Annotated in this window: 42 protein-coding genes and 2 tRNA genes (1 of these 44 running past the window's edge); 28 read left to right on the top strand and 16 right to left on the bottom strand. The window is 46.1% G+C overall.

Features of this window, described 5'->3' with window-relative positions:
* Nucleotides 1-1,244: the 3' portion of an omega-aminotransferase AptA gene (gene aptA / locus ICN18_RS05625; RefSeq protein WP_216189531.1), read on the top strand. The gene continues 106 nt to the left of window position 1, outside the view; the window shows 1,244 of its 1,350 coding nt (coding positions 107-1,350); the start codon falls outside the window, past its left edge; it ends in the stop codon at nt 1,242-1,244.
* A gap of 13 nt (nt 1,245-1,257) precedes the next feature.
* On the opposite strand, the gene ICN18_RS05620 is transcribed toward aptA, so the two are convergent.
* Complete coding sequence (locus ICN18_RS05620) at nt 1,258-1,986, bottom strand: LrgB family protein (protein ID WP_216189530.1); 729 nt, start codon at nt 1,984-1,986, stop codon at nt 1,258-1,260.
* Nucleotides 1,979-2,326, bottom strand: a complete 348-nt coding sequence (locus ICN18_RS05615; RefSeq protein ID WP_216189529.1) for a CidA/LrgA family protein — start codon at nt 2,324-2,326, stop codon at nt 1,979-1,981. Before ICN18_RS05615 ends, ICN18_RS05620 begins: the two co-directional genes overlap by 8 nt.
* A gap of 218 nt (nt 2,327-2,544) precedes the next feature.
* On the opposite strand from ICN18_RS05615, the gene ICN18_RS05610 reads away from it, so the two are divergent.
* From ICN18_RS05610 to soxA, 12 genes are all read left to right on the top strand, one after another.
* Nucleotides 2,545-3,696 carry a branched-chain amino acid ABC transporter substrate-binding protein gene (locus tag ICN18_RS05610; protein WP_216189528.1) on the top strand — a complete coding sequence of 384 codons (1,152 nt, stop codon included), beginning with the start codon at nt 2,545-2,547 and terminating at the stop codon, nt 3,694-3,696.
* Between the two features lie 30 nt (nt 3,697-3,726).
* Complete coding sequence (locus ICN18_RS05605; RefSeq protein WP_216189527.1) at nt 3,727-4,659, top strand: branched-chain amino acid ABC transporter permease; 933 nt, start codon at nt 3,727-3,729, stop codon at nt 4,657-4,659.
* Nucleotides 4,660-4,661: 2 nt separating this feature from the next.
* The gene (locus ICN18_RS05600) at nt 4,662-5,804 is read left to right on the top strand and encodes a branched-chain amino acid ABC transporter permease (protein WP_216189526.1); all 1,143 of its coding nucleotides are present in this window, start codon (nt 4,662-4,664) and stop codon (nt 5,802-5,804) included.
* Nucleotides 5,801-6,601: an ABC transporter ATP-binding protein gene (locus tag ICN18_RS05595; protein ID WP_255532111.1), complete on the top strand. Its 801-nt coding sequence runs from the start codon at nt 5,801-5,803 to the stop codon at nt 6,599-6,601. The genes ICN18_RS05600 and ICN18_RS05595 overlap by 4 nt, the downstream gene beginning before the upstream one ends.
* 2 nt (nt 6,602-6,603) lie before the next feature.
* A complete protein-coding gene (locus tag ICN18_RS05590) occupies nt 6,604-7,311 on the top strand; it encodes an ABC transporter ATP-binding protein (RefSeq protein WP_216189525.1) in 708 nt (235 codons plus the stop codon).
* Nucleotides 7,280-8,476, top strand: coding sequence for a M20 family metallopeptidase (locus ICN18_RS05585; RefSeq protein WP_216189524.1), 1,197 nt, complete (start codon nt 7,280-7,282; stop codon nt 8,474-8,476). The genes ICN18_RS05590 and ICN18_RS05585 overlap by 32 nt, the downstream gene beginning before the upstream one ends.
* Before the next feature lie 131 nt (nt 8,477-8,607).
* Nucleotides 8,608-9,057: a (2Fe-2S)-binding protein gene (locus tag ICN18_RS05580; protein ID WP_216189523.1), complete on the top strand. Its 450-nt coding sequence runs from the start codon at nt 8,608-8,610 to the stop codon at nt 9,055-9,057.
* 11 nt (nt 9,058-9,068) lie between these two features.
* Nucleotides 9,069-11,282, top strand: coding sequence for a xanthine dehydrogenase family protein molybdopterin-binding subunit (locus ICN18_RS05575; RefSeq protein WP_216189522.1), 2,214 nt, complete (start codon nt 9,069-9,071; stop codon nt 11,280-11,282).
* Nucleotides 11,283-11,309: 27 nt separating this feature from the next.
* Complete coding sequence (soxX, locus tag ICN18_RS05570; protein WP_216189521.1) at nt 11,310-11,753, top strand: sulfur oxidation c-type cytochrome SoxX; 444 nt, start codon at nt 11,310-11,312, stop codon at nt 11,751-11,753.
* A gap of 7 nt (nt 11,754-11,760) precedes the next feature.
* The gene (locus ICN18_RS05565) at nt 11,761-12,237 is read left to right on the top strand and encodes a SoxY-related AACIE arm protein (RefSeq protein ID WP_216189520.1); all 477 of its coding nucleotides are present in this window, start codon (nt 11,761-11,763) and stop codon (nt 12,235-12,237) included.
* Nucleotides 12,234-12,563: a thiosulfate oxidation carrier complex protein SoxZ gene (locus ICN18_RS05560; RefSeq protein WP_216189519.1), complete on the top strand. Its 330-nt coding sequence runs from the start codon at nt 12,234-12,236 to the stop codon at nt 12,561-12,563. The genes ICN18_RS05565 and ICN18_RS05560 overlap by 4 nt, the downstream gene beginning before the upstream one ends.
* On the top strand, nt 12,560-13,342 hold the full coding sequence (gene soxA / locus ICN18_RS05555; RefSeq protein WP_369411872.1) for a sulfur oxidation c-type cytochrome SoxA: 783 nt from the start codon (nt 12,560-12,562) through the stop codon (nt 13,340-13,342). Before ICN18_RS05560 ends, soxA begins: the two co-directional genes overlap by 4 nt.
* A gap of 26 nt (nt 13,343-13,368) precedes the next feature.
* On the opposite strand, the gene purU is transcribed toward soxA, so the two are convergent.
* The 4 genes from purU to ICN18_RS05535 form a co-directional block, all read right to left on the bottom strand.
* On the bottom strand, nt 13,369-14,223 hold the full coding sequence (gene purU, locus ICN18_RS05550; RefSeq protein WP_216189518.1) for a formyltetrahydrofolate deformylase: 855 nt from the start codon (nt 14,221-14,223) through the stop codon (nt 13,369-13,371).
* 74 nt (nt 14,224-14,297) lie between these two features.
* On the bottom strand, nt 14,298-14,681 hold the full coding sequence (locus tag ICN18_RS05545; RefSeq protein ID WP_216189517.1) for a hypothetical protein: 384 nt from the start codon (nt 14,679-14,681) through the stop codon (nt 14,298-14,300).
* A complete protein-coding gene (locus ICN18_RS05540; protein ID WP_216189516.1) occupies nt 14,659-15,063 on the bottom strand; it encodes a surface-adhesin E family protein in 405 nt (134 codons plus the stop codon). The genes ICN18_RS05545 and ICN18_RS05540 overlap by 23 nt, the downstream gene beginning before the upstream one ends.
* A gap of 84 nt (nt 15,064-15,147) precedes the next feature.
* Complete coding sequence (locus ICN18_RS05535; RefSeq protein ID WP_216189515.1) at nt 15,148-17,607, bottom strand: penicillin acylase family protein; 2,460 nt, start codon at nt 17,605-17,607, stop codon at nt 15,148-15,150.
* A gap of 142 nt (nt 17,608-17,749) precedes the next feature.
* On the opposite strand from ICN18_RS05535, the gene ICN18_RS05530 reads away from it, so the two are divergent.
* Together ICN18_RS05530 and ICN18_RS05525 are read left to right on the top strand one after the other, a co-directional pair.
* A tRNA-Leu gene (locus ICN18_RS05530) sits at nt 17,750-17,838 on the top strand.
* Nucleotides 17,839-17,875: 37 nt separating this feature from the next.
* Nucleotides 17,876-18,343, top strand: coding sequence for a hypothetical protein (locus ICN18_RS05525; protein ID WP_255532108.1), 468 nt, complete (start codon nt 17,876-17,878; stop codon nt 18,341-18,343).
* A gap of 53 nt (nt 18,344-18,396) precedes the next feature.
* On the opposite strand, the gene ICN18_RS05520 is transcribed toward ICN18_RS05525, so the two are convergent.
* The 5 genes from ICN18_RS05520 to ICN18_RS05500 are packed head-to-tail and all read right to left on the bottom strand — an operon-like array spanning nt 18,397 to nt 22,590.
* Complete coding sequence (locus ICN18_RS05520) at nt 18,397-18,810, bottom strand: ExbD/TolR family protein (RefSeq protein ID WP_216189514.1); 414 nt, start codon at nt 18,808-18,810, stop codon at nt 18,397-18,399.
* Nucleotides 18,811-18,812: 2 nt separating this feature from the next.
* Nucleotides 18,813-19,505 (bottom strand): MotA/TolQ/ExbB proton channel family protein, encoded by a 693-nt coding sequence (locus ICN18_RS05515; RefSeq protein WP_216189513.1) that lies wholly within the window; start codon nt 19,503-19,505, stop codon nt 18,813-18,815.
* A gap of 5 nt (nt 19,506-19,510) precedes the next feature.
* Complete coding sequence (locus ICN18_RS05510) at nt 19,511-20,224, bottom strand: energy transducer TonB (protein WP_216189512.1); 714 nt, start codon at nt 20,222-20,224, stop codon at nt 19,511-19,513.
* The gene (gene murI / locus ICN18_RS05505; protein WP_216189511.1) at nt 20,221-21,027 is read right to left on the bottom strand and encodes a glutamate racemase; all 807 of its coding nucleotides are present in this window, start codon (nt 21,025-21,027) and stop codon (nt 20,221-20,223) included. The genes ICN18_RS05510 and murI overlap by 4 nt, the downstream gene beginning before the upstream one ends.
* Before the next feature lie 39 nt (nt 21,028-21,066).
* Entirely contained in the window at nt 21,067-22,590 is a 1,524-nt protein-coding gene (locus ICN18_RS05500) for a fumarate hydratase (protein ID WP_216189510.1), read from the bottom strand.
* A 186-nt stretch (nt 22,591-22,776) separates the two neighbouring features.
* On the opposite strand from ICN18_RS05500, the gene acs reads away from it, so the two are divergent.
* From acs to ICN18_RS05450, 10 genes are all read left to right on the top strand, one after another.
* Nucleotides 22,777-24,750 carry an acetate--CoA ligase gene (acs, locus tag ICN18_RS05495; RefSeq protein ID WP_216189509.1) on the top strand — a complete coding sequence of 658 codons (1,974 nt, stop codon included), beginning with the start codon at nt 22,777-22,779 and terminating at the stop codon, nt 24,748-24,750.
* A 57-nt stretch (nt 24,751-24,807) separates the two neighbouring features.
* Nucleotides 24,808-24,898, top strand: a tRNA-Ser gene (locus ICN18_RS05490).
* 106 nt (nt 24,899-25,004) lie between these two features.
* Nucleotides 25,005-25,310 carry a YciI family protein gene (locus ICN18_RS05485; protein WP_216189508.1) on the top strand — a complete coding sequence of 102 codons (306 nt, stop codon included), beginning with the start codon at nt 25,005-25,007 and terminating at the stop codon, nt 25,308-25,310.
* 36 nt (nt 25,311-25,346) lie between these two features.
* Nucleotides 25,347-27,776, top strand: a complete 2,430-nt coding sequence (locus ICN18_RS05480) for a DUF748 domain-containing protein (RefSeq protein WP_216189507.1) — start codon at nt 25,347-25,349, stop codon at nt 27,774-27,776.
* Between the two features lie 10 nt (nt 27,777-27,786).
* Complete coding sequence (locus tag ICN18_RS05475) at nt 27,787-28,011, top strand: hypothetical protein (RefSeq protein ID WP_216189506.1); 225 nt, start codon at nt 27,787-27,789, stop codon at nt 28,009-28,011.
* A 202-nt stretch (nt 28,012-28,213) separates the two neighbouring features.
* Entirely contained in the window at nt 28,214-30,016 is a 1,803-nt protein-coding gene (locus tag ICN18_RS05470) for an NAD(P)H-dependent oxidoreductase subunit E (RefSeq protein WP_216189505.1), read from the top strand.
* A 35-nt stretch (nt 30,017-30,051) separates the two neighbouring features.
* Nucleotides 30,052-32,946: a formate dehydrogenase subunit alpha gene (gene fdhF / locus ICN18_RS05465; protein WP_216189504.1), complete on the top strand. Its 2,895-nt coding sequence runs from the start codon at nt 30,052-30,054 to the stop codon at nt 32,944-32,946.
* A gap of 109 nt (nt 32,947-33,055) precedes the next feature.
* Nucleotides 33,056-33,364, top strand: a complete 309-nt coding sequence (locus ICN18_RS05460; RefSeq protein WP_216189503.1) for a TA system antitoxin ParD family protein — start codon at nt 33,056-33,058, stop codon at nt 33,362-33,364.
* A 120-nt stretch (nt 33,365-33,484) separates the two neighbouring features.
* Complete coding sequence (nadB, locus tag ICN18_RS05455) at nt 33,485-35,143, top strand: L-aspartate oxidase (RefSeq protein WP_216189502.1); 1,659 nt, start codon at nt 33,485-33,487, stop codon at nt 35,141-35,143.
* 62 nt (nt 35,144-35,205) lie between these two features.
* Complete coding sequence (locus ICN18_RS05450) at nt 35,206-36,585, top strand: TAXI family TRAP transporter solute-binding subunit (RefSeq protein ID WP_216189501.1); 1,380 nt, start codon at nt 35,206-35,208, stop codon at nt 36,583-36,585.
* A gap of 6 nt (nt 36,586-36,591) precedes the next feature.
* On the opposite strand, the gene ICN18_RS05445 is transcribed toward ICN18_RS05450, so the two are convergent.
* The 4 genes from ICN18_RS05445 to nadA form a co-directional block, all read right to left on the bottom strand.
* Nucleotides 36,592-36,900 carry an addiction module antidote protein gene (locus ICN18_RS05445; RefSeq protein WP_216189500.1) on the bottom strand — a complete coding sequence of 103 codons (309 nt, stop codon included), beginning with the start codon at nt 36,898-36,900 and terminating at the stop codon, nt 36,592-36,594.
* A gap of 8 nt (nt 36,901-36,908) precedes the next feature.
* Nucleotides 36,909-37,199 carry a type II toxin-antitoxin system RelE/ParE family toxin gene (locus ICN18_RS05440; RefSeq protein WP_216189499.1) on the bottom strand — a complete coding sequence of 97 codons (291 nt, stop codon included), beginning with the start codon at nt 37,197-37,199 and terminating at the stop codon, nt 36,909-36,911.
* 75 nt (nt 37,200-37,274) lie between these two features.
* The gene (gene nadC / locus ICN18_RS05435; protein WP_216189498.1) at nt 37,275-38,129 is read right to left on the bottom strand and encodes a carboxylating nicotinate-nucleotide diphosphorylase; all 855 of its coding nucleotides are present in this window, start codon (nt 38,127-38,129) and stop codon (nt 37,275-37,277) included.
* Nucleotides 38,130-38,144: 15 nt separating this feature from the next.
* On the bottom strand, nt 38,145-39,260 hold the full coding sequence (nadA, locus tag ICN18_RS05430) for a quinolinate synthase NadA (RefSeq protein WP_216189497.1): 1,116 nt from the start codon (nt 39,258-39,260) through the stop codon (nt 38,145-38,147).
* A 289-nt stretch (nt 39,261-39,549) separates the two neighbouring features.
* Between nadA and ICN18_RS05425 the strand changes: the two genes are divergently transcribed.
* Nucleotides 39,550-41,268: a ShlB/FhaC/HecB family hemolysin secretion/activation protein gene (locus ICN18_RS05425; RefSeq protein WP_216189496.1), complete on the top strand. Its 1,719-nt coding sequence runs from the start codon at nt 39,550-39,552 to the stop codon at nt 41,266-41,268.
* Here the strand turns inward: ICN18_RS05425 and ICN18_RS05420 are convergent.
* On the bottom strand, nt 41,246-41,596 hold the full coding sequence (locus ICN18_RS05420; protein WP_216189495.1) for a hypothetical protein: 351 nt from the start codon (nt 41,594-41,596) through the stop codon (nt 41,246-41,248). The genes ICN18_RS05425 and ICN18_RS05420 overlap by 23 nt on opposite strands.
* 34 nt (nt 41,597-41,630) lie before the next feature.
* On the opposite strand from ICN18_RS05420, the gene ICN18_RS05415 reads away from it, so the two are divergent.
* On the top strand, nt 41,631-41,876 hold the full coding sequence (locus ICN18_RS05415) for a hypothetical protein (RefSeq protein WP_216189494.1): 246 nt from the start codon (nt 41,631-41,633) through the stop codon (nt 41,874-41,876).
* A 50-nt stretch (nt 41,877-41,926) separates the two neighbouring features.
* Nucleotides 41,927-57,671, top strand: a 15,745-nt coding sequence (locus tag ICN18_RS05410; protein ID WP_216189493.1) for an autotransporter-associated beta strand repeat-containing protein, incomplete at its 3' end; no start/stop codon positions are given.

Genomic DNA, 57,671 nt, shown 5'->3' with positions numbered 1-57,671 from the left:
CTAAGGGAGCTTACTACTATGATGATCAGGGTCGTAAGCTATTTGATGGCTTATCAGGGCTATGGTGCTCCCCATTAGGGCATGCTGATCCACGTATTGGTGCAGCCATTCAAAAACAGTTTGAAACCATGGATTATTGCCCTGCGTTTCAGATGGCCAGTGAAACTACTTTTAGCCTAGCCAATCGGATTGCCAAAATGGCTCCAGAGGGATTGGATAAAGTCTTTTTTACCAACTCAGGTTCAGAGGCAGTCGATACCGCCTTAAAGATTGCCATCGGCTATCACCGTGTGATGGGTAATGCTTCACGTATTCGATTGATTGGGCGAGATCGTGCCTATCACGGTGTTGGTATTGCCGGCATCTCAGTGGGCGGCATGGTCGCCAATCGAAAAATGTTTGCCAGCATGATGATTCCTGGGGTGGATCATTTGCCACATACCTTGAATCTTTCAGAAATGGCTTTCTCAAGAGGTCAGCCAAAGTGGGGCGCTCATCTTGCAGACGAGCTGGAGAAAATAGTTGCTCTTCACGATGCCAACACGATTGCAGCCGTCATCATGGAGCCAGTGCAGGGCTCTACAGGCGTGATCGTGCCGCCTGATGGTTACTTACAAAAGATTCGCGAGATTTGTACCAAGCATGGCATTTTGTTGATCTTTGATGAAGTGATCACGGGCTTTGGCCGCCTAGGCGCTAACTTTGGTGCCGATCGTTTTGGCGTAACACCCGACATGATTACATTTGCTAAAGGTATTACTAACGGCGTGATTCCGATGGGTGGTGTAATTGTGCGCGGCGATATCTATGACAACATTATTGCTAATGGCGGGCAAGAACAGGCCATTGAATTCTTCCATGGTTACACCTATTCAGGTCATCCGATCCCAGCAGCTGCAGGTCATGCTGTACTCGATATCTTTGAGTCTGATGATTTGGTGAATCGAGCTAAGGCGCTTGAGCCAGTTCTCGAAAATGGGCTTCACGCTTTAAAAGGGAAGGCCGGTATCTTGGATATTCGTAACTTTGGATTATCGGGCGCCGTTGAGCTTGACCCTGTTCCCGGAAAGCCAGGTCTGCGTGCCATGAAAGTCTTAGAGGCTTGTATCGAGAGGGGTACGCTTGTAAGGGTAGCGGGCGATGCCATTGCCGTTGGTCCTCCATTCATCTCAAAACCGGAAGAGCTGGAATTTATGTGCAGCGCTCTAGGTGATGCGATTGATGCAGCGATGCAGATTAAATAAGCAGTTTCATCTATCACTTATTAAATAAGTGATAGATGATAGGAATCGCTACGGCGCTGACCACACCGTTCATTCCCATTGCTAGACTCGCATAGGTTCCTGCTTCTGGATGTATGCTAAATGCACGTGAGGTACCAATACCGTGCGCACCAATACCAATCGCAAACCCTCGTTGCCACCAAGCTTTCATGCCTAATGCATTGAGAACAAACGGCGCTAAGATTGCCCCCAGGATTCCGGTACTCACTGCGAAGATTGCAGTTAGGGTGGGTGACACACCAATGCGTTCTGCTATGCCCATTGCAATCGGTGCGGTAACTGATTTTGGGTACATGGCGCCGGTAATGCTGGAGTCCGCACCTAGAAAAGTTGCGATACCTACTGCGCTAATGATTGAAACCAGGCCGCCTGTGCAAAGTGATGCAATGAGAGGGAGGGAGCGACCCTTGAGGCTTGCTAGCCCGCGATAAATCGGAATGGCTAAAGAGACTGTTGCCGAGCCCAATAAGAAGTGAATAAACTGAGCCCCCTCAAAATAGGTTGAGTAGGGCATCTCAATAAATTGAATAGTAGTTGCCACAATCAAAATAGCAATTGCTACTGGATTAGCCAATGGATTCTGGCGGGTTGCTTTATAAACGCTGAGCCCAACTTGATAGGCGGCCAGTGTAATAAATAGGGCAAAAAGTGGGCTACCTGATAAGTAGACCCAAATCTCAACAATAGAGTGCTTTTCACCCATGAGATTCTTTCTTGCTGAAAAAGCGTGCGACTAGTGCGCTGGAGGCAATCGTGAGAATGACGCTGCCTAGCAGCGCACTAATGATGGCAAGTGCATTTGCTTTGAGTTGGGGCAGAAATAGCACCACACCAACAGCTGCAGGAACAAACAGTAGACCAAGGTATTGGCTAAAGCCGTCAGCCACCATTGCTAGCTCGGAATTGATCCCCTTGCGTAGTACAAGCCACAAAACCAAGAGGACGAGCCCAATGACTGGCCCAGGCAAGGTAGGTAGAAGGAACTTAGAAACCAGTTCGCCCAGGCTTTGAAACAGAAGGATTTGTACCAGACCAAAAATCATCTAGCTATCTTACCGCCTGCTTGGGTTGGGCGCACATTTAACCTTCTTAGTGCCACGGGCACCAAAGAAGGGGTTTCTCTAGGCTTTGGCTATTGGTTCCTGAGCTAGAGTTCATGAGTGCAGCATTAACGAGATGATCGTAGTCAATATCTTGTATACAAAATCTTGCTACACTGGCCTGAAAATAGCAGTTCATATTAATAAATAGGAGATTCAACATGAAGTCACTCGTATCTGGCTTGCTTCTTGGTTTGTGTTCCAGCCTTTCTTTCTCTGTATCCGCTAAAGATACCGTCAAGATTGCCTACATTGGACCATTGACCGGAGGCGTTTCTGCTAACGGTATTGGCGGACGAAATTCCGCGGACTTAGCGGTTCGTCTCAAAAACCAAGACCCTAACGCTAAATATAAGTATGAGTTAGTTACTGCGGATGACGAGTGCAAACCGAACGTTGGCGTTCAAGTTGCCACCAAAATTGCTTCTGACAGCTCAATTATTGCTGGCGTAACTCACTACTGTTCAGCGGTGGCTATGAGTACAGTTGACGTGTATCACAAGTTTGGTTTGCCAGTGATGGTGTGGGGTGCGGTTCTCCCAGAAATTACTTACGGCAACGATTACAAAGAGATTCATCGCGTTAACGGCACGATGATTAACCAAAATGAAGTTGCCGCTAAATTCTTAACGGGTTTAGGTTACAAAAAGTGGGTCATCATTCATGACACAACCGATTACGGTAAAGGTCATAACAAGTATTTCACTCAGTTCCTGACTAAAAACGGTGGACAGATCTTGGGTACTTTTGGCGTAACCGCTGACCAACAAGACTTCACAGCAGAGTTGACTAAGATTAAGCAGTTGAATCCTGAAGTGGTTTACTTCGGTGGTTTGACTCCAATCGGTATTCGTATTCGCACCCAAATGGATCGCTTGGGCATCAAGGCTGTATTCGAGGGCACTTCTGGCATCAAGTCTGATGCTTATATCGAGGGCTTGGGTAAATTGTCTGAGGGCTCTTTGTCTTTCATCGAAGGCGCACCTTGGGAAAAACTTCCGGGCGGACTGGAGTTCACTGCTAAGTATTCACAACAGAAGTATCCAGATGCACCAGAAGCTTATGGTCCTTTTGCTTATACCGCTGCTAACTTGATCATGGCTGCAATTGAAAAGGCAGGCCCTAATCGTAAGAAGGTAATGGAAGTCTTAAACAACACCCAAAACGTTGAAACGATTATTGGCAAAGTGAGTTTTGATGATCATCGTCAAAATATTGTTCCTTTGATCTCCAAGTATGTTGCGCAAGATGGCAAATGGGTTCTTTGGGAAGATAGTCTCTACGCTAAAAAGCAGCGCAAATTAGGTCAGTAATTGAATCGCAGTAGAAGAGGGTAACTTTGCATGTCATTTGATATTTTTTTGCAGTACTTGCTCAATGGTTTGATGTTGGGCGTGATTTACGCAATCGTGGCAGTTGGATTTACCCTCTACTTTGGTGTATTGGATGTCATTAAGTTTTCTCACGGTGACATCCTGATGGTGGGGGCCTTTGCTGGCCTCACCGCCTATATTGGCATAGCAGAGACTTTTACTTCGCCATGGCTCCAGCTATTTGTGCTAATCATTATCAGCCTCTCTGTAGCCGCTTTTCTTGGGGCGGTCATTGCCCGTTATCTCATTTTGCCTTTACAAAAAGCGCCTCCAATCAATACTTTGTTGGTGACTTTGATGTTGGGCCTCGCTCTGCGTGAAGTGGTGCGCTTGTTTTATCCAAATGGATCCAATCCAAAGCCTTTCCCAAAGCTATTGCCGGTTGATGGTATTGCTCTGGGTGAATTTACTTTGCGCTCCGACAGTCTTATCTTGCTTATTACTGGAGTGTTGACGATTGTTGCAGTTCAGCGCCTGATTACTAAGAGCAAGATTGGTTTGGCTATTCGAGCAGTGGCGCAAGATAGTGAAACAGCTCGCATTATGGGTATCAACTTTCATCGGGTGGTGCTGATTACCTTCATGCTGGGCTCCGCCTTGGCTGCGCTTGCTGGCTTAATGAATGGCTTGTACTACAACGAAGTCAATTTCAGCATGGGCTTGTTGCTTGGTGTGATTGGCTTCTCGGCTGCGGTAGTAGGTGGCCTAGGTAACTTCTACGGTGCAATTGTGGGCGGCTTCCTGTTCGCCGCATTGCAAACTATTGGCGCTGTTTTATTGCCAGCCATTTTGCCAAATGTACCCAGCGCATACAAAGACGTTTTTGCATTTGCCGTAATTATTATCATCATGGGATTGAAGCCTACCGGCTTGATTTCTGAAAAATCGAGCGAGCGAGTTTAAGTATGAAGTTATTGATATCTACCTTCGTAGCTTGTCTGGTCTACAGCATTCTCTTGCTAGGTTCTGAAAACCAATTAGAAGTGGGCGCTCTGGTGCTGCTCGCTTTTGTGGTGAGCTTGGTTGGCAAAAAAATGGGCTTAATGGAAAAGCTGGCGGTGGCCGTAAGAGAGTATCCTCAATTCCCAGCTTATGCATCTGTTATTGGCGTACTCGTAACGATGCTGGTATTTCATAACTCGCACTTTGCGCTATTAATGTTGGCGACGGTACTAATTTATTCCATTGTTTGTCTAGGTCTTAACATTCAATTTGGATATGTTGGTATTGTGAACTTTGCAGGGGCTGCCTTCTTTGGAATTGGCAGCTACACTGCAGCGATTCTGGCAACACACACTGCAGTTCCACACTTGCTCGTATTATTTATTGCGGCTGGTATCTCTGCCTTGATAGGCTCAATCTTGATTTATCCGGTTCTGAGAACCCGTGGGCACTATGCGGCATTAGTCACTATTGCGTTTGGCATCTTATTCCGTAACTTCTTGGAAGTGAACGACACCTTGGGTGGTCCACAAGGACTCAAGATTCCACCATTAACTATTTTTGGCTGGAATTTATCTGATGGCCTTGATATCGGTAGCTTTGAGATTTCCTTTTACATTCCTTACTTGCTAATCGCTTTAATTCTGCTGATTGCTAGCTTCAGAATCACCCGCAATCTTGAGCGTTCATGGATTGGCCTCAGTATGGATATGGTTCGTACCGATGAAATCGCCGCATCAACCTTTGGTGTGAATATTGCACATTGGAAGGTTGTAGCGTTTACTTTGGGTAACTTCATCGCCGGTATGGCAGGCGCACTCTACGGAATGATGACCGCCTATGTTGCCCCAAATAACTTTACTTTTGCTGATTCCTTAATTTTGGTGTCGATTGTGATCTTGGGTGGCATTGGCAATCCTTGGGGGATTATTCCTGCAGCTGCCATTGTGGTGATCCTTCCGGAGAAGTTGCAATTTATTCAGGAATACCGTTTTCTGCTCTATGCCATCGTAGTGATCTTGATCTTACTTTTCCGTCCTGATGGTTTGTTGCCTAGGCGCATTCGTGAATATTTCCCTGGCAACAAAGTAAGGGGTCAGAAATGAGCACGATGAGCGCAGCATCACCTAAAAATCAGATTCTGGTTGCAGAAAAACTCACCATGCGTTTTGGTGGCGTGACTGCGCTAGATTCATTAGATCTTCATGTGAATGAGGGTGAAGTATTAGGCTTGTTAGGTCCGAATGGTTCTGGTAAGACCACGTTCTTTAACGTCATCACCGGACTTTATCGAGCAAGTGCAGGTAAGGTTACATTCCGTGGCGAGGATTTGACGGATGCTACCGCGCAGCAAGTCTATTTAAACGCGATTACTCGTACCTTCCAGCGTTCACGCTTATCCTTGCCACTTACCGTGTTTGACAATATTGCGATTGGTGATAACCGTCGATTAAACACTGGACTCATTTTCAATTTATTTCAAAGAGAAAAGTTCAAGAAGGAGTATGAAGGCTTGGTAGAGCAGGTTAGACAATTGCTTCTGACCTTTAACCCCAAGTTGGCAGAAAAAATATTCGAGCCGGTTGCTAGCCTCCCGATGATTGACCGTCGTCGTATTGAAATTTGCCGTGCATTGATTTGTCAGCCAGACTTACTCTTATTAGATGAGCCATCAGCCGGCATGACCCATGATGAGACTGCTGAAGTTATGGATGATATTTTGCAAGTACGTAGCAAGATCAAGCCATTTACGATTATTTTGATTGAACATGAAATGGGTTTAATTCAGCGCATGACTGAGCGTTGTATTGTGCTGAACTATGGCAAGAAAATTGCTGAGGGCACTTACGATGAGATTGTAAATAATCATGAAGTGCAAGTCGCTTACTTGGGGCAGGAATAATCATGGCCTTATTAGAAATTGAACACATTTACACCGCTTACGATCGGATTGATGTTCTTGAAGATGTTTCCATCAAAGTAGAGCAGGGTGAAATCACTTGCATCCTCGGCGCTAACGGCGCTGGTAAATCAACCTTAATTCGTTCTGTTTTAGGTTTGACGCCAGCGAATCGCGGAAAAATACTCTTTAATGGCGCGGATATTGCGCACTTACCCACACATCGCATTATTGAAGCCGGTATTGCATGTGTTCCTGAAGGGCGTCGTGTATTTCCACGCATGACGGTGGATGAAAACTTATCTGCTGGCGCTTATCTTGTGACAGATAAAAAAGTCATTGAAGAGCGACGTGAACATGTGAAGCATTTATTCCCTCGCTTAGCAGAGCGCTCCAATCAATTGGCGGGAACAATGTCAGGTGGTGAGCAAGCCATGCTGGCTATTAGCCGTAGTTTAATGAGCTCTCCTCAGTTGCTGATTTTTGATGAGCCCTCATTAGGACTTTCACCATTATTTGTGAAAGAAAACTTCAAGATCATTAAAGAAATTAATCAAATGGGGACGACTGTCTTATTGGTTGAGCAAAATGTCCGTCAAACCTTGGCCATTGCTCATCGTGGCTATGTCATCTCTAAAGGCCGGGTCGTGGCAGAGGGAAGCGCAGCCGCATTAGCTGAGAATGCTGAAGTGCAAGCAGCGTATTTTGGGTAATACATCAATGACAACCAATCTTTCTTCATCCATTCCAGATCCAGTTGAGCTGACTCAAGAGCTGATACGTTTTAATACGATTAACCCTCCTGGGAATGAAGATCAGGTCTGCGAATATTTAGCCAAACTATTAGAGTCGGTTGGTTATGAATGTCGCAAGATTGAATTTGCTCCACATCGCATGAGTTTGGTTGCCAAAATTGGCGCATGCTCCAAAGAAAAGCCCAGCATTGGTTTTACAGGCCACGTCGATGTTGTGCCCTTAGGTGCGCGTACCTGGAAACATGAACCATTTGCTGGCGTTATTGAAGATGACAAGCTCTATGGTCGCGGCTCTAGTGATATGAAAAGTGGTGTTGCTGCATTTGTTGTTGCGGCTATGAAGATGGCTGACTCAGCAAAGCAGGGCGCTGGAGTCAGTTTGATCATTACTGCTGGTGAAGAGACGGGTTGTGAAGGCGCCTTTCATTTGGCAGCTAGTCAGGAAATATTAGACTTTCTAGGACCTGCTGGCTGCTTTATTGTTGCTGAACCTACTGCGAATGAACCTTTGCTAGGGCATAAGGGTGCTTACTGGTTAAAAGCCTCTACCGATGGCATTACCGCTCATGGATCAATGCCAGAGCGAGGAGACAATGCTTTTTATAAGCTTGCCAAAGCTGCCTTAACTTTAGAAAAGTTTTCCTTTGATACGCCATCCCATGAATTAATGGGGCAGGGCACCCTTAATGTAGGGACCGCTATATCAGGTATCAATATCAATTCAGTGCCAGATGCAGCTGAGATGACTTTAGATATACGTACAGTTGCAGGTCAAAGCCACTCGCACATTTATGGGTGCTTATGCAAGGCATTGGGGCCTACTGTTCGGCTTGACACCATTATCGATATAGAGGGTGTCTTCACTCCAGCCTCAGATCCTTGGATGGCAAGTGTTTTTGATTTTTGTGAAAAGACGAATGGCGTTCGTCCAATTGAGAAGACTGTCTCTTACTTTACCGATGCCTCAGCCTTGAAGCCTGCAATTGGTAATCCGCCAACAGTGATTTTGGGTCCAGGCCAGCCAGAAATGGCCCATCAGACCGATGAATTTTGTTATGTCGACAAGATTGTCGATGCTACCCAGCTCTTTTCTGACTTAATTCTAGATTGGCAGGGTCGCTAGTCCTAATCCGCCAAATTATGTTGCATAGCAATAAATCAATTCTTGGTTAAGATAAACACACCAAAAGCAGGGGTATTTAAATGCCTCTAAAACAATAAAAGAAGCAATTCAGAAAACACAGGAGAGCACTCATGGCTGAGTTAACCGTCAACGGCAAGAAATATAAATTGGATGTAGATCCAGAAACCCCTTTACTTTGGGTGATTCGCGAACAGGTTGGGTTGACTGGTACTAAATATGGCTGTGGAGTAGGTCAGTGCGGCGCCTGTACAGTTTTGTTTGAAGGTCAAGCGATTCGTAGTTGCTCCATTCCTGTAAGTGCAGCTGAAGGCAAAAAAATTGAGACCATTGAAAGTTTGGAGAAGAGTGGTCAGCTCTCTAAAGTGCAAAAAGCCTGGGTTGATAATCAAGTTCCTCAGTGCGGTTACTGTCAATCTGGCATGGTAATGGCAACTACTGCTTTGTTGCGCAACAATCCAAAGCCTACTGATGCTCAAATTGATGAGTCGATCACAAACATTTGCCGTTGCGGCACCTTCCAACAAGTGCGCGCAGCGATTCATGCTGCAAGCAAGGCTTAAGGGGAAAATACATGACTACTACAAATACTTCCCGCCGCCATTTTGTTATCGGCTCTAGTGCAATCGCTACTGGCTTAGCCATTGGCTTTGATCTTTCCTTTATGTCCTCAGCCAATGCGGCTATGGGTACTGGCACTACAGCAATGACTCCATTAGCCGCCCCAGAAATTGGTGTGTGGGTTGTAGTGAAGCCTAATGATGACGTTGTTGTTCGTATTGTTCGCTCAGAAATGGGCCAAGGCACCATCACCGGTTTGGCACAAATGGTTGCCGAAGAACTGCAGTGTGATTGGAAAAAAGTTTCTTATGACTATCCATCTCCTGGCGAGAATTTAAAGCGCAATAAAGTTTGGGGTAGCTATTCCACTGGCGGTAGCCGTGGCATTCGTACTTCAGAGCAATATGTTCGTAAAGGTGGAGCAGCTGCACGCATGATGTTGGTTCAAGCTGCAGCGAATCAATGGAATGTTCCTGCTTCGGAGTGTGTCGCAAAAGATAGCATTATTACCCACACACCTTCTGGCAAGAAAACCACCTTCGGCAAGGTATCAGTTGCTGCTTCTCAATTAGAAGTGCCAAAAGAAGTTCCGCTTAAAGATCCCAAAGAGTGGACCTTAATCGGTAAGCCTGTAAACCGTATTGATGGTGTTGCAGACAAAGTGACTGGTAAGCAGGTATACGCCATTGACTTGAAAATGCCGGGTATGTTGGTTGCCAACATTAAAGAGTCACCAGTATTTGGTGGCAAAGTAAAAGGCTACGATGCCACTAAAGCCCAATCCATGAAAGGCGTCAAGAAGGTTGTTCAGGTTGGCGACTCAGCGGTAGCAGTTGTTGCAGATACTTTCTGGCAAGCTAAAACCGCCTTAGATCAAGTCAATATTGTTTGGGATAACGGAACCAACGGGAATGTCTCTAGCGCCTCGATTAAAAAGATGCTGGAAGAGGGCTTAAATGCAGATGATGCCTTTGCCCATAATTCAAATGGTGACGTTAAAGCAGCAATGTCTAGCGCATCCAAGAAATTGGAAGCGACTTATTTCTACCCATTCTTAAATCATGCAACCTTGGAGCCGCAAACAGCTACTGCAAAGTGGACTGCTGAATCTTGCGAGGCATGGGTACCAACTCAAGATGGAGAAGCATCCTTGGCTGCTGTGATTGCGGCATCTGGTCTGCCTGCGGATAAATGTAACGTGTACAAAGTAAACCTTGGCGGTGGCTTTGGTCGTCGTGGCGCCTTCCAGGACTACACCACGCAAGCGGTGAATATTGCTAAGCAAATGCCAGGCACACCCATCAAGCTGATTTGGACTCGTGAAGAGGATATGACTCAAGGCCGCTACCATCCGGTCATGATGTGCAAGATGTCTGCTGCAATAGATGACAAGAAAAACGTGACAGCAGTAAACATGCGGTTATCCGGTCAATCCATTTTGGCCTCTGTTCGTCCGGCAGTAGTTGAGGCTAATAAAGGCAAAGATCCCCTGGCATTTCAGGGCGTGGATCCTACCGGTGAGCACGGTATTACCTATAGCTTCCCTAATTTGAATATTGATTATGCGATGCGCAATACTCATGTGCCACCAGGATTTTGGCGTGGCGTTAACGTCAATCAAAATGCGATCTTCATTGAAACCTTTATGGACGAGATGGCTGAAGCAACTGGAATGGATGCGGTGGAGTTCCGTCGTAAGCATATGGAGCAATACCCGCGTGCTGTAGCCGTTCTGAATGCTGTAGCGGATGGTATTGGTTGGACTAAGCCAGCCAAACCAGGCGTATATCGTGGCGTTGCACAGATGCGTTCTTTTGGTAGTTACGTGGCCGCGGCATGTGAGCTCTCTGTGACCAATGGCAATGAAGTGAAGATTCATCGCATCGTTGCCGCTACCGATCCAGGTTATGCGGTAAACCCTGCTCAAATTGCACGCCAAGTATCCGGTTCATTTGTCTATGGCCTTTCAGCCTTATTCGAGGAAGAGATTACGATTGAACAAGGGGCTGTAGTTCAGAAGAACTTCGACACCTTCAATTCAATTCGACTCTACCAAATGCCGAAAGTTGAAACGATCATCATTCAAGGTGGCGGCAAAGACTGGGGTGGGGTAGGTGAACCAACGATTGCTGTAGCTGCTCCAGCTGTTCTCAATGCCATTTATCGTGCTACAGGCAAACGCTTACGCACCGTGCCTTTGAAAAACAGCGGCATTAAGTTGGTCTAAGCGCTAGCTCAAAGTGAAACTGTGTCCATGAGAATGAGGATTGCACTAGCATATTCATTGCTAGTCATCCTTAATTTCAGCGCAGCAAATGCTCAGGTAGTTACGGGGGATTCGATATTCGAATCCCTTGCTACTGAAGCCGGTAATCCAGTGCGTGGAAGGGCAATTGTGGCGAGTCGTCAAACGGGTTTGTGTTTGCTGTGCCATAGCGGGCCATTTCCGGAAGAGCGCTTTCAAGGTAACTTAGCCCCTGAGCTGAAGGCGAGCGTGGCTCGTTTGAGTGCTCCTCAATTAAGAGCGCGTATTGTGAATGCAGCCCACTTTAATCCGCAAACTATCATGCCCGCCTACTATCAAACTAGTCACCTCAATCGAGTGGCGCCTAAGTTTGTTGGGCAAACCATACTGAATGGCCAAGAGATTGAGGATGTCATTGCTTTCTTAATGACTTTGAATAATCCAAACAACTGAAATACAGATGAAAAAAGAGACTCAACACCATCGTCGACATTGGCTTAAACAAGTTCAGGGTCTTGGGCTATTGGCTTTCGGGTTTTGTGTAAACCCATTAAATGCATTTGCTAAAAAGGCCGATGCTGATGAGGCAATTCAAAGGATTACTGGAGGCGCCACCATTCGTGAGGGTAAGGTTATCTTAACTATTCCTCCGCTGGTGGAGAACGGCAATTTAGTAGTTTTGAAGGTCAGTGTAGATAGCCCCATGACTACAAATGATTATGTGAAGACCATTCATGTGATTGCAGAGGGCAATCCTTTACCGAATATCTTTACTGCCTATCTCAGTCCGCGTTCCGGAACCGCAAACATTACAACTCGGGTTCGTTTGGCCGATAGCCAGAAAGTGTGGGCTATTGCGCAAATGAGTAATGGCAATTATTGGCAAGGTTCTGCTGAAACGCTTGTAACCCTCTCAGCATGTACGGAGATGGTATGAGTAAAACATCCCGCACCTCCATCACGATGCCGGCAACGGCAAAAAAAGATTCCATCATTGAGATTCGTGCAATTGCACAGCATGATATGGAGTCAGGTTTTCGCTATACCGAAGGTGGCAAACTGATTCCTCGAGATATTATTCGTACCTTTGCCTGCACCTATAACAATGTAGAGGTATTTAAAGCCGATTTTTATTCGGGAATTGGGGCTAATCCCTTAATTATTTTTACTACTGTCGCTGTAGAGTCCGGCACCCTCGAATTTAAGTGGGTTGGGGATGATGGTTACGAAGCTAGTAACCAGGCGCGAATTACTGTTTCGTGAGCAGATTAACTTCCTATTTGCTTGGAGGCATTTGCCTTCCACTTGCTGCCCTCAGCTTCTTGGGAGTTGCAAATTCCACACCGCCATCTCAACAATCTAGCTATGAGTTGATGTCTGCTGAGAATAAGGCTATGCAAGATGATCCATTGCTGAACCCGGCGATGTTTTGGGTAGGTGATGGTGAAGCTTTATGGCAGCAAAATCTAGGCTCACAAAATAAATCCTGCAGCACTTGCCATGGCGATGCTAAAAAATCGATGCGGGGTGTAGCTACTCAGTTTCCAATGGTGATTAAAGGCAAGCTTCAAACCTTAGAGGGGCAAATTAATCAATGTAGAGTTGGTGCGCAATCCGCCCCTGCATTGGCGTATGAGAGTAAAGATCTCCTGGCGCTAACAGCCTTCATCAGCTATCAGTCAAAAGGCATGCCAATTACCGTTAGTGAAAATTCTGCCAATGCTCCGTTTATGAAAAAAGGCCGACAGATATTTAATGAGCGTATGGGGCAGCTTAATTTATCTTGTGCGCAATGCCATGAAGATAGGGCCGGATTAAAACTAGGTGGAAGTCCAATACCCCAAGGGCATCCAAACGCTTATCCTATTTATCGCTTAGAGTGGCAGACTCTAGGATCAGTACAACGTCGTCTTCGAAATTGCATGAGCGGCGTCAGAGCCCAGCAATTTGAATATGGCTCGCCAGAAATGGCTCAACTTGAATTGTTTCTGATGTCGCGCGCTAAAGGACTGCCCCTAGAGTCACCAGGGGTCAGACCTTAATACCCAATCGATTGCAGTTGCAATCTTTAGTCGGAGAAAACTACTGAAGTAGCTCCATTAATGAGTACGCGATCATGCAGGTAGTAGCGTAATGCTCTTGAGAGAACAGTGCGCTCTAAATCTCTTCCTTTGCGTACCAAATCCTCTGGCGTATCTCCATGCGTGACGCGAGTTACGTCTTGCTCGATGATGGGGCCTTCATCCAAATCGCTAGTCACAAAATGGGCAGTAGCGCCAATCAATTTGATACCGCGTGCATGTGCTTGGTGATATGGTTTGGCGCCTTTAAAGCTGGGGAGGAATGAATGGTGTACGTTAATGCAGCGGCCAGATAATTTGGTTGATAAATCATCTGACAAGATTTGCATATAGCGGGCCAAAATCACCATGTCGACTTTAGACTCCGCAACGATTTCAAGAAGTCTTGCTTCTTGAGCCGGCTTTGTTTCTGGTGTTACTGGTAAATGATAGAAAGGAATACCTGCAAAATCGATGCTGGCGTAGACATCACGAGGGTGATTAGAAACAATGCCACAAATAATCATTGGTAATTCACCGATCCGCCAGCGATAGAGTAGGTCAACCAAGCAATGGTCTAATTTTGAGGCCATGATTAATACGCGCTTGAAATCTTTGACTGCACGCAAATCCCAGGTGAGCTCAAAGCGCTTGGCAATTTCCAGAAAACCCGCTCTGAGTGAATCTACATTTGTAGGGCAGCTAAAGCTGACGCGCATAAAAAAACGCTTCGAAGCTTTGTCATCAAACTGTTGCGCTTCTTCAATATCACCGCCCAACTCAAATATATAGGTGGAAACCGCAGCAACAATGCCAGGTTTATTGGGGCAGGTAAGGGTGAGATAGTAATTTTCTGTAGACATATTCAATTTGTTGGGAAATACGAGGAAACATCAATTTTAGACTGTTATCCCTTGGGTTGGGCTAAGTCAACGGCTTATTGTTGGGCCGATTTGCTTGGTGTATCGGCTGGACCGAACAAGGGCTCGCTTTTATCAGTAATGGTTGGAAAGGTTATCTCAATGCAGATCGGCTTGGAGTCAATCAAATTAAAGAAGCTGCACTCCTTTTTGGTGGCGGCGGAGGCAGCATGCTCTAGGGGTGACTTGCCTGTCGCCGCTGTAGAGGCAAGGCTGGCGGCTGTACTAGGGTTAGCAACTGCGGCCGTTCCAACGGTGCTGGCTGCCGCTGTACCAGAGCTACTAAGCACTGCTAATGGCGCAGCGCAGGCACTCAAAAATCCTAGTGCGCAGACTACGCTAATCCAGCGGATGAAGATGAATTGCAAATAGTGAAAATTACTTACTGCGACACGCCACATTAAATACTCCAGCAGCCCATGCGCCGTTTGGAATGGCTTCAAAAATGCTATCAGGAGTTTTTTGATCTACAACGACCTTGCCTTTACCGCGGTTACCGGCGAATACTTTGAATTCTAGTGGGCGGTATTTACCAGTGCTGCAATCGTATTCATTTAAACCAATAATGGAATTTACATTCTCTTTGGTTTGTGGATCTTGACCCGGTTTTTTAAAATCAAGCATCGACATAATTTGGGCTAAGTTGCCTTGGGTTTGCAAGGTAGCGGTATCTACATATACTGTAGATTGATCGTTCTTGCCAATCTCTTGCCATGCAGCCATAGCATTTCCGCTTACCAGTAATGTGGCTGAAATTGCGAGCAGGGTGGTGATAGATTTCATGAGAATTCAGTCCTTAGTAATTGCTGTTGACGGGTATACGGTATTTTAAACGCCTATAGTAGGAAGTACTAATAAGGTAATAGATTACTTAATGATTAATTCTAGCTGCCGACCGGTCTTTTCTGGCTTCATTTGCAGTGGGAGATATTCATTATTAGCCCACAATGAGTTCATATTCCGGTACAGCTTGCTTTGCACCCATCCAGACTGACCTGTTTGATAGACGAAAAGCGATTTCTCCAGATCAGATAGATCGTAGACCGTCCTTAGGCTTGGGGCTTGAAGGGTCTCATAAGGATTTTTTGACTGCATGAGTTCCAGTCTTCCCACGTTGATAGAAAAACTATCACCAGGAAAGGGGGTTTTAATATTGAACAGGCTTCCTAGTAAGGGCACCTTGCTAAAGGGGCGATGCTCTGAGATGGCAATGTGCGCATTCCCCCAAGCCCATTTTGCAGGGTCGTTGCCGTACTCATTACTCAAATATTCAAGCGCTTTATCTAGCGCTTTATTGGATGAGTCCTGGCAGGATTCAAGTCGTTCTGTGTTGGGGTCATCACACCAAGGGCTATTGGGATTTTTAACTTGCTGCAAAAGTGGAGAGCGGTAGTTGCGTGCCCCATAATTTTCAGTGAACATGTAACTCAAGCGCGAGAAAAGATTGCGTGTGAGTTGGTCAGCCCAGGCATTAAAAAGGAGTGCGCCTGCGCTATCTACTTTCATATTGCCATCAAACCCTCTAGCAATTTCCATAGCTTTAGCGCTTAATGGATGCGAGCTTTGACTAGACTTGAATAGCTCTAATAGCGGTGTTGCTGCAAGTGATAAGGTGTCACCTTGCATGGTTTTCATATCATCAGTTGAATGAATATTTTTAGACTTGATGAGGTCAACAATGCGATCGTAACGTGTTGGTAAATCCCAGTCTCCCGTTAAAGGGTTGGGGTCGTTGGCGGAAACGATTTTTTGATTGGCGGTTGCAATCCATCCTTGCTCGGGATTGTTGCTGGCGGGAAGTTGTTCAAAGGGTACGTAGCCATTCCAGTCATACTGCTTTTCCCAGCCAGGGGCGGGTGCAACACCATATAACCCTTGGTGCAACACTCTCTTTGGTGCTACACCGGCAGCTTGATAGGCGATATTTCCTTCGGTATCTGCCATCACTACGTTTTGCATAGGCGCATAATTTTTTCGCAAAGCTTGTTTGAATTGATCAAGATCAGCCGCACGATTCATATCCATCAAGCCAGCAACCGATTGATTTTCAAGATCGAGTGCTGTCCAGCGCAAGGCAAGAACAAAGCGTTCCGTATCTATTGTGCTCTTGGCTTTTGCATGGGAATCTGAAATGACAGGTCCATGGCGAGTTTCTTTTACTAAGAAGGTAAGAGACGGCGCTCCCTTGATATCGATAATTTCTTGATGTACTTTGAATGGAAGGGGGCCATCTGGCCCTCGATACATGCCAGGATTTTTGGAGTCAATTTGCTCGATGTACAAATCTTGTACATCGGGTCCGGTATTGGTAAAGCTCCAGGCAAACTTCTCAGTCCTACCCAAAACAACCGCAGGAATTCCGGGAAGGGTTCCACCAATGACGTTCAAGTTAGGCGCCTCAAGATGGGCAAAGTACCAGATGGCGGGGGCTGATAGCCCAAGATGAGGGTCATTGGCCAATAATGGCTTGCCAGAAGCGCTTAACTTGCCGCTCAAAGCCCAGTTATTGGAGCCAATACCATCTTTACCGCCCATCTGATCCTGCTGGCTCAGTTCGGTTGCGGGCAAGTTCTGAGGTCTACTTTCTGCCGGACCTGGTATTGGATGAAAAACCTTGAGGTCCCTATATAGTTTGGAAAAATCCATATTGCTGACAGGCTCGCCAGGTTCATTTGGTGGCGTCACTTCCCAGACTTGTTTGGTGTTCAGGTACTGAGAGAGCTCCAGTCTTTGTAATTCTTTTTGCCAATTTCCACCAAGGTCATAAGCCATCATAAGCATCCAGGCAACGCTATCCGTTGGAGACCAGTGACCTGGTTTGGATCCGGTTAAAAAATACTCTACTGGTAAAGCCCATCCTAATTGAGCGTTGCCGGCATTGACGCCATCAGCATACGCTTGCAATAGCCGCTTAGCAGAAACAGGGTAGCGATCAAATTGACGTTCTGCCGCCCGTTTAACACCCAGGGTGCGCACAAAGCGATCAATCTTGACAGTGTCAGCGCCTAAAATTTCGGACAGACGTCCACTGGCGATGCGGCGATTCATTTCCAGTTGCCAGGAACGCTCACTAGCATGGAGATAACCTAGAGCAAAGTAGGCATCTGCCTGACTCTTTGCCTTGATATGGGGAATATCGACCTCATCAAAGGTGATCGTAACTGAATCCCCCAAGCTTTTAATAGTGCGCTTACCGGAAATATTAGATTGTGCGAAATACAAATAGGCGAGAGTAACCGCTAAGCCCGCTATGAGACAGAGCCCAATTAGCCATAGACCAGCCCTTAAAAGCTTGCTGAGTCCAGATGATTTTGGCGATAAATTCATAAAGATATTTTAGAGGTTTTATCAAGCCAAGCCTGGGGTAGTGGGCCAAAAGCAGTTCCAGGGGCTTATAAGGGCCTTGCATGCTAAAATTTCACTTGTCTTGATTTATTTAGCACGGCTTTATTGGCAGTAACTAGTGCGGGCCCGAGTGGTGAAATCGGTAGACACAGCAGATTTAAAATCTGCCGACTCAAAAAAGTCGTGCCGGTTCGATTCCGGCCTCGGGCACCAAAGACACATACAAGACATTCACAAGACATTCTCGTTTATGAACTTAGCCAAACTATTGCTTTGCACTTGCCTGACTCTTTCATCTCTGGCTGCATGGGGTGTAGATGTTCTCGAATTCAATTGCAAGCGTTCTGAAAAAAACTATACCGAAGAGTATGAGATGAAAATCATGCTTGCTTCTGGGTCTCAAAAGGCAAAGCTATATCTAGACGGTCGCGATTTAGATCAGTCAGATGCATTTGGAACACAAGTCGTTAGGAGTATCACTCTTGCGCGCCCCAATATCTTGATTACAATAGAGGCAAAGTTTGAGCCCGAGGAAGTGATGGGGGTTTCTTATCCAGCTGGTACTGTCATTACCAACATTACCCTTGATCCAGTCTCCGGTAAATTTAAGAAGGTCGAAAAAATACAGGGCGGCATTCTGGGCGCCACTATCGGCAACGGCACACACACCAGCGAAGAGACTTGCTCGCTCGCTAAATTGCCCTATAAGACTAAATAAGAAGACTACACAAGAAGACTACACAAGAAGGTTAAGTAAGAGATTCGCCAAACTTAGTTTGGCTCTGTTACAAACCCAAGTTTAGTTAAGCCGGCTCGACGTGAAGCAGCCAATACCTGGGCTACATACTCATACTTCACTGATTTATCTGCACGCAAATTAATTTCTGGCTGCGGCTCCTTTTGTGCAGCTTTTTCTGCATAGCCATCAAATGTTTTTAAATCAATGGGGGTGCTATTCCAGAAGATTTGGCCATTAGCATCTATCGTTAGCTGAACTGATTCTGGCTTGACTTCATTGCGGACGCTATTAGCCTTTGGAAGCTCTACCTTTACCGCCTGTTGAATCACGGGCAAGGTAATGATGAAGATAATTAACAGTACCAACATGACGTCCACCATTGGCGTCATGTTGATTTCCGCCATGATGCTATCGTCGTTTTGATCGTCTTGGATATGAAAAGACATAATTATTCCCCGGCGTTAACGCGGGCACCAGTAACAAAGTACGCTAAGAGATCGTTACCAAAACGATTAAGATCGGCAACAAATAATTTATTGGCACGATTAATAGCGTTAAAGGCAAGAACTGCGGGGATCGCAACTGCCAATCCAAGGGCGGTCATGATGAGGGCCTCACCAATCGGGCCGGCTACTTGATCAATTTGGGCACTGCCTGAGCTGCTGATTGAGATGAGGGCGTGATAGATGCCCCACACAGTACCAAAGAGGCCGATAAATGGAGCAATTGCACCAGTGGAGCCAAGGAAGGTAAGTCCCTTTTGCAGCCCTGCAGCAACGCTGTCAATGCTGTTCTTGACGCTTCTAGCCATCCATTCAGAATAGTTCAGGGTTTGCAGTAATTCACGATGGTTGGTGGATTGGCTCTGATGATGTGCTGACGCCTTGGTTGCAGATTTGGCAATCTGATAGTAAGGGTTGGCTGAATGATTGCTAAAAGCCTCCAAGCCTTGATCAAATGATGTTGCACGCCAGAATTGATCGAGCTCAGGTTTGAGCTTGCGCAAATTGCGTAAATCCCAAAGGCGAGTTAACAGGATCACCCAAGTCACGATAGAGCAGGTGAGAAGGGCAATTGCCACAAAGCGCGTAATTGCATCGCCTTCAAGCCAGAGATTTGCAATGCCAAATGGTGTATTCATATTGATTAATTCTTGAGATTAAATTTAATTAAAAGATTGGTGGAAATTCTTTGGGGTGAACCGTTTACTAAAAAAGGTTTAAAGCGATAACGTTTACCGATATCTGTAGCTGCTCGATCAAGTCTTGGGAAGGTGCTGGACTGCAGTAATGCTACATCTTCTACGCTACCGGTTTCATCAATAATCAAACGCACTACCACTGATCCTTGTTCGCCTGAGCGCTTGGAGAAGGAGGGGTAGTAAGCATCTGCGTCTGGCTGATAGACCACAACTAGTTTACCAATGTCAGTCTGAATCGGCGTGCCGCTAGCACCCCCACTGGTTGCAGGGGCAACAGCAGCATTTTGTGCCTGTGATTGAGATTGCGACTGAGATTGAGACTCAGGCTTGCTCTGGGCTTGGTTTTGTTGGGGCGGTTGTTGCACTTGAGTTGGGCTAGGCTTTTCTGAAGGTTTTTCCTTTGGCTTATCTTTTGCCGGCTTCTTCTCTTCCTTTGGTTTTGGTGGGGTAGCGACAGGAGCTTGCTGGCTTTTGTTGGCAGCCTCTGGGCTCACTAAATTAGCCATGACGCGTTCATCATCCATTTTCGGCGGACGCTGGCTAAAGTGTAAAAACTCTAAGGCGGGAAGAGCATGCAAGAGTAATACGATGCCAATAATGATGCGTTCCGTTTTATTAAACGGTAAATGGGCATCTAATTTTTGTAGAAAATGACTCATCTGACTTCACTTAAGATGCGTGCTTCTACTCTATGCGAAGTGAGATCTGCAGACATTAAATCTTGCGCCATTAATAGCAATGACTTTTCATTCTTGCTACTCAGGAAAAGAACTGAGCCAAACTCTTTTTCACCATCTTCTTTTTGAAGTGATTCTAGCTGTCGCTTGAGTTGGCGAACTACCGCATCACTGGTGTCAATTAGCGCAATCGATTCACCTAGCAATTTGCGAATTGCTTTTCTTAAAAAAGGGTAGTGCGTACAACCCAGCACGAGTGTGTCGGCGCCAGCATCTTGTATAGGCTCCAGATGTTTGGCTAAGAGCTCGAGAGTTTCTTCTCCATCTGCATTACCGGACTCGATTAAAGGAACCAATCCTGCGCCAGCCTGCTTGATGAACTGGCAATCACTGGGAAGAGTATTTAATAGTGCATTAAATTTATCGCTCTTGAGTGTTGCCTCAGTAGCAAGAACGCCAACAATATTATTTTGGGATTGCATGGCTGCTGGCTTAATCCCTGGCTCGACTCCAACAATCGGAATAGCAAGCGATTCCCGAATTTGCTTTATCGCTTCGGCAGTTGCGGTATTGCATGCAACCACGATGGCATCACACCCCTTATTTGCTAGATAGCTACAGAGAGTAAGACTACGTGCTGCGATCCAGTCGCTGGATTTCTCACCATAAGGCGCGTTTGCAGAATCTGCTAGATAAATATAGTTATGTTGGGGTAGCTGGCACAGAGCCTCATCCAAAATGGATAAGCCTCCAACGCCAGAATCAAATACTCCGATTAGTGCCAATGAGTTGCCAATGTTCGTTTGATAATTACGAGTTAGTAATTAAGCAATCTTGACTGGAATACCAGCAATCTTGGCTTGCCACTCTTTAGGCCCAGTCTCGTGCATAGAGATGCCCTCTGAGTTCACGGCAACCGTCACCGGCATGTCCTTGACATCAAACTCATAAATGGCTTCCATGCCCAAGTCAGCAAAGCCAACTACTTTAGAAGTTTGAATCGCTTTAGAAACTAAGTAAGCGGCGCCGCCAACTGCCATGAGGTAAGCCGACTTATGTTTCTTAATCGCCTCAATTGCTACAGGGCCACGTTCCGCTTTACCAATCATGGTGATTAAGCCTGTCTTAGCAAGCATCATCTCCGTGAACTTGTCCATGCGAGTAGCAGTAGTAGGGCCCGCTGGACCAACTGCTTCATCGCGCACTGGATCAACCGGTCCAACATAGTAGATTGCGCGATTCTTAAAGCTCACCGGCAACTCTTCACCTTTGGCGAGCATGTCTTGGATGCGCTTATGAGCAGCATCGCGTCCAGTCAAAATTTTGCCGTTTAGCAATAAAGTTTCGCCTGGCTTCCAGCTCGCCACTTCTTCGGCGGTAAGGGTGTCCATATTCACGCGCTTCGATTTTTGAACATCTGGAGTCCAGGTCACGTCTGGCCAGTCAGATAGCGATGGTTTTTCTAATTTGGCAGGGCCGTCACCATGTAAATGGAAATGCACGTGACGTGTTGCCGCGCAGTTTGGAATCATGGCAACTGGTAAGGACGCAGCATGAGTTGGGTATTCCATGATCTTGATATCGAGCACAGTAGCCAAGCCGCCAAGGCCTTGAGCACCAATGCCAAGCTTGTTTACTTTTTCGTAGAGCTCTAAGCGAAGCTCTTCAGCACGAGTCTTAGCGCCACGAGCAATTAACTCTTGAATATCCACTGGACCCATTAAAGATTCTTTAGCCATGAGCATGGCTTTCTCTGGTGTACCGCCAATGCCGATACCCAGAATGCCAGGAGGGCACCAGCCAGCACCCATAGTCGGTACGGTTTTGAGAACCCAGTCAACAATCGAGTCGGATGGATTGAGCATGACCATCTTGGCTTTGTTTTCAGAGCCGCCGCCTTTAGCAGCGCAAATGACTTCAACATCATCACCAGGAACAATTTCATAATGGATCACAGCAGGAGTGTTATCACCCGTATTTTTACGTTTGCCAGCAGGATCGGTAAGTACTGAAGCGCGCAACATGTTGTCTGGATTCATGTAAGCGCGACGCACACCTTCGTTCACCATTTCACTAACGCTCATCGTTGCATCTGACCATTGAACGTTCATACCAATTTTTAAGAAAACAACCGCAATACCGGTGTCCTGACACATTGGACGGTGACCCTCGGCACACATCCGGCTATTGGTCAGAATTTGCGCAATCGCATCCTTGGCCGCCTCACCTTGTTCTAGTTCATAGGCCTTACCCATGGCAGTAATAAAGTCCTTAGGGTGGTAGTAGGAGATGAACTGAAATGCGTCCGCAACGCTTTGAATGAGGTCGTTTTGTTTGATATTTGTCATGGTTACCGGCTTATTTCCACATTATTAGTAAGGTTTGCCCTATTTTAAGGGTTTGCCATAGAGCAAATCCCCAGTGTTTTCACTTATCTTCTAAGGTCTTGAGGGTGAAAACCTGTCATTTTGCGACATTTTCTCGCATTTGTAGTTGATTTTAGATTATTGATTATTTGATAGAGGGCTGTAAGCATGGAACCATTAAAGCAAGAAAACCGCGTATTTAACCCGCCTGCAGACTTTGTAAAGAGCGCGGCCATTCCAGGCATGGAAGCCTATAACAAGCTTTGCGCTGAAGCTAATGCGGATTACGACGGTTTCTGGGGCCGCCTTGCTAAAGAGAACATCTATTGGAAGAAGCCATTTACTAAGGTTTTGGATGAATCCAAAGCGCCTTTCTACAAGTGGTTTGAGGATGGCACCACGAATGCTTCTTATAACTGTTTAGATCGCCAAGTTGAAGCTGGCTTAGGCGATAAGACAGCCATCATTTTTGAAGCCGACGACGGCACAGTTACAAAGGTAACTTACAAAGAGATGCTTGAGCGTGTTTGCAAAATGGCAAACGCATTGCGCAAGATGGGCGTTAAGTCTGGCGACAGCGTCATCATTTATATGGCAATGACTATCGAAGGCATTGTTGCGATGCAAGCATGTGCTCGTATCGGCGCAATTCACTCTGTAGTGTTTGGCGGTTTCTCTGCTCAAGCCTTGCGCGATCGCATTATGGACGTAGGTGCTGTTGCAGTGATTACTGCTGACGGACAGTTCCGCGGCGGCAAAGCATTGCCACTGAAAGCTATTTGTGACGAAGCGCTTTCTACAGGCGAGTGCCCTAAGGTTAAGCATGTCATCGTGAGCAAGCGTACTGGCACTGATATCACTATGCAGGCTGGTCGCGATGTTTGGATGCAAGAGATTGTTGCTAATGAAGCGACAACTTGTGAGCCAGAGTGGGTAAGCGCTGAGCATCCATTGTTTATTCTGTACACATCCGGTTCAACTGGTAAGCCAAAGGGTGTACAGCACTCAACAGGCGGGTACCTCTTGTGGGCAATTCTCACAATGAAGTGGACTTTTGACATTAAGCCAAATGATGTGTTCTGGTGTACTGCCGACATCGGTTGGGTAACAGGTCACTCCTATATTACTTATGGCCCACTCGCAGTAGGCGCTACTGAGATCGTGTTTGAAGGTGTGCCAACCTATCCAAATGCTGGCCGTTTCTGGGACATGATCCAAAAACACAAAGCATCTATTTTCTACACAGCACCAACAGCGATTCGTTCATTAATCAAAGCATCCAGCAATGATGAAGCAGTGCATCCAAAGAGCTACGACTTATCTTCATTGCGTCTCTTGGGTTCAGTTGGCGAGCCAATCAATCCAGAAGCATGGATGTGGTACTACGAGAACGTGGGCGGCTCACGTTGCCCAATCGCTGACACTTTCTGGCAAACAGAAACTGGCGGTCATATGATTTCTCCATTGCCAGGCGCAACTCCTATGATTCCAGGTTCATGCACATTGCCATTGCCAGGTATTCAGGCGGCGATTGTGGATGAAGCTGGTGTTGATGTTCCTAACGGTCAAGGCGGTATCTTGGTTGTGAAACGTCCATGGCCTTCGATGATTCGTACGATTTGGAATGATGCTGATCGTTTCGTGAAATCGTATTTCCCAGAAGAGTTGGGTGGCACTTTGTATCTAGCAGGTGACGGCGCAATCCGTAACAAAGATACTGGCTACTTCACCATTACTGGCCGTATCGATGACGTATTGAACGTTTCCGGTCACCGCATGGGCACCATGGAAATCGAATCTTGCTTAGTGGCTAACCCATTGGTTGCTGAAGCTGCGGTTGTAGGACGTCCAGACGAATTGACTGGCGAGGCTATTTGCGTATTCGTAGTTCTTAAAGGCGGTCGCCCAACAGGTGAAGAAGCTAAGAAGCTAGCTACGGAGTTACGTAACTGGGTAGGTAAAGAGATCGGTCCGATCGCTAAGCCTAAGGATGTCCGTTTCGGTGATAACTTGCCTAAGACCCGTTCTGGCAAGATCATGCGCCGTCTCTTGCGTGTGATTGCCAAAGGCGAAGAGGTTACTCAAGATACTTCAACCTTGGAAAATCCACACATCCTAGACCAGCTCAAAGAGTCTCTGTAATAAGCTAAATCAAGATTTAGACCAAATCCTTTCGGCAATCGTATAATCATCGATTCCGGAAGGGTGGATGAGCGGTTTAAGTCACACGCCTGGAAAGCGTGCGTAGGTTAATAGCCTACCGCGGGTTCGAATCCCGCCTCTTCCGCCAAGTAGTCAAGAAACCACCTTCGGGTGGTTTTTTCTTTTTTTAACTTCCCGTAATATCTTGGTAGTTAGGTATTAAAAAATAGAACGCAATAGAAAATGGAGAAAACATGATTTTTACAATGCTATTAATGGATCGCCCTGGTACTGCAGACTTGCGAATCCAGATTCGTCCAGAGCACCGCGCCTATTTGGCAAAAATGGCTGATCGCATGGCTTTTGCCGGACCGCTAACATCTGAAGATGGCCAAACAACTTTGGGCAGTTTGATTGCAATCGATTTTCCGAGTAGAGCAGATGTAGATGCGTGGCTTAAAGATGAGCCTTATACAAAAGCGGGTGTATATGAGAAGCCAATTATTAATGTCTTTAATAATATGTGGCAACAAAAAGTAGGCTTCCCACCTGCGCAGTAATTTTTTTCTTCGTTTAAGAATTTTGTATCTCATCGAATGGTATTAAATCAAGCTCCTCGACTAAAAAAGTGGTTAATCAGATTTGCCATCCTGATGTTCTCCTGCATCATCACTTTTTGGGCGGGGGCGCACTTGTTTGTGCCTGGGTTTGTTAAAAAGTCTGCTACAGAATTTGGCGCCAAGATTGGCTATGAGATTGGCTATCAAGACCTCAGCATTTCTCCATTAAGACTCAAAGTAGAGCTTGATGGGCTGCATCTGGCAAAGGCCGGCGGCTCTAAGTTGCTGGAATTCAAACAACTGTCTATTACCCTTAAATGGTCTAGATTGATTCTGGGCGAGCTTGGCTTTGACGAGATCTTGCTGGAAGAGCCCAAGATACTGATAGAGAAGAAATTACCGAAGGGCGCGCATGCGGGCGCTTGGAATTGGCAAGAATTGATTGCTGCGGTTGAAAAGGCAATGCCGCCTACGGATCCTCAAGAGCCTAAGAAGCCTCTCAAAATATCCATTGATGAACTTCTGGTTCACGCTGCTTCATTAAGTTTGTTGGATGACTCCACCAAGCTCAAGGAAGAGCTTAAGCCATTTACGATGAAGTTACTGGATATAGCTAACTACGATAAGCAGGGTGTAGTGAGCGGCGTTCGTGGTCAATATGACTTTAATCTTGGTGCCTTGCAAGTGCTCATACCTGGGATTAATAAAACCATCGCCTATCAACACGTCGCTATTACTGGCGGATTGGACAATCCTCAGCCCGGTAAGTTGGGTGTGCAATTAGATGTGAAGCTGGATGATGGTGACGTGCGCTCCCATTGGGATTTCAACACCGACTCAAAATCAGTCGATGGCAAGGTGAGCATTCAAAATCTGGCGTTGGCCCCAATCATTCCATTGCTGCCAGCGAATAAGGGGCTGATCGGTACAAGCGGTGCAATAAATGCAGATCTCTCCATGAAATTCGGAGCTGATGCTGATCATGTTGCTGGTGATATTCACATTGCTGATTTAGCGATCCTAGAGAAGGGTCAAAAGAATCCACTGATTGTTTGGAAGATGGCAGATATTCGACAGCTTGAATATAAGAGTCTGAAATCCAAGAAAGCGGCAAGCAATAGTCTCTCAATGGATGAGTTAGTCATTGATGCACCAGTTCTTCAATTTGAGATTGATGAAGAGGGGTTTTCTAATTTCAGAAGATTATTTTCAAAACCGCAAGCCGACACTTCAAAACCTGACTTAGTGAGCCAATCTGAAAAGCCTGATGAATCTCCCTCAGCGTTTAATTTGGATATGCGCTCTGTTAGTTTAAAAAATGGCGAGGTATTTTTTACTGACTTGGCAATGAAGCCTAACTTTAAGGTGGATATTAAAAAGTTTAATGGCACTTTTTTGGGTGTGAGCAATGCGCCTGGCCGTATGGCGAGTATGGCCATGGAGGGCGTGGTAGCAGGCTCAGGTGGCATGCGGGCCAAAGGACAAGCGTCATTTGCGGATCCGCGTCGCAACAATGACATCACTATGGCGTTCAGAAATCTCCCTCTAACCGCTTTTAATCCTGCGGTGATGTCTTTTGCTGGATACAAGATTGCCAATGGCCGCCTCAATCTCAATTTAAATTACCGCACCAAAGAGGGTGAGTTAAATGGTAGTAATCAGATCGTTATTAAGAAGGTCGAGCTAGGAGATGAAGTTCCTGATTTCAAGGGCAAGAAATTACCGCTAGGCTTAGCAATCGCTTTGCTCGAGGATGCGGATGACACGATTGATGTCACGATTCGTATTGCTGGCAATGTGGACTCCCCAGAATTTAGCGCAAGTGGTTTGGTGTGGCAGGCGATTAGCAACGTATTAACAAACGTTGCTACAGCACCCTTCAGAGCACTTGCAGCCATTTTAGGAATGGGTGGTGATGAGGGTGTGAATGCCGTTCCTGGCGAGGCTATCTTCTTAATTGCAGATCAAGATCGATTGCAACAATTTGGTGAGTATTTGGTGAAGAGACCAAACTCCAGTCTGGAGATATTGGGCGCCTATGATCCTGTGCAGGATAAGCAGGCATTAGCGCGGGCCAAAGCTGACACAGCAATATTGATTGATGCTGGATTTAAGTTAATCCCGGGCGAGCCAATACCGACGCCAAACCTATCGGATCCAAAAGTTCAATCAGGCCTCAAGGCTGCGTACGCTCAATATATTGGACGTATCAAACTAGGCCAGCGCCTTTTAACGCTTCCAGATGGAGAGCAGCGAAACGAGCAATTGCATAACGAGCTCATTGCCGGAATCGATATTACCGATGGGGAGCTTAAGGAATTGGCAAAAACCAGAGCCAAGACTGCCTATGGGTATATGGTCAAAGCCGACCCCAGCCTGAAAGATCGCATTCAGCTTGGGGGCGTAAAGGCGGTAGAGGCGGGGAAAGAGGGTATTCCACTCGATGTTGAGATCAGAATCAAGTAGACTTGAGGTCATGAATTCAACAAAAATGCGCATTCTCTCTGCTACCGCAGCAATTGCTGCTCTAAGTCTTGCGGGCTGCGGCTCCATTGAATCTGCCGCTCAGGACGATTGCACGTCAATTGGCTGGCAAATCGGTAGCAAGGGCTATCAGGACTGCTACAAAGCAAGGTTATACGAGCGCAAGTTGGATTACTCATTGCCGCCTGGCGATAAACCGTCCCCTTCCTTGATCTAATCAGGGTAAACCCTTGACTCAAGTCCTTGAGCTCCGTCAAGGACTTAGGGCGTTAAATACCCCAAAATTAAGCGTTATTTTGCATATCTAGAGCTTGTTCGGCTTTTTGTCGGACCGTTTTTTGGGTATGCAAAATGGGATAAAGCATTGCATTAGTGCATTGCATAAAAGCTATAAATATAAAAATTAGAGACTAAGAACTATGAATCATCCAAAGCCTTCTGGAGAAGTCAAAGCGGTTGCCGTTGCAACAGCAGATGATTTGAGGGAAACCATTCGTCGCAAGAGTAAGTTAAAGGGCCGTCAAGCTGACGATGCTTCTATTGCGGAAGTTCGAAAACTGATTGGTAGCGCGCCACATCGTCGCGATCTCTTAATTGAAAATCTTCACAAGCTTAATGATGAATACCGTGCCTTGCATGATCGTCATTTAGTAGCCTTAGCAAAAGAAATGAATCTGCCAATGGCAGAGGTATATGAGGTTGCTACCTTCTACCATCACTTCGAAGTAGTGCGTGGCAATGATCCGGTAGCAGACATCACGATTCGTGTTTGTGATGGCATCGCCTGTGAATTAGCGGGCGCACAAAATCTCTTGGCTAAGTTGCCAGCTATCCTAGGTAATCCGAATATTAAAGTCGCTGCAGCCCCATGTGTAGGGCGTTGCGAGCAGGCTCCTGTAGCGGTGGTTCATCAGTACCCAGTGCTGTTTGCCACGGTGGATAAAGTATCTGCTGCTGTCAAAAACAATCTGACTACACAGCCGATGGCAAAAGATGATGCTGTTTTTGATCCTGCCTCTTTAGCAGAGCAGGGTGTCTCGCCGCAAGGTGAGATGCAAGCAGTTTCTCCTGACTATGTTGGTTATGAGTCTTATCGTGCTCAAGGTGGTTACGCTTTAGCAAAAGAAATCTTTGAAGGTAAGAAAGATGCTGAAAGCATCATCAAAGCAATGGAAAGCTCTGGCTTACGTGGTTTAGGCGGCGCAGGTTTTCCAGCGGGTCGTAAATGGCGCATCGTAAAAGATCAAGTTGCTCCAAAGTTAATGGCTGTAAATATTGACGAAGGTGAGCCTGGCACATTTAAAGATCGCACCTATTTAGAGCGCGATCCCCATCGCTTCTTAGAGGGTCTGCTCATTGCAGCAAGCGTGGTGGGTATTGATGCTTGCTATATCTATTTGCGTGATGAGTATCACGGCTGCAGAGAGTTGCTTGAAGCTGAATTAGCAAAACTCAAAGCTAATCCGCCTTTTGCATTGCCGAATATTGAATTACGTCGTGGTGCTGGTGCTTATATTTGCGGTGAAGAATCTGCCATGATTGAAAGTATCGAAGGTAAACGTGGTGAGCCGCGTATGCGCCCTCCATATATTGCACAAGTCGGTTTGTTTGGACGCCCAACCCTAGAGCACAACTTTGAGACGCTGTACTGGGTGCGTGACATTGTTCAGCGCGGTCCAGAATGGTTCAGTTCATTCGGTCGTCATGATCGCAAGGGCTTGCGTAGCTTTAGTGTGAGTGGGCGCGTGAACAAACCTGGCGTGAAGTTGGCTCCAGCCGGTATCACTATTCAAGAACTGATTGATGAGTATTGTGGCGGCATGCAAGATGGCCACAAGTTCTACGGTTATTTACCTGGTGGTGCATCAGGCGGCATCTTGCCGGCAACCATGAATGACATTCCGCTCGACTTTGATACTTTGCAGCCATATGGTTGTTTCATAGGCTCTGCTGCGGTAATGGTGTTTAGTGACAAAGATAAAGCGCGTGATATGGCTTTGAATGTGATGCATTTCTTTGAGCATGAGAGCTGTGGTCAATGTACACCTTGCCGAGTAGGTACAGGCAAAGCTGCTAAGTTGATGCAAGCTAAATCTTGGGATCAAGAAACCTTAGAAGACTTAGCAACCGTGATGGTAGATGCTTCTATTTGCGGTCTTGGCCAAGCGGCACCAAACCCTATTCGTTGTATTCATAAATATTTCCCAGAAGAAGTGAAATAAGCCACTTATAAAAAATAGGGAATAACGAGACAAACATGAACGCACCCACAAATCCTAAAGAACTCGAACTACAAACCGTTGAGTTCAAGCTAGACGGCAAGACGATCGTTTCCTACGAAGGCGAAACGATTCTCAAGGCTGCTAAACGACACGGTATTGATATTCCACATCTATGCTTTAAAGATGGTTACCGTCCTGACGGTAACTGCCGTGCATGCGTAGTCGAAATTAATGGCGAGCGTACATTAGCGCCAAGTTGCTGTAGAAGCGCGACTCCAGGAATGGAAGTTAAGGCTAATAGCGAGCGTGCTGTAAAAAGTCAGAAATTGGTTCTGGAAATGTTGTTATCAGATATGCCAGACGAAGGCTTTAAGTGGGTTGGAGACAGCAAGGAAGAAGAGCAAAAAAATCAACATGGCGAACTCAGCACCTGGGCAGCACGCATGGATGTCACAGTTCGACCAGAGCTCAAAGCACTCCGTCGTGAGAAGGTAAGTAGCGACATTTCACATCCAGCGATGGCTGTGAATTTGGATGCGTGTATTCAATGTAATCGCTGTGTACGCGCTTGTCGTGAAGAGCAGGTTAATGATGTGATCGGTTACGCCATGCGTGGCGGTCATAGTGAGATCGTATTCGACTTAAATGATCCAATGGGTGACAGTACTTGCGTTGCCTGTGGCGAATGTGTACAGGCTTGCCCAACTGGTGCATTGATGCCTAAAGGTTTGATTGGTTCACAGACAGTGGATCGCAAAGTCGATTCTGTTTGTCCGTTCTGTGGCGTCGGTTGTCAAATCACTTATAACGTTAAGGATGAAAAGATCGTCAGCGTTGAAGGTCGTGATGGCCCTGCCAATCACAATCGTCTCTGCGTTAAAGGCCGTTTTGGTATGGACTACATCCATAACCCACAGCGTCTTACTAAGCCACTCATTCGTAAAGCGGGTGTTGCTAAAGATGAGTCTATGCTTGAAGGCAAGCAAGATTGGTCTGACATCTTCCGTGAAGCGACTTGGGAAGAGGCTTTAGAAGTCGCCGGTGGCGGCTTGAAGAAACTCAAAGATCAATACGGCAATAAAGTATTGGCTGGCTTTGGCTCTGCAAAGGGCAGTAACGAAGAAGCTTACTTATTCCAGAAACTGGTTCGTACTGGTTTTGGTAGCAATAACGTAGACCATTGCACACGCCTTTGCCATGCTTCGTCTGTAGCAGCGCTTCTTGAGGGTGTTGGTTCTGGTGCAGTAAGCAACCAAGTGAATGATGTTGAGCACTCAAGCATGATTTTCTTGATTGGATCCAATCCAACCGCTAATCATCCTGTTGCTGCTACCTGGTTCAAGAATGCTGCTAAACGTGGCGCAAAAATTGTGTTGTGCGATCCTCGTAAGACCGAGATTAGTAAACATGCTTGGCGCACAATGCAGTTCAAGCCGGATACCGATGTGGCGATGCTCAATGCCATGATCTTCACAATCATTGAGGAAGGTTTGGTCGATAAAGAATTTATTAAAGACCGCTCTAATAACTTCGAGGCTCTCAAAGAAAACATCAAGGGATATAGCCCTGAAGCGATGGCGCCTATCTGCGGTATTCCTGCAGAGACATTGCGTGAAGTAGCGAGAGAGTTTGCAACCACCAAGTCAGCCATGATTTTGTGGGGCATGGGTGTTAGTCAACACGTGCATGGCACAGATAACGCGCGTTGCTTGATCGCATTAGTCAGTATTACCGGTCAAATTGGTAAGCCTGGTTCTGGATTGCATCCATTGCGTGGTCAGAATAACGTGCAGGGTGCCAGTGATGCAGGATTGATTCCGATGATGTTCCCGAACTATCAGCGCGTTGACAATCCAGAAGCACATGCTTGGTTTGAAAAGTTCTGGGATACGCCATTAGATAAGAAGCCTGGCTATACCGTAGTAGAGATCATGCATAAGATCACTGCGCCGGATAGTGATCCAGATAAGATTCGTGGCATGTACGTCGAAGGTGAAAACCCTGCGATGAGTGATCCTGATTTAAATCACGCTCGTCATGCTTTGGCTGCCTTAGATCTCCTCGTAGTCCAGGATATCTTTATGACCGAGACAGCACTCTTGGCTGACGTTGTTTTGCCAGCCAGCGCTTGGCCAGAGAAGGCAGGTACTGCTAGCAATACTGACCGCATGGTTCAGATGGGTAAGAAAGCGATTAACCCTCCGGGTGATGCGAAACCCGATTTGTGGATTATTCAAGAGATCGCCAAACGCATGGGCCTCAACTGGAGCTACCAAGGTCCAGATGCTGGTGTTGCTGAGGTGTATGACGAGATGCGTCAAGCAATGCATGGTGCCATCAACGGCATCACTTGGGAGCGACTAGAAAAAGAATCTAGCGTGACTTATCCATGCTTATCCGCTGAAGATCCAGGTCGTCCAATCGTGTTTGATGATCAATTTGCAACAGCAGATGGCAAGGTAAAACTCGTTCCTGCTGACATCATTCCGGCAAATGAGCGACCAGATACTGAATACCCATTTGTATTGATTACTGGACGTCAATTAGAGCACTGGCATACCGGCAGTATGACGCGCCGCGCCACTGTGCTGGATGCGATTGAGCCTATGGCTACTGTATCGATGAACGGTGAGGACATGACCCAGTTAGGTGTATCTGCTGGCGATGTCATTACAGTTCAGTCACGTCGTGGCGAGGTTGGTATTCACGTGAGACGGGATGATGGCACACCAAGAGGCGTAATCTTTATTCCGTTTGCCTACTATGAGGCTGCGGCTAACTTGATCACCAATTCAGCGTTAGATCCATTTGGCAAGATTCCAGAATTTAAGTATTGCGCTGTGAAGCTAGCTAAAGGCGGTGAAGTGGCCAAGATCATGGGATATGGTACGAATGCCCCAGGTGGATCAAAGGCAATGTCTAACGTTTAATTAGGATTTGGCAATTCACAAAATGGCTCCCAGATGGGAGCTTTTTTGTTGAAAGACCTTGTTTTCAGCAGTACTGCTTTTGTAGTAAAAAGGCTTTACGGGGGAAATCATGAGCAGATCAGTCAAAATTAATGATGATTTATATGAGGCAGCAAAGGTTGAGGCTAGAAAAGAACACCGAACTATTGCGGCCCAAATTGAATTTTGGGTAAAGTTAGGGCGGGGAGTGATTGATAATCCCGACTTACCTACACCCTTCATTGCTGACTCATTGGCATCACTTTCAGAGCCAAGGCCAGCAAAGCAGCCTCAATATAAGTTAGAAGAATTGCTGGCTAATTGGAATCCAGGGGAAAAGCGCTCGAAAGAGGATGATGCATGGCTGGAGATGAAGCCCATGGGTAAAGAGGTTTGGTAGCGTTTTAGGCATATTTGCACCTCGTTTTGCTTGATATCTTCGCAGTTTTTTTGGTTGCTATGGACTCATGTAAAGTCGTGTGAGAACAAGATTCCTAATGCCCTTTAGAATGTTCCTTCTATGGCCAGTTCCAAACCCTCCGCAAACACCACTGCAAAAGCTGAACTTCCTGTCCTCATTATTGGGGCCGGATTAGCTGGTTTAACCGTTGCCTTGCATATGGCTGAATCTCAGCCAGTGATTTTGATGGCTAAACGGGGCTTAGGTGAAGCTGCTACAGCTTGGGCTCAAGGAGGCATTGTTGGCGTTGTCGACAAAGAGCATGACAGTATTGATTCACATGTGGCCGATACTTTGGACGCGGGTGCCGGTCTCGTGGTGGAATCGACTGCACGCTATATCGCTGAAGAAAGTGCTGATGCAATTCGTTGGTTGGTAGAGCAGGGCGTTCCATTTACAGAAGATAAATCTGGCCCAATGGGTTTGCACTTAACGCGTGAGGGCGGACATAGTCATCGCCGTATCGCACATGCTGCCGATGCCACGGGTAAAGCTATTCATGAAGTGCTGCTTGATAAAGCAAGAGCCCATAAAAATATTCAGATCTTGGAGCATTGGATTGCGCTCGATCTCATCACCAATCGCCAACTAGACGCTAAGACTCAACGAACTAAACCTAATCGTTGTTATGGGGTGTATGCACTCGACATTAAAAACAACCGTGTAGAAACCATCGAAGCAAAGTCAGTGGTATTAGCTACTGGCGGCGTTGGTAAGGTTTACCGCTATACCAGCAATCCTGATACCGCTACCGGCGATGGTATTGCCATGGCTTGGCGTGCAGGTTGCCGCGTGGGCAATATGGAATTTATTCAATTTCACCCAACATGCTTGTATCACCCGAGCGACCGTACCTTCCTGATTACAGAAGCGATGCGAGGAGAGGGCGGTTTGCTGAAGTTGCCTGATGGCACGCGTTTTATGCCTGAGCATGATGACCGCAATGAATTAGCTCCACGTGACATTGTTGCTAGGGCCATCGACTTTGAAATGAAGAAGCACGGCTTGGACTATGTCCATCTAGATGCCACACATTTAGGCGAAGCATTTATCAAAGAGCATTTCCCGATGATCTATGCGCGTTGCATGAGTCTCGGTTTAGATATCACCAAGGAGCCTATTCCGGTGGTGCCTGCTGCGCATTACACCTGTGGTGGCGTTGTGACAGACCTTAAAGGCCGCACGGATTTGCCTGGCCTCTACGCAGTTGGCGAAGCAACCTATACCGGTCTTCATGGCGCCAATCGTTTGGCAAGCAACTCATTATTAGAGTGCGTAGTCATTGGTAAGGCAGCAGCAGAAGACATATCCAATCTCAAGACCCCAGTGATGCCTGCTCTTCCTTTATGGGATGAGAGTCAAGTTGAAGATGCCGATGAACAAGTCGTTATTGCCCATAACTGGGATGAGCTGCGTTCACTCATGTGGAACTACGTAGGTATTGTGAGAACCAATCGTCGTCTTGAGCGGGCCCTACATCGCATTAAGCTGTTGCGCTATGAGGTGCAAGAGTATTACGCCAACTTCAAAGTAACGCGCGATTTAATTGAACTCAGAAACCTCTTGGAGTGCGCAGAGCTCATCGTGCGCTCAGCCTTGATGCGCAGAGAAAGCCGTGGTCTCCATTACAGCCGTGACTACCCCGGCACTTGGGCTGTCTCTTACCCAACCATCCTGACTCCTCAAGCAGAGGGTGCTGAGACGGATTCCACCTCCTAGGTCTTGAAAGCTATAAAGCCCGTTTTTTGGTGATAAGCTAGCTCAATATCACGAGGAATGACATGGCCAGTTTTAAAGAAGAAGTCAGCGAACATATCTCTGCTGTTTACCAAACGGCAGCAGATGAAATCAAGAATTGGTTTAGTGCCTTAAGAGAAGTCTGGCCACTTGTTTTCCTATTAATTCTTGCGCTATCTATTCTGATTTGGTTTGCAAAGCCTGCGCCACCGAACAAAGTATTAATGGCAACCGGTACCGGTGGCTCCTACAAAGTCTTGGGTGAACAATATAAGACCTATTTTGAGAAAAAAGGAATTAAGCTCGAACTGGTAGAGACCCATGGTTCAAAAGAAAATCTACAGCATTTAATTGATCGCAAGGATCCAATCCAAGCGGCCCTTGTTCAGGGTGGAATGATTGCAGTAGACAATCTCTCTGGCGTGGAATCCCTTGGCAGTGTTGACTATGAGCCGGTATGGATGTTCTATCGCAAGAATGCCTTCAATGAAAGCATTCACGTATCTGATAGAGATATTGCCAAACTGAGAATAAATATTGGCCCGGTAGGGAGTGGAACGCGTACTCAGGCCCTGAATATTTTCAAACTCAATGGCTTGAATGGTGATGCCCCTAATCTACTCGGACTTGGCAATGCTGAAGGTGTTGATGCCTTAGTGCGTGGCGAAATCGATGCCGTTATTTTGGTGGATGGTTTTGATTCACCAAATGTGCAAAAGCTGATTAGAAATCCTGGCATTAAATTGACTTCGTTTACGCGCGCAGATGCCTACACTCGGTTATTGCCCTATTTTGAGGAAGTATCTGCACCCATGGGTGGCTTTGATCTTGGGAAAAATATTCCTGATCACCCTATACAGTTGATTTCGACTACAACCAATCTTTTGATTGATAACCGCCTCCACCCAGCAATCCAAGTTTTATTCCTCGAGGCTGCCCGAGAAATTAACGGTAACAAATCCTATTTTTCTAAGGCGGGAGAGTTTCCGGCCTATATGAATACTGAAGCGCCATTGAGTGATGAGGCAAAGTTCTTCTATGAAAAAGGCACTCCGACATTAATGAAGTATTTGCCATTTTGGCTCGCCGAGTTCTTGGAGCGCATGTTCTTCCTCTTGCTTCCCTTTGCTGCTTTTGCTTATCCGATTATTAAGTCAATTCCAACATATAGAACCAACCTGGCTAAGAAGCAAATTAACTCGATTTATAAAGAGTTGGATAAATTTGAGCAGAACACGATTCAAACCTTTGACCCTAATCGTCGCAGTGAATATATTGAGGTGCTCAATGAGATGGAGCGCAGAATACTCAGATCAAAAGCAGCAAAGCTAGCCACTGCTGAATGCTATAGCCTGCGAAGCAATATTGAGTTTATTCGTAATGCGCTGGAGAAGCAGATCATTTATAAGGGTAGGGAAGGGTAAGGTAAGTTAAGCGCGAGCTTTACTAATTGGTTTTGTGTGCAGGCTAAGGCCAAGGGCTGTAAGAACCTTTAGTACGGTATCAAAGCCCGGGATTCGATCGCCAGACAATGCTTTATATAGGCTTTCCCTTGAGAGCCCTGATTCCTTGGCGACTTGAGCCATTCCTTTTGCACGCGCTATGTCACCAAGGGCCTTTGCAATAAACGCTGCATCTCCGTTAGATTCCTCAATGCATGCCTGAAGATAGAGAGCCATTTCTTTGGGAGTACGCAAATGTTCTGCTACATCATATGGGCTGGTAATTGTTTTTTTCATCTCATTCACTATATGTTTTTAGCTAAATATTTTGCTATCTGAATATCCTTGTTCTGAGTTCTTTTGCTACCGCCGATAAGGAGAAGGTAAACCGTATTCTCTTGTTTTGCGTAATAAATCCTGTAGCCGGGTCCAAAATCAACCTTCATCTCAAAGACTTTGCTGCCAACAGACTTTGTATTTCCCTGATTGCCTTCAGCTAAACGTTTAATTCTGGCTTGAATTTTTGCTCTCCCTATCAAATCTTTTAGGGAGTCCAACCAGACCTTGAATTCTTCAGTTTTCCTTATTTCATGCATGCATTAATGTAGCCAATAGGATACATTAAGTCTGTAGGAAAATCTATAATTTAGATGGGAATTTACTGAATAAACCTAAAGAATGCGCATCGAGAAATCAACCGCATGTACATCCTTGGTGAGTTTTCCAAGAGAGATGCGGTCAACACCAGTGCTTGCAATGGCGCGCATTTGGTCTAGATTGATGCCACCAGAGGCTTCCAGCAAAGCACGTCCAGCGGTAATGGCAACAGCCTGCTTCATTTGATCGGTGTTGAAGTTATCAATCAAAATACTTTTCGCACCCGCAGCTAAAGCTTCTTCAAGTTCAGCAAAGTTTTCTACTTCAATCTGAATATCCACTCCAGCATTAAGTGCTTGAGCATTCTTTAGGGCTGCCGTAACACTACCAGCTGCAGCAATATGATTTTCTTTGATGAGAATGCCGTGCCAAAGGGCTAAACGTTGATTTTTCCCGCCACCAACGAGCACTGCATACTTCTGAGCCTGACGTAATCCAGGAACGGTTTTACGTGTATCCAATACCGCGCAGCCCTTTGGATTCGGGCTAGCACCTGCAATTGCATCAACGTGCTGACGTGTAATGCTAGCTGTCCAAGAAAGCGTTTGTAGGAAATTAATACAAGTACGTTCAGCAGAGAGCAGGGCTTGTGAGTCAGCTTCAATATCGCAAACCTTGGTATCGGGTTTCATCATGTCGCCCTCTAGGTAATGCCAAGCTACTTTGGAGTTGGGATCAAGCTTCTTGAGTGTGCCTTCAAACCAATCCACACCACAAAGAACGGCTTCTTGGCGAACGATTAACTGAGCTTTAACAGGCTTACTGGGAACGAGCTTTGCAGTCCAATCACCAGTGCCGATATCTTCCATGAGTGCATCATGAATATTGCGTTGGCGAGCTTGTTCTAAGGTTTCGTTGTATTCAAACATATATAAATATAAAAATTAAGCGGCGCCAATATTTTTTACAAAGCCATGCTGCGCTTTAGCTAAAAGGTCAGGATGGTTTTTGGTGAAGTCGAGCATGCGCTCTATACAACCCAATGCTTGAACACGAATAGGTTCTTCGATGAAGATTTCACCAGATTCGTTTTCTAGGCAATTCAAAATTCCTTGTAAGCCATTCATGGCCATCCATGGGCAGTGGGCACAACTCTTGCAGGTTGCACTATTGCCAGCAGTTGGCGCTTCAATCAGCTTCTTATTGGGGGCTAGCTGACGCATGCGATGCAAGATGCCGTTATCAGTAGCAACAATGTACTCAGTAGCGGCGCCTTCAACCACGGCCTTAATCATGGCGGAGGTAGAGCCCACAACGTCTGCAAGGTCAACGACTGCTTGCGGTGACTCTGGATGAACCAAGATCATGGCATTAGGGTGGGCGGCTTTCAAAAGTTCAAGCTCCACAGCTTTAAATTCATCATGAACTATGCAAGCACCATTCCATAGCAACATATCTGCGCCAGTTTGCTCTTGAATGTAGCGACCCAAATGACGATCGGGTGCCCACAAGATTTTTTTACCTTCAACTTTGAGTTGATGCACGATCGCTAGAGCACAAGAGCTCGTTACCATCCAATCGGCTTGAGCTTTGACTGCAGCGCTGGTATTTGCATAGACCACGACAACGCGATCAGGATGTGCAGCTCTAAAGGCAGCAAAGTCCCCAGCATCGCAACCAAGATCAAGTGAGCAGGTTGCATCGAGGTCGGGCATGAACACGCGTTTTTCAGGGCTAAGTATTTTTGCCGACTCACCCATGAAGCGCACGCCAGCAACAATCAGATTTTTTGCGGAATGATCTTTACCAAAACGCGCCATCTCCAAAGAGTCAGCAACGTACCCACCGGTCTCCATCGCCAAATCCTGAATGTCACCGTCAACATAGTAGTGGGCGACTAAAGCAGCATCTTTCTCAACCAATAATTGTTTAATGCGAGCAATGACGGCGGCCTTCTCGGAATCATGAAGTTGGGGAGGGGTTTTGGCCCAAGCTTGGGCGGTACAGGTGGCGCCAGCAGCATTTTGCTGGGGGTAATCAAAGGCAATAGGTGAGCTCATAAGCAATTTTAGCGTGCATAAAGAATTGGCAAATATATTCAAAATGTCGCGTTTTTGCGGAAATATGTACCAATGGGTCGGCCATTCTTCCTGCTCTCATTAGCCTGGAAATGAGGCCAAAAAAGCTCTAAAAATAGCCCCTTCTTGGAGGCTTTTTCCTGCCTAATTATTAAGCATCCACAAAAACTATATAAATCAATGAGTTATAACGTTATCAGGACGCTATTTTTGATTACCGGATAGCCATTTAAAGTGTCAAAAATGGCGTTTTTAAAGTAAAATCACGCGCATGTATGTACGCGCGCGAACACAAGGGCAAATATTCTTTGCCCTTTCCTTTGGATTCATCCTTTTCTGCACCCTTTTGGGGGGTTCAACTGCTACCGCCCAAACCTCCGCTGGTCAGTTATTGCAACAAAACCGTGAGCTTGAGCCTACAGCGCCACTTCTTCCAGATGCAACACGCAATGTTGCTCCGTTAGAGGTGAAGCCAAGTGCTCCACCTCCAGGGCAAATGACTTTTGTCGTAAAGCGTTTTGAATTTACCGGAAATACCAAGGTTCCTACTGCTGATTTAGATCATTTGGCAAAAGACTTAGTTAACACTCCGATCACGTTTGATGATCTTACCCAACTAACGAATGCAATCACGCAGTATTACCGCGAGCGTGGATGGTTAGTTCGCGCAGTGCTACCAAAGCAAGACATCACGGCTGGTGTAGTGCGCATTCAATTGATTGAGGCGAAGTTGGGGGGCATCACGATCGATAACCATTCCACTCGAGTAAGTAATGAGCGGGTAGAGGATTGGATTTATTCACGCATTCCCCGTTCTGCAGATTTATCTCTTGATCGGCTAGATTTTGCTTTGCTGACTTTGAACGACTTGCCTGATATTTCAGTGACTAGTAGCTTGCAAAGTGGTACGCAAGCCGGCGACACGATTTTAGTGTTAACCGTGAACGACAAGCCGCTCTTTAACGGCCAAGTCAGCGTTGATAACTTTGGCGACGCCAACAGCGGCAAGATGCGTACATCGGTCTTAGCAAATGCTAATGGCCCATTGGGTATCGGGGATCAGTTGTCTGCCTATGCCATGTACTCAGAAGGAAATAGCTATGGTCGTGTAAGTTATACCGCGCCGGTTGGCAGCAGCGGCTTGCGTATGGGAGTCAATGGCAGCACGATGGCTTACCGCGTATTGAATCAAAGCTTTAACAGCTTGTATGCAAATGGTATTGCTAATACCGGTGGTGTTGAAGCAAGCATGCCGCTCATTCGCTCTCGTCCCACGAACTTAATCACCACGTTTAATTGGAATTACAGCGAATTTAAGAACTGGACCATTGCTGGCGTTAATCAAGATCAAACCTATACAACCAGTGTGGCGCAATTGGGTCTTAACGGTAATCGTTTGGATGATATTTGGGGCGGAGGTATCAACACTGGTTTATTAAACGTATCTGGTGGCGATATTTCAAGAAACATCAATGGGCCTTATAGCTCTACTTATGGGGTAGCAGGTAGCTTTTCAAAAGCGCGTTACGCCCTTACTCGTTTGCAAACGGTAACCGATGAGATGTCTGCATATGTTTCTGTTTCGGGTCAGTGGGCAAGCAAGAATATGGATAGCTCTGAGCAGCTCTATTTAGGCGGCCCATTAAACGTACGCGCCTATGGATCAGGTCAAGGCGCTGGCAGTCAAGGTAACTTAACTACGGTTGAGCTTCGCCATGACTTGCCTTACCAAACTCAAGTTGCGGGCTTTTATGACATCGGCAATGTGCAGACCTGGAAATTCAATCCAGCGATTAATACCGTTAGCAACAACTACGTACTCCAAGGTGCCGGCGTGAGCTTAGCTTGGCTAGGCCCTTACAACTTAAATGTGAAGGGCGCATTTGCCATGCGAACTGGTGGCCTTACCCAAAGCGTAACGAACTACCTGACACAAAACGGGGGCATTAGCTCTCATCGATTCTGGATTACAGCAACTCTGCCCATATGAAAACTAAAGCAAAGACCGTCACCTCTAAAGCGCGCAGTGCAGCAAAACCTGTCGCTAAGGTTGTTAAGAAGCCTGCGGCCAAAGCAGCAAGCAAACCGGTAGCAAGGTCTGCGACAAAAACTGCAGTGAAGAACGCCGTGAAATCTTCCATCAAACCTGCTGCTAAGCCAATTGCAAAATCAGCACCGAAATCAACTTTGAACACTCCACAAAAAACAATGACAAAAACAGCACCTAAAGCAACAACAAAAGTAACAACAAAAACTATGCCAAAAGCAACATCAAAGCCAACAACAAAAACCGTATTAGGGCAGCCTACAGTTTCCACGGCGCCATTACAGGCAATTAACGAAGGAGCGCAAATGACGCAATCCAATCAAGCCGCAGAAGATGCAGGTGCAAGTCAGCCGATTACAGGCCGCGGCGTATTTGCTGTACGCACCCTTGGAGAGGCTGTTTCTGTTGAAGCTGCTTTCTTGGCTGAAGACGGCAATGTATTGCGCTTGCCGGCAGTATTCCCAAATCGACAATATGCGATTGAGCAGATTGATGAATTGCGTGCGCTAGTCAATCGTCATTTTGATGAGCTAGATCAAGGTGGCATTTAGTCATCACGCTAACTTCAAGATATCGAATAGTTAATTATTAAATTCAGCGAATGAATAGTTCACTCAACCGCATGTTCAAGGTGATCTGGAGTAAAGCCCAGGGCGCATGGGTAGCCGTGAGTGAAATCGTCCGCGCACATGGTAAAGAGCAATCGCTGACTCGTATTACCCGTCATTTTGCTGTAGCAGCTGTCATGTCTGGTGGCGCTGCCATTGCTGCACCGCCGGCACCAAATCAATTGCCAACAGGCGGTCAAATTGCAGCAGGTGTCGCTTCAATGATGACCAATGGCAACAAGATGACGGTGACGCAGACATCGAATCGCGCCGCCATTAATTGGAATACCTTTGACATTGGCTCACAAGCCTCTGTCAATTTCGTGCAGCCAAGTGCTAACTCAGTTGCACTCAATCGCGTTAACTCACCAAATCCAAGTCAAATTTTTGGCAACCTTACCGCCAATGGTCAGGTGTACTTACTCAACTCAGCGGGTGTTTACTTTGCACCGGGTGCTCAAGTAAGCGTCGGTGGCATAGTTGCCACAACGCATAGCATGAGTGACGCCGCCTTCATGGCTGGTAGCACTACCTTTGATCGCAATGGTAGTACTGGCAAGGTTATTAACGAAGGCACCATTCAAACGAGCCTGAATGGCTACATCGCCATGCTCGCTCCTGAAGTGCGCAACTCAGGCTTGCTCCTAGCGCAATCTGGTACTGTTGCGATGGCAGGTGGCGAAGCTATTACTCTGAACTTTGGATCATCAAGCAAATTAGAAAGTATCACGGTTACCGCTAGCCAAATTGATGTACTTGTAGAAAACCGTTACGCAATTAAAGCCCCTAATGGATTGGTGATTCTTTCTGCGCGCGCTTTGAATCAACTTGCAGCCACTGTGATCAACAGCGGCACGATTGAAGCGAAGGGCGTTAGTCAAAAAGGCGGCCGTATTGTTCTGGAAGGCAGCAATGTCACCAATACTGGCACGCTAGATGTCAGCAGCGACACAGAGCAGGCTGGCACGATCACGATCAACGGTAAAACCGTGGCCATATCTGGCAAAGTCATTGCTACTAGCCCAGTACAAGGCGGCACATTAAAAGTACAAGCAACCCAAACACTGAACGTGAATGCCAACATTGACGTGAGCAGCTCACAACGTGGCGGACAAGTTCAGATTGCGGGCGCACAAGTTGCAGTCGCAGATGCAAGCATTAATGCGGATGGTGATACACAGGGTGGTGAAGTTCAGGTCGTTGCCACAAATGCACAAAGCACAAACCCATTTAGCGATCCATTCAATCCACCATCATTGCCGCTAACAGCAGCATTGACTGGTTTCACCAGCATCAACTCACGCAGCAGAAGAGGTCAGGGCGGTAACGTCACGATCTTGGGTGACTCCATTACGCTTGATGACAACACTGCAGTCAATGTCAGCGGCGCAACGGGTGGCGGCAATGTTCTGGTGGGTGGTGATTGGCAAGGAGGCAACGGCACCTATCAAGCCACCACAACATACATGGGGCAAAACGTCACTATTGATGCGAGTGCAACGGATAACGGTAATGGCGGCAAGGTAGTCATCTGGTCTGATGTAACGAATGCGAATAGCTCAACGAATGTGTATGGCAGTATCTTTACGAGAGGCGGAGCCAATGGCGGGGATGGCGGTCAGATCGAAACATCTGGGCATGCGCTTATCACTGACGGCGTAGTTATTAATGCCGGTGCGACCAATGGAAAGGGTGGTTTATGGTTGCTGGATCCAACAGATGCAACAATCACTCAGGCAATTGCCAACACATACCAGAATGTATTAAATACAGGTACGAGTGTCTACGATCAAGTCACGGGTGACATCGTTTGGAATGATGGCGTAACCCTTACCAAGTCAGCTTGCGGTAGTGCAATTTTATCCTTGCAGGCTACAGCCAATATCACATTAACAAATGCCACTATTACTTCAACATCCGGTACATTGGGTGTGAGCTTATGGGCCTCAAACAATACTAGTGCGGGGCATATCTACCTAACTTCTGGGACAAACATCACCACTAATGGTGGCGATATTACTCTTGGTGGCGGCGCTAATTTAGCTACAGGATTTGCAACTGGCACCTCAGCTTTTACTTACGGAATTTGGGTGGATGGCAGTAAGTTAAATTCAGGGGGCGGTAATATCACGTTACGCGGCCAAAGCCCAAACATAAGTTTGGCTACTACTGATGCTGGAATTACCGTAAGTAATAGCGCACTGGATGCAGGCGTCGGCAAGATGGCTCTAACGGGCAACGCTTTTGGGTCTGGTAGCGTATGGGTCATCGGAGTAAATATTGGCGGCTCAAATTTCCGGTCTGCCAGTGCTGCGGTAGATGCTATTAGTATTACCGGCGATGCAAGTACTATTAATAATCCTGCCAAATCTATTGGTGTGGAATTAGGCGGAACAATCGAGGCCACAGGATCAGGCGGTATTAATATTTCAGGTGTGGCGAATACATCGCCTTATAGCGCTGCCACCGAAATTAATGGCAATGTTCTTGCTAAATCAGGCAACATTAGCATTAAAGGTCAAAATCTTCAGGCGGGAAGTGTTGCCCTTTGGTTTGCTGGCAGTGGATCTGTGGGCTCAATGGCGGGGACCAACGTCACTACTTCCTCTAGTAACATCACGTTAACCGGTGATAACTTATCTTTCCCGGCAACAACAACAGTTAACACCAGTGGTAATGTTGCAATTCTGTCAAATGCAACTAGTTTTTCATCAGGCTTCACAAATACTAATTTAAGTCTCGACGCATCTCTTGGTGGGTTGACTATTGGCAATACTGGAAATACTCAAAATATTACATTTGCAAACGCGGTCAATATTGCTGGGCCAATTACTGTTTATGGAGGTAACGTTGCGCTCAATTCAAGCTTGAGTACGACGGCTAATGGTTCGGCGATTACGATTAACGCAGCCAACAATATAAGTACTGTAAGTTCAGCGAATACTATTAAAACCAATAATGGAAGTATCACGCTGAATGCTGATAGTGATGCAAATAATTCTGGGCTATTAAAGCTCGACTATATGACTTATTCAGCGGGCACTGGAAATATTACTTTCCGCGGTGCTACGATGAGTTGGAATACGGCATTAGGCATTACTCCTACAATTACCAATACAACCGGTGCTTTTGTTTTTGAATCTAATAACGGCTCATTTGGGCAAGGTGTAGATGCGGGGTGGTTTACATTCCCGTCCACACTGTCTTCATTCCGTATTGGTAGCACAACAAATACTCAGGATGTCTCGATCAGTACAACAGCATTATCTGTTGCTGGACCAATCAGTATTTATGGTGGAAAAATTAATCTAAATGCCAACCTTACAACTACTGCTTATCAAGCTGGAAATATTACATTGGACGCTCGCGACAGCATCGCAACCAATGCTTCTGGATTAGCTGTAACAACTAACGGAAGTGCAGTTTTATTTTCTGGGGATACGGATAACTCTGGTGCGGGCATGATTGCGCTAGACAGACTAACTGTTAACACTAGTGGCGGTAATATTACGCTGGGTGGAGGGGCGCTAGATGGTAGCGGATATGCAACTGGTGCAAACCTGACCCTAGCTAATGGTATGACTCCTGGCTACAGGGGGGTATGGCTTCATAGCTCGACATTAAATGCTGGTAGCGGAAATATCAGTATTCGTGGAAAAGGTTCCTCTGTCACTCCTACGGGAATATACGGTATTGGGGTAGATATCGTATCTTTTAACGTCTACTCTGGAACTGGTGACGTTATTCAAACTTCAGGCAATGGCACCATTAGCATTGTTGGTGTTGGCGGTGTTAATAATGATGCAACTTCGCATGCTGCTGGTATCAATATTTATTCTGACGGAGCCATCCATAGAATTATCACTGCGAATGGCGGCATCACACTTAATGGCACTGCTGGTTCGGGTGCTCAACGTATTATTGCTGGCATCAACGGCGATGGCGGCACAATCAATATCACATCGGCCGTGGGTGATGTTGTATTGGTGGGTATCGCCAACTCTTCTGGCTATGGCATTGCCAATTCTGGAACATTCAATATTGGTGGTGATGGCACAACCAATACCACTGGAAACGTTACCTTAATAGCGGATCAGATTAATAGCGGTGGAACTTACAATTTCCGCAATACTGGAAATATAGCCATCAATTCTTGTGGTTCTAGTTTTAGTAATCCATTTAATTGGAACTCTCGCTTCTCCATTATTGGGGCCAAATCTGGTCTAACGATTGGCAATACTACTAATAGCCAAAACGTCACAATTTCAAATGTTGTAAATACCTCTGGCCCCATCTCTGTTTATGGCAACAATATTTTTGTAATGGCAAATATTACAGAAAATACAAGTGGCGTTGGCTCACTTTTGTTGCAGGCTAAAAATTCTATCTCCCTTGGTTGGGATGGTGTCAATACCAGTGTGAATGTCACCATTAGCAATGGTACGGCTGGCGGAAAATTGAATACTATTCTCTGGGCTGACTCTGATGGTAGTGGAATTGGTTCCGTATGGTTAAACAACGGACTGCGAAACAGTGGATTTAACTCCATTTCAACTGGTGGTGGTGGCGTATGGATCGGTGGTGGTAATGTCACTAGTGCAACAACCTGGACCCCTTACGCTGGGGCTGCAGCAGTAACGGTTGGCTCTGCCAGCGCGAAGCAGGATGACATAGTTGGCTGGTTTGGCGTCGGTATTTTCAATAGCACAATTAGCACTTCAGGTGGCAATGTTTACATGTCAGGTAACGCTGTTACCTCTGGCACAACAAATGAACCACGCTATGGTGCTTATTTTGATAGTGGCAGTATGCAGGCTGCAGGCGGCAACATCACCATTAATGGTATTGGTGGTGCCGGTGGTCCAGCCGCTTGCGGTACAAACTACGGTACTTATCTAGGCAATACCAATATTAGTACAACTGGTTCAGGGTACATTACTGTTAATGGAACGGGTGGAACTACTGGCGTCTCCAACTACGGTGTGTACATATCAAATGCAAGCATCACAGTTCAAAATTCAACTCTTAATGTTAATGGTACCGGTGGAAATAGTGCCGGCATCCAGAATATTGGCGTATTGCTAGATGCTAATGTAACCTTAAGCTCTACGCTAGGCGATATCAATATCACGGGAGCCGGCGGAACCAATGCCGGCTCTGGAAGTCAAAATGCCGGTATTTGGTTGAATAACTCAACTATCAAGTCGACTGTAGGCAATATCACCCTTACCGGTACAAAAGGGGTGGGCACAACTTCATACGGTATACAGAGCAATCCGAATGCCACTCAAGTTATAACTGTTGGCCAGTACGGGCAGACTGGAAATATCTCCCTTATATCGAATGATATTTTATTGGACGGTACGGGTACCACTCCTAATACGTATAAGCTCATTAGCAACGGCAGCGTGACAATTGCGCCGCTTGGAACGTCATTCACAACTGCTTTAGATACGTCATCGATTACCTTCTGTGCCACAGCGAATTCTTCACTGCGTTCAGTGACGCTCGGATCAGCTACTAATACTGCCAATATTACGGTTGGTAGCTTGATTAATGTGTCGGGTCCGATTGCTGTAACTGGTGGCAATATCACGCTGAATGCTGGACTAACCACTACTAATGCCACAACTGGCAATATTAATTTAACCGGAAATGTCTCCGGCGCTGGCAATATTGCAGTGGCGTCGGGACTGGCGCTCAATGTCAATCAATCGGGTGCTTCAACTTATAGCGGTTGTATTAGTGGCTCGACAGCACAGCTGATTAAAGCTGGCTCAGGCGCTTTAACCTTGTCTGGTGCCAATACTTATAGTGGCGCAACCAATGTTACTGCTGGCACCCTATTTGTTAGCGGTAGTTTGAGTGATAGCACTGCTGTTAACGTATCCAGTGGCGCGGCATATAACGTCTCCGCATCTGACACGATTGGTTCATTTGCTGGTGTTGGCACAATTAATCTTGGCTCAGGCTATACGCTGACCGCCTTTGGTGACAACTCATCTGCAGTATTTGCAGGTACCATCGCTGGAGCCGGAGGCTTGACTAAGGTTGGTACAGGCATCCTTACTTTGAGCGGCACGGATACCTATACTGGCGGAACAACCGTTAATAATGGCACGCTCCAAGTTGGTAATGCAGGAACGACTGGTAGTTTGGGTAGTGGCAATATTGCTGTTAACAACGCCAATCTCACATTTAATTACAGCGCTGGCAGTTATACGGTTGGAAATGCAACAAGCACTGCGTACATCACATTAAATAACGCCACGGTCAATGTATCTAGTGGCAATGTGACTTTGGCTGGGTATAGCTCCACCTGTGGTACATCGTCAGGTGCCTCCACTATGAATACCGCCGTCAATTTGACGGGCGCTAATAATCTATCCGCAGCATCTGGTGCATCGTTGAACTTATTGGGCATTTCAACTGGGACTTACGCTCATTCCATTGCTCTGCAAGCAAATTCAACCCTAAATACAAGTGGCGCAGTTACCTTAACTGCCAATGCTTCTTCGGGTGTCGGTACCCACTGGGCAATGGGTATTTATACAAATACTTCAATTAATACTGCAAGTGGTAGTGCATTACAAATCAACGTTACCCAAACTGCAAATGATTGGGGCGTTATTCAGTATGGCGCCGCGCCAACAACCGCTACTAGCGGTAATGTCACCTTCAATATCAGCGCTCTTAGCGGAGACTTAACTGCCAGCACCGGTGCCGCCACTATAAGTCCGTCGTTTACAAACGCCAATGGAACGTTGACGTTTAACTTTGCAGGTGTCACCGCAACATCCGGTGCATTGTATTTAAATGGCACCGCTGCCATGAATGCTACATCAACAGGCAATATTGTTATTAATGGCTCGGGTAGCTCGAACATTTATTTAGCTGCCGGAGCAAGCTTTGCCACAGGTGCAGGCAACCTCACCATTAACGCGCCTATCAATACCAATGGCAACACGCTAACTTTATCTGGGGGTACCGGCAATGTAACGCTGAACGGCATTATTTCTGGGGCAGGTAATTTAACTCAGAATACCTCAGGGGTTACTGCCTTAACCGCTGCTAATACCTATACCGGTACAACCAATGTGTCAGCGGGTACATTGCTTGTAAACGGTAGCTTGGCTGATGGCAATATTGTCAATATCAGTAGCGGTGCGTCTTATAACGTGTCTTCAACGGATACGATTGGCTCGTTTGTTGGGGCTGGTACGATTAATCTCGGAACAGGTTATACGCTGACCGCCAATGCAATTACCAGTGCTACAACTTATGCTGGGGTTATTGCTGGAGCAGGTAATTTGGTGGTTAATGGCTCATCCACCTTAACTCTAACTGGCACTGATACCTACACGGGCAATACCACCATTAGTGCTGGTACATTGCAGATTGGTAACGGAACAACCGTAGGATCTATTGCCAATACGAATGCCATCATTAATAACGGTACCTTGGCATATAACCATACCGATGCTTTAACTCAAAGCCTGGCAATTACTGGCACCGGTAACCTAACATTGGTTACCGGCAATCTCACGCTGACCAACGCCAATAATAGTTATTCTGGTATCACGACCATTACCGCGGGTAATTTAATTCTTGGCGGTGCAGGTGCATTAGGAAACGGCAGTTATGCCGGCAACATAAGTAATGCTGGCACGTTGATATATAACTCTTCTGCTGGACAGATTTTGTCGGGCAATATGAGTGGTGCGGGTAACTTAACCCAAAATAGCTCAAGCACTTTGATCTTGTCAGGATCCAATTCGTATTCTGGTAACACCACCATTAGTGCTGGCACATTGCAGATTGGCAACAATGGCTCTACAGGAACAATTGGTTCTGGAAATATTACCAATAATGCCAACCTGACTTATCTCTTTAATAATGCCACTGCCGTTATGTTGCCCAACACTAAGTACAGCGGCAACGGTAACTTAAGCGTTACTGCTGGGGCCATTGGCTTTACTGGAAATCTGAATTTGGGTTCAGGTGCACTTGTTTATAACTCGACTGAACCAAGCTCTAGTTATGGAGCACTCACGTCGTTAACAAATGCAACCACAACGGTAACGGCAGGAAGCGCAAATCTGTCAGGTTTTATGGGTGGATCAAGTGCGGGTGTAAATAGCTACACCTTAACAATTGATACTAGCGCTGCTAATGGCAACATCACATTGAACGGTGTTGTGAATGGAGCTGGAGGATCTACCTCCCCATACAATATTGAGAATGTGCTGTACAAAGCTGGTGCAGGAACAATTAATATCAGCGGCTCAAACATCTATACCGCTTGGGATCAGTCAGGCTCTGTTGAATTTAGGGCGGCCCAGATTGTAGGCAACGGATCTTTTACGAACTACAGCACTCTCCATCAAAGTTCATTGCTGAAATTTAATACTTCAGCAAATAGCACCAGCACCTTCTCAGGAAATTTTGCCAGCATAGCCAGTTCTACTTACAACCTCAATGTCTCCAGCATTGGTTCTGGTAATTTGACGATGGTTGGTTTGATTTCTGGTGGGGTTAATTTAATTCAGAATGGCACCGGAACGATGATCATTCCGGTATCAGATACCTATACCGGCAATACCTCAGTTGTAGCGGGTACTTTGCAAATTGGTAATGGCACCACTGTTGGCAGTATCAATTCGAGTTCTAATATTAATATTAGTAGCGGTGCCAATCTTACCTATAACCACACGGACGACCTAACGATTGGTAACGCAATTTCTGGTGCCGGAAATGTCATCATTAGCCAGGCGAACAACGTTAATATTACTGGTGCAGCATCATATACCGGCAATACCAGTGTAGCTGGTGGCGCATTAACCTTCACCAACACCAATGCACCATCTACTCAAGGTTTTATTGGTACCGGTACGATCTTGATTCAGCCAAACGGCACGAGTTTTGGGTCTGCTCAAGCGGTTAACTACAGTGTTGCCAATGGATTTACTAGCTTAACCATTGGTAGCGCGACAAATACAGCGAACTTAACTATTGGTAGCGCAGGCAACATTAATGTCTCTGGCCCAATCAGTTTATATGCAGGGAATATTACTTTAAATAGCAATTTGACTGAAACGAATTCAGGCTCAAAGCTGCTAGTAAAGGCCCTCGGAACCATATCCACTGGTGCTGATAATTTAACTTTCCGTACCAATAACGGCACAATGGTTTTCTGGAGTAATGCTAATAGCACCTCCGGTGGTGGCATTAGTTTTACCAATGCTGGTTTAACTTTTAACACTGCCAATGGCGCCACTAACCAAACAACTGGTGGCGGTGATTTGATTTTTGGTGGTGGCGCAACCGTTGATACAAATGGTAATCCGACGGGTGCTGTAGTAAGCGCTGGTAATGCCGTTGCCTTTAATCCAGCAAGTGCCGGCAATACGATAACTAGTATGTACACCGGCGGCGGTAATATTTCCATTAATGCCAAGAGCACCGGTGGTTATGGTGTGTTGTTTGGTCGCGCATCAGTCATCAATGCGGGCAATGGATCATTAAATATTCAGACTAACGCTACCAGTGTTGGTATTGAATTTAATGGTTATGGCAGTGCAACGAATGGAACGAGCATTACCGCTCAGGGTATTACTATCAATGCAAGTTCCAGTGGTTCAGCTGGTGTGTATATGATTCATAATGGCGCAGAAATTACCTCAACAGGTTCTGGCGATATCAGCATTACCGGGGTATCAGCTCCAGCAGCAGCCCACTATGGCATTCACATGGGCTCTGACTCAACCAGCAATTTCAATATTACTTCTGCTTCTGGCAATATCACTCTAAATGGAACGGGTAGTTCCAGTGCGATTGAATATTACACGGGTAATATGAAGTCGACTGCTGGCGGATCGATTTCGATCATAGCTAATTCGCCAGCTTGGGCAGGCTTCTTTCAGCCATATACCGCGAATTACTCAACTACGACGGGTAATATTACGTTTAACGTAACCGGCTCACTTGGTTACGATGCCATTCATTTGGGTGGTGGTAATTTCACAACGACGACAGGTAATATTTCGCTCGTTGGCAATCAGACCGGTAACCAGTCTGGTATTAATTTTGTCACCAACCCAACAAACTTTACAACTGCTGGTGGCTCAATCACCTTAAATGGTACGGCGGTATCTAGTTACGGCATTACCTCTAGTGTTGCGGTAAATCTCAATACAACACAAGGCGCCGGGGGAATTACTGTTGTTGGTAAAACTGGTAGCAGCGGTATTGGCGCCTATCTAAATTCAAATGTAAATTTAGCATCAGGCGCTGGTGCCATAAGCGTTACTGGTACATCTTCTAGTGGCTCGCAAGGTGTTTTCTATTATTCGGGAAATATTAGCTCAACGACCGGCAATATTAATTTATCCGGCACCTCTGGAAGTTACTACGGTTTTGATTTTGAAAGCACTGGTGGGGTAGGCAATATCACCTCTACTTCAGGCAATATCAATATTACTGGCAATACGACCGGAAGCTATGGCGACTATTTAATCGCCAATAAGATTCAGACAGCTGGTGTTATTTCTGTTAACTCAGGCGCAGATATATACCTAGGTACGAACGTGACATCACAAGGTGCAGGCAATGCACTTGTTTTCAAGGCTCTTGGTAAGATTAAGTCAACTACAGATAACCTTACATTCCAAACCAATAACGGAAGCATGGTTTTCTGGAGTAATGCCAATAGCACTTCTGGCGGCGGTATCAACCTAGAAGGTGCTAGCCCAACTTTTAATACTGCTAATGGCAACATCACTCAAACTACCGGTGGTGGCAATATCATTTTTGGCGGTGGCGCAGCGGTAGATGCTAACGGAAATCCAACGGGTGCAGCATTTGCTGCAAATATGGCACTTTCATTCCAGCCAAGTGCAAGTGGTGGTGATACGGTCATGAAGATGTATTCCGGTGGTGGAAACATCAACATGAATGCATCAAGCAATGGTTCTTACACCATTATGTTTGATAGGGCCACCCTCATCAATGCGGGTACAGGCGCATTAACAATTATTGGAAATAGCGCAACTGGTGGCTCACGAGGTGTTCAATTTAATGCATGGGGCGGCGCAACCGCCAATGGAACATCAGTAACTGCTCAAGGCATCAGTGTTACTGGAACAAATACCGGTAGCGATTATGGAGTTCTGATTGCCGATAACTTCGCTAATTTCAATGCTACTGGTACTGGTAATTTAAATATTACGGGCACATCTACCAGTGGTTACGGGGTCTATTTATCTGCACCGTCCGTTAATTTCACTTCTGCTTCTGGAAATATCTTGATTGCTGGTGCTGCAGGTACAGGCTATGGTTTCTATCTTTCCGCTGGAAATATTAGCTCAACATCTGGAAATATCCAGGTAAACGCCACTTCCAGTAGCGGTTGGGCAACGTATTTTGCTGGTGCTACTAATATTTCAACAACGATTGGAAATATTTCAGTTAGCGGTAACTCTACTTCCTATGGTGGCTTGTATAGCGGTGCAGTCAACTACAGTACAACAACAGGCAACATTACGCTATTTGGAAATGGCTCATCCTCAAGCGTATCTGGTTTCCAGGCTTACACTAGCAATATTTCTACGACCAGTGGAATTGTCACTATCACAGGTATTTCGAGGGCCGGTTATCCTGGCTTGTATTACACAGGTGCGGTTAACATCACCACAACTAGTGGTGGCGACATTCTCTTAACTGGGGTAGGTGGAGCTTCAGGTCAGGGCATTCAGTTGGACGCTGCTGCCAACTTCAATACCTCTGCAGGCTCCGGCAATATCACGATGAATGGCTCTTCAACGCCATACCGCGGTATTCATGCTCAAAGTACTTTAAATGTAAAGACCTCTTCGGGCAGCATTAATTTAACCGGAACTTCAGGTGCTGGTTATCAGGGCATTTACCTTGCAGGTGCGAGCAATATTAGTTCAACAACTGGCGCGATTAACATCAGCGGAACATCAAATTCGAGCTATGGCATTAGCATCGAATCTTCTAGCTCTCAAATTCTGTCTACTAGTGGAAATGTCACGCTTTTAGGCACTACCAATACAAGTGTAAGTACATACGCCGAGTATTTATCATTAGCCAATATCTCGTCTGGTGGCATTATTTCCCTGACGGCACAAGGAAGTATTTATTCTGGTGCCAATATAACTTCTTTGGGTGCTGGTAACGCTCTCATCCTGAAAGCCACCGGCCAAATCTTTAGTGCGAACGTTTCACGGACCTACCAAACCAATAATGGTTCATTAGCTTTCTGGTCGAATTCGAATGGTGGGGTATTGGGTGGGGTTGTATTTCAAGATGGCAACACCGTATTAAATTCTGCTAATGGCAGCACCGCTCAGACAGGTGGAGGCGGCGCCATTATCGTTGGCGGTGGTGCTGCTACCACAACTGATGCTTCTGGTTTTGTTGTTCCAACTGGCGCAGTCAATAAAAACTCTGATTGGGCAATTGAGTTTGGCGGCGGCACCACTAACGTAGCAATGTATTCTGGTGGTGGAAACATCAGCATTCAAGGTAATACGTCTAGTGGTAATGCGGTTTTATTTGGCCGTAACGCGACGATTAATGCGGGTAACGGCTCCATCAACATTGCGGGTTGTGGAACTGCTGCCGGTATCTATCTGAATACATGGGATGGAGGCGCCTATAGCATTATTGCCAAGGGCGATGTAACGATCACTGGATCGACATCTGGATCGGGTGCCAATGATTATGATTACTCAGGAATTCGGTCTTATTACGACAATACTACTCAGGGTGGCACCATTCGATCTACTGGCGGCAATGTAACGCTTACCGGTACGGGTCTCCAAGCAGGACTTTATTTTAATAACAATAACAACATCATCTCTGATGTAGGTAATGTAACGCTTACCGGTACAGCTAGCTCTGGCAATCGCGGCATTGTGATGTATGGCAATGTATTAGCTGGTGGTAGCAACATCAACATTTCCACTACTAACAATAATTACATTTATTTAGTTGGAACGGTAGGTCAGTTAGCTGGTAGTAACGTCACTACAACCAACGCCAATATTACGATTAGTGGCTCTCAGTTATTTAATGGTAATTCTCCAACTATTAATACTGGCACGGGCAATGTGACGTTACGTGCTAACTCATGGGCTTATAACGGAGCCTTGTCGATCGGCACTAACGGTAGCATTGCAATTTTGCCGCTATCAGATACTGCATCATCCGGACAAGATGTATACACATCGTGGTTTAACTTCAGTCCGACAATCAACGGCACTACCTATACGCCCAATAAGCTGACAATCGGTAATACGTATAACACCTATACCACTTACTGGAATTCCAACGTAACTGTTAAGGGTGGTATCTATCTCTACGGTGGTGAAGTCAACATTACCGCGGCCATGATTAGTAGCGGCACTGGCGACATTTGGATTCAGGGCAATAACGCAAGTGATAACAACGCCGTTTATATGTCTAGCGCTGGTTCAATCCAAAAAACGGGTGGGGCAACCTCGAATATCACTCTGAGATCCAATAGTCGTCTTCAAATTAACGGCAATATTTCAGCGACTGGCACATCTGCCAATGTGGTCGAGTGGTCCGATTATGGCAATACCAACTATGGCGGCAATAGCGGAACTGGCAATATCACGACCAATGGCGGTATGGTCTGGATTGGTGGTAGCTCAACCACAAATGGTTCATTGGTTTGGAACGGCTTAACTGTAGGTGATGGCGGGTCGGCTGGCTCATCGGCTGCCAATAATAATGCTATGGATTTCAATGGCAACATCACCACCAGTGGTGGCGATGTCATGGTCTGGTCTGGTAATGCATCCGTGACCGGTGGATCCATTCTTTCGGTTGCCAGCGGAACAAAGATTGATGCTGGTACTGGCAATATCACCTTGATCACACCAAAAATCGGTTCGAATGCATTAACCGTTAATACTTCAGGCACCTTAACCTGGGCTCCAAACGCACTTGCTGATTGGAGCGCGACTGGCACTTGGAATGGAACCGTTACAACCGGTACTTTCACAACAACGAGTGGCACTACTTTTGGTAATTTATCGATTGCGAATGTTAGTTCATTGGCCAATTTGGTAATAGGGCAGTACAGCGGAATGACTTATGCCAACAGTAGCGCATATGCCATAACGAATACCGCGAACTTGGCCTATAACAGTTCAATCACCGGATTTGCAGGCAATCTATCCTTATATGGAGCCAACATTGCGATTAACTCTGCCTTAAGTTCTGTTGCATTAAATCGGGTCCTGTTAAGTGGTAACGCCACTCAGACGGCTGGTTTTATTGCAAGTAATTTATTGGTTCAGAACGGTAACATCAATCTTTCTAATACAAGCAATAACGTCACAACATTTGCAGCAAGCAATGTGAGCAACGTAACGTATGTTGATGCCAATGGGTTGACCATTGGAACTGTTAGCGGTGTTAATGGAGTTAACGCCAGTGGTTTGGTGAATATCAGCACTGTTGCGGGTGATCTTGCATTAACCCAGTCGGTTAACACCACCAGCACTAATGCAACTAGTGCAATCATTCTGAATGCTGGATCGGGTATGGCTAACGGAACGGCAACAGGTGGCAATATCACTTTGTCGGGAAGCGGTAATGTCTCATCAGGATCTGGTGGGCGTATTACCTTGTTCACTGGAGGTATTGCGGGTAGTACAGGCCTAACAACGCTGATTGGTAGCGGAAGCGGTAGATTCCGGTACGGTAGTAATGCAACAGTAACTGGTTACAACGCAACATCTGCCGCATTAACTACAGGCACTTATGCTGTATATCGTGAAGCGCCAACCTTAACGATTAGCGCAAGCAATGCAACGATTGTCTATGGAAATAGCACATCTAGTGCGATGAGTTCGATCACTCAAAATGGTGATACATATACACAGATATTTGGTGCGGCTAACGTACCAGTATTGAATATTGCAGGAGCTGGTTACTCTACAGCTGGTTACCTAAAAGCAGGTAATTACACAGCAGGCATTACTGGCATCACTACCAATTCATTGGGTTATGGAACGATCACTTACTCCAATGGAACCATTCAAGTTACCAAGGCAAACCTGACTGTTTCGGGAACTCAAGTAACCGATGCTATGTATAGTAATAGCACTGTAGCGGCATTTACCAACAATGGCACTTTGGGTGGCGTACTTAGTAATGCAACATCTTCCGTAAGCGATGTTGTATCACTAAGTGCAAGTGGTAATTTCAGTAGCAAGAACGTCGGCAGCAACCTAAGTGTGACCTTAAATTCCAGCATTTCTGGTACGGATGCAGCCAATTACAACCTAGTTCAACAAACTGGCGTTACAGGCAATATCACGCCTAAAACTATCACTATTAGTGATGTACAGGTATACAGCGGTAGTAATGGTTTGACCAACGTAACTATTGCAACTGGCGTGGCAGGCGAGACGCTGACGTATAGTGCAGCCACCGCTAATAGCGGTCACGTAGCTGACAATACAAGCAATTACATTAGTGCAATTACTTTGGGTAATCAGTCTGGTGCGACAGCATCGGCCGGTGGGTTAGTAAGTAACTATCAATTGCCTAGCTTGACAGTACGAAGTGCAAGTAATACCGTCAACATCAGCGCCGCAACCGTCACCTTAGCCACGACTGGTAATGTCACCAAGACCTACGACGGTACAGCCAATGCTACCGTTAGCTTAGCCAATTTAT

Origin of the sequence: Polynucleobacter parvulilacunae (genome assembly GCF_018881715.1) — a bacterium.
GTDB lineage: Bacteria > Pseudomonadota > Gammaproteobacteria > Burkholderiales > Burkholderiaceae > Polynucleobacter > Polynucleobacter parvulilacunae.
This window is presented reverse-complemented; position numbering and strand designations above follow the sequence as displayed.

Bases quoted from the DNA above. Each gene is read 5' to 3' on its own strand.
- ICN18_RS05620 (WP_216189530.1), bottom strand. From the start codon at position 1,986: ATGGGTGAAAAGCACTCTATTGTTGAGATTTGGGTCTACTTATCAGGT.
- ICN18_RS05615 (WP_216189529.1), bottom strand. From the start codon at position 2,326: ATGATTTTTGGTCTGGTACAAATCCTTCTGTTTCAAAGCCTGGGCGAA.
- ICN18_RS05610 (WP_216189528.1), top strand. From the start codon at position 2,545: ATGAAGTCACTCGTATCTGGCTTGCTTCTTGGTTTGTGTTCCAGCCTT.
- ICN18_RS05605 (WP_216189527.1), top strand. From the start codon at position 3,727: ATGTCATTTGATATTTTTTTGCAGTACTTGCTCAATGGTTTGATGTTG.
- ICN18_RS05600 (WP_216189526.1), top strand. From the start codon at position 4,662: ATGAAGTTATTGATATCTACCTTCGTAGCTTGTCTGGTCTACAGCATT.
- ICN18_RS05595 (WP_255532111.1), top strand. From the start codon at position 5,801: ATGAGCACGATGAGCGCAGCATCACCTAAAAATCAGATTCTGGTTGCA.
- ICN18_RS05590 (WP_216189525.1), top strand. From the start codon at position 6,604: ATGGCCTTATTAGAAATTGAACACATTTACACCGCTTACGATCGGATT.
- ICN18_RS05585 (WP_216189524.1), top strand. From the start codon at position 7,280: ATGCTGAAGTGCAAGCAGCGTATTTTGGGTAATACATCAATGACAACC.
- ICN18_RS05580 (WP_216189523.1), top strand. From the start codon at position 8,608: ATGGCTGAGTTAACCGTCAACGGCAAGAAATATAAATTGGATGTAGAT.
- ICN18_RS05575 (WP_216189522.1), top strand. From the start codon at position 9,069: ATGACTACTACAAATACTTCCCGCCGCCATTTTGTTATCGGCTCTAGT.
- soxX (WP_216189521.1), top strand. From the start codon at position 11,310: ATGAGAATGAGGATTGCACTAGCATATTCATTGCTAGTCATCCTTAAT.
- ICN18_RS05565 (WP_216189520.1), top strand. From the start codon at position 11,761: ATGAAAAAAGAGACTCAACACCATCGTCGACATTGGCTTAAACAAGTT.
- ICN18_RS05560 (WP_216189519.1), top strand. From the start codon at position 12,234: ATGAGTAAAACATCCCGCACCTCCATCACGATGCCGGCAACGGCAAAA.
- purU (WP_216189518.1), bottom strand. From the start codon at position 14,223: ATGTCTACAGAAAATTACTATCTCACCCTTACCTGCCCCAATAAACCT.
- ICN18_RS05545 (WP_216189517.1), bottom strand. From the start codon at position 14,681: ATGTGGCGTGTCGCAGTAAGTAATTTTCACTATTTGCAATTCATCTTC.
- ICN18_RS05540 (WP_216189516.1), bottom strand. From the start codon at position 15,063: ATGAAATCTATCACCACCCTGCTCGCAATTTCAGCCACATTACTGGTA.
- ICN18_RS05535 (WP_216189515.1), bottom strand. From the start codon at position 17,607: ATGAATTTATCGCCAAAATCATCTGGACTCAGCAAGCTTTTAAGGGCT.
- ICN18_RS05525 (WP_255532108.1), top strand. From the start codon at position 17,876: ATGAACTTAGCCAAACTATTGCTTTGCACTTGCCTGACTCTTTCATCT.
- ICN18_RS05520 (WP_216189514.1), bottom strand. From the start codon at position 18,810: ATGTCTTTTCATATCCAAGACGATCAAAACGACGATAGCATCATGGCG.
- ICN18_RS05515 (WP_216189513.1), bottom strand. From the start codon at position 19,505: ATGAATACACCATTTGGCATTGCAAATCTCTGGCTTGAAGGCGATGCA.
- ICN18_RS05510 (WP_216189512.1), bottom strand. From the start codon at position 20,224: ATGAGTCATTTTCTACAAAAATTAGATGCCCATTTACCGTTTAATAAA.
- ICN18_RS05500 (WP_216189510.1), bottom strand. From the start codon at position 22,590: ATGACAAATATCAAACAAAACGACCTCATTCAAAGCGTTGCGGACGCA.
- acs (WP_216189509.1), top strand. From the start codon at position 22,777: ATGGAACCATTAAAGCAAGAAAACCGCGTATTTAACCCGCCTGCAGAC.
- ICN18_RS05485 (WP_216189508.1), top strand. From the start codon at position 25,005: ATGATTTTTACAATGCTATTAATGGATCGCCCTGGTACTGCAGACTTG.
- ICN18_RS05480 (WP_216189507.1), top strand. From the start codon at position 25,347: ATGGTATTAAATCAAGCTCCTCGACTAAAAAAGTGGTTAATCAGATTT.
- ICN18_RS05475 (WP_216189506.1), top strand. From the start codon at position 27,787: ATGAATTCAACAAAAATGCGCATTCTCTCTGCTACCGCAGCAATTGCT.
- ICN18_RS05470 (WP_216189505.1), top strand. From the start codon at position 28,214: ATGAATCATCCAAAGCCTTCTGGAGAAGTCAAAGCGGTTGCCGTTGCA.
- fdhF (WP_216189504.1), top strand. From the start codon at position 30,052: ATGAACGCACCCACAAATCCTAAAGAACTCGAACTACAAACCGTTGAG.
- ICN18_RS05460 (WP_216189503.1), top strand. From the start codon at position 33,056: ATGAGCAGATCAGTCAAAATTAATGATGATTTATATGAGGCAGCAAAG.
- nadB (WP_216189502.1), top strand. From the start codon at position 33,485: ATGGCCAGTTCCAAACCCTCCGCAAACACCACTGCAAAAGCTGAACTT.
- ICN18_RS05450 (WP_216189501.1), top strand. From the start codon at position 35,206: ATGGCCAGTTTTAAAGAAGAAGTCAGCGAACATATCTCTGCTGTTTAC.
- ICN18_RS05445 (WP_216189500.1), bottom strand. From the start codon at position 36,900: ATGAAAAAAACAATTACCAGCCCATATGATGTAGCAGAACATTTGCGT.
- ICN18_RS05440 (WP_216189499.1), bottom strand. From the start codon at position 37,199: ATGCATGAAATAAGGAAAACTGAAGAATTCAAGGTCTGGTTGGACTCC.
- nadC (WP_216189498.1), bottom strand. From the start codon at position 38,129: ATGTTTGAATACAACGAAACCTTAGAACAAGCTCGCCAACGCAATATT.
- nadA (WP_216189497.1), bottom strand. From the start codon at position 39,260: ATGAGCTCACCTATTGCCTTTGATTACCCCCAGCAAAATGCTGCTGGC.
- ICN18_RS05425 (WP_216189496.1), top strand. From the start codon at position 39,550: ATGTATGTACGCGCGCGAACACAAGGGCAAATATTCTTTGCCCTTTCC.
- ICN18_RS05415 (WP_216189494.1), top strand. From the start codon at position 41,631: ATGACGCAATCCAATCAAGCCGCAGAAGATGCAGGTGCAAGTCAGCCG.